This is a genomic window from Rhizobium sp. 1399 (assembly GCF_031455475.1).
Taxonomy (GTDB): Bacteria; Pseudomonadota; Alphaproteobacteria; order Rhizobiales; family Rhizobiaceae; genus Rhizobium.
In genome coordinates this window covers 163,861-218,366 of sequence record NZ_JAVDSU010000012.1, presented here as the reverse complement: position 1 = coordinate 218,366, position 54,506 = coordinate 163,861, and the positions used below count along the sequence as shown (strand labels likewise).

60 protein-coding genes and 1 pseudogene (2 of these 61 only partly in view) are annotated in these 54,506 nt (G+C 61.7%); 34 read left to right on the top strand and 27 right to left on the bottom strand.

All coding sequences use genetic code 11. From position 1 onward, the window contains the following. Together J2X71_RS29925 and J2X71_RS29920 are read right to left on the bottom strand one after the other, a co-directional pair. Window positions 1-518 carry the 5' portion of a methyltransferase domain-containing protein gene (locus J2X71_RS29925; RefSeq protein ID WP_310387983.1) on the bottom strand. 280 nt of this gene lie to the left of the window's left edge, so only the first 518 of its 798 coding nucleotides appear in the window; the start codon lies at window positions 516-518; its stop codon lies beyond the left edge, outside the window. A 178-nt stretch (window positions 519-696) separates the two neighbouring features. After that, a pseudogene (locus J2X71_RS29920) lies at window positions 697-918 on the bottom strand (efflux RND transporter permease subunit); the annotation flags it as partial. 96 nt (window positions 919-1,014) lie between these two features. Between J2X71_RS29920 and J2X71_RS29915 the strand changes: the two are divergent. From J2X71_RS29915 to J2X71_RS29890, 6 genes are all read left to right on the top strand, one after another. Continuing rightward, window positions 1,015-2,019, top strand: a complete 1,005-nt coding sequence (locus J2X71_RS29915) for a hypothetical protein (protein ID WP_007818444.1) — start codon at window positions 1,015-1,017, stop codon at window positions 2,017-2,019. 381 nt (window positions 2,020-2,400) lie between these two features. After that, the gene (locus J2X71_RS29910) at window positions 2,401-2,781 is read left to right on the top strand and encodes a hypothetical protein (protein WP_310387980.1); all 381 of its coding nucleotides are present in this window, start codon (window positions 2,401-2,403) and stop codon (window positions 2,779-2,781) included. Window positions 2,782-2,873: 92 nt separating this feature from the next. Then, window positions 2,874-3,482 (top strand): hypothetical protein, encoded by a 609-nt coding sequence (locus tag J2X71_RS29905; protein WP_310387978.1) that lies wholly within the window; start codon window positions 2,874-2,876, stop codon window positions 3,480-3,482. 256 nt (window positions 3,483-3,738) lie between these two features. After that, window positions 3,739-4,188: a J domain-containing protein gene (locus J2X71_RS29900; protein WP_310387977.1), complete on the top strand. Its 450-nt coding sequence runs from the start codon at window positions 3,739-3,741 to the stop codon at window positions 4,186-4,188. Further along, window positions 4,098-5,117, top strand: a complete 1,020-nt coding sequence (locus J2X71_RS29895; protein WP_310387975.1) for a hypothetical protein — start codon at window positions 4,098-4,100, stop codon at window positions 5,115-5,117. Before J2X71_RS29900 ends, J2X71_RS29895 begins: the two co-directional genes overlap by 91 nt. Window positions 5,118-5,223: 106 nt before the next feature. Continuing rightward, window positions 5,224-5,676 carry a GNAT family N-acetyltransferase gene (locus J2X71_RS29890; protein ID WP_310387973.1) on the top strand — a complete coding sequence of 151 codons (453 nt, stop codon included), beginning with the start codon at window positions 5,224-5,226 and terminating at the stop codon, window positions 5,674-5,676. 319 nt (window positions 5,677-5,995) lie between these two features. Here J2X71_RS29890 and J2X71_RS29885 read toward each other — a convergent pair whose 3' ends face one another. The 5 genes from J2X71_RS29885 to J2X71_RS29865 all read right to left on the bottom strand — a co-directional run bounded on the left by J2X71_RS29885 (window position 5,996) and on the right by J2X71_RS29865 (window position 12,960). Next, window positions 5,996-9,154, bottom strand: coding sequence for an efflux RND transporter permease subunit (locus tag J2X71_RS29885; protein WP_310387971.1), 3,159 nt, complete (start codon window positions 9,152-9,154; stop codon window positions 5,996-5,998). Window positions 9,155-9,160: 6 nt separating this feature from the next. Then, window positions 9,161-10,354: an efflux RND transporter periplasmic adaptor subunit gene (locus tag J2X71_RS29880; RefSeq protein WP_405049770.1), complete on the bottom strand. Its 1,194-nt coding sequence runs from the start codon at window positions 10,352-10,354 to the stop codon at window positions 9,161-9,163. A 135-nt stretch (window positions 10,355-10,489) separates the two neighbouring features. After that, complete coding sequence (locus tag J2X71_RS29875; protein WP_113323583.1) at window positions 10,490-11,059, bottom strand: TetR/AcrR family transcriptional regulator; 570 nt, start codon at window positions 11,057-11,059, stop codon at window positions 10,490-10,492. Window positions 11,060-11,200: 141 nt separating this feature from the next. Then, window positions 11,201-11,968, bottom strand: coding sequence for an adenylate/guanylate cyclase domain-containing protein (locus J2X71_RS29870; RefSeq protein WP_310387970.1), 768 nt, complete (start codon window positions 11,966-11,968; stop codon window positions 11,201-11,203). A 74-nt stretch (window positions 11,969-12,042) separates the two neighbouring features. Further along, window positions 12,043-12,960: a LysR family transcriptional regulator gene (locus J2X71_RS29865; protein ID WP_310387967.1), complete on the bottom strand. Its 918-nt coding sequence runs from the start codon at window positions 12,958-12,960 to the stop codon at window positions 12,043-12,045. Window positions 12,961-13,071: 111 nt separating this feature from the next. On the opposite strand from J2X71_RS29865, the gene J2X71_RS29860 reads away from it, so the two are divergent. Next, on the top strand, window positions 13,072-13,947 hold the full coding sequence (locus J2X71_RS29860; protein WP_310387965.1) for an NmrA/HSCARG family protein: 876 nt from the start codon (window positions 13,072-13,074) through the stop codon (window positions 13,945-13,947). A gap of 58 nt (window positions 13,948-14,005) precedes the next feature. On the opposite strand, the gene J2X71_RS29855 is transcribed toward J2X71_RS29860, so the two are convergent. After that, the gene (locus tag J2X71_RS29855) at window positions 14,006-14,743 is read right to left on the bottom strand and encodes an SDR family oxidoreductase (protein ID WP_310387964.1); all 738 of its coding nucleotides are present in this window, start codon (window positions 14,741-14,743) and stop codon (window positions 14,006-14,008) included. 96 nt (window positions 14,744-14,839) lie between these two features. Here J2X71_RS29855 and J2X71_RS29850 point away from each other — a divergent pair, with 96 nt between their 5' ends. Both J2X71_RS29850 and J2X71_RS29845 read left to right on the top strand, forming a co-directional pair. After that, window positions 14,840-15,742 (top strand): AraC family transcriptional regulator, encoded by a 903-nt coding sequence (locus J2X71_RS29850; protein ID WP_310388027.1) that lies wholly within the window; start codon window positions 14,840-14,842, stop codon window positions 15,740-15,742. Between the two features lie 75 nt (window positions 15,743-15,817). Beyond that, window positions 15,818-16,270, top strand: coding sequence for a TspO/MBR family protein (locus J2X71_RS29845; RefSeq protein ID WP_310387962.1), 453 nt, complete (start codon window positions 15,818-15,820; stop codon window positions 16,268-16,270). Between the two features lie 21 nt (window positions 16,271-16,291). Here J2X71_RS29845 and J2X71_RS29840 read toward each other — a convergent pair whose 3' ends face one another. Next, window positions 16,292-17,110, bottom strand: a complete 819-nt coding sequence (locus J2X71_RS29840; protein ID WP_310387960.1) for a hypothetical protein — start codon at window positions 17,108-17,110, stop codon at window positions 16,292-16,294. 103 nt (window positions 17,111-17,213) lie between these two features. Here J2X71_RS29840 and J2X71_RS29835 point away from each other — a divergent pair, with 103 nt between their 5' ends. The 3 genes from J2X71_RS29835 (at window position 17,214) to J2X71_RS29825 (ending at window position 19,999) form a co-directional block, all read left to right on the top strand. Further along, window positions 17,214-18,119: a hypothetical protein gene (locus J2X71_RS29835; RefSeq protein WP_310387958.1), complete on the top strand. Its 906-nt coding sequence runs from the start codon at window positions 17,214-17,216 to the stop codon at window positions 18,117-18,119. A 31-nt stretch (window positions 18,120-18,150) separates the two neighbouring features. Further along, window positions 18,151-19,008 carry a hypothetical protein gene (locus J2X71_RS29830; RefSeq protein WP_310387956.1) on the top strand — a complete coding sequence of 286 codons (858 nt, stop codon included), beginning with the start codon at window positions 18,151-18,153 and terminating at the stop codon, window positions 19,006-19,008. Between the two features lie 187 nt (window positions 19,009-19,195). Then, complete coding sequence (locus J2X71_RS29825; RefSeq protein WP_310387954.1) at window positions 19,196-19,999, top strand: class I SAM-dependent methyltransferase; 804 nt, start codon at window positions 19,196-19,198, stop codon at window positions 19,997-19,999. A gap of 60 nt (window positions 20,000-20,059) precedes the next feature. Here J2X71_RS29825 and J2X71_RS29820 read toward each other — a convergent pair whose 3' ends face one another. Further along, complete coding sequence (locus J2X71_RS29820; RefSeq protein ID WP_310387952.1) at window positions 20,060-20,305, bottom strand: hypothetical protein; 246 nt, start codon at window positions 20,303-20,305, stop codon at window positions 20,060-20,062. A gap of 280 nt (window positions 20,306-20,585) precedes the next feature. On the opposite strand from J2X71_RS29820, the gene J2X71_RS29815 reads away from it, so the two are divergent. Next, window positions 20,586-21,275, top strand: a complete 690-nt coding sequence (locus J2X71_RS29815; RefSeq protein WP_310387950.1) for a type 1 glutamine amidotransferase domain-containing protein — start codon at window positions 20,586-20,588, stop codon at window positions 21,273-21,275. Between the two features lie 67 nt (window positions 21,276-21,342). Here J2X71_RS29815 and J2X71_RS29810 read toward each other — a convergent pair whose 3' ends face one another. Together J2X71_RS29810 and J2X71_RS29805 are read right to left on the bottom strand one after the other, a co-directional pair. Further along, a complete protein-coding gene (locus tag J2X71_RS29810; RefSeq protein WP_310387948.1) occupies window positions 21,343-21,975 on the bottom strand; it encodes a PQQ-binding-like beta-propeller repeat protein in 633 nt (210 codons plus the stop codon). A gap of 71 nt (window positions 21,976-22,046) precedes the next feature. Beyond that, window positions 22,047-23,267, bottom strand: coding sequence for a helix-turn-helix domain-containing protein (locus J2X71_RS29805; RefSeq protein WP_310387946.1), 1,221 nt, complete (start codon window positions 23,265-23,267; stop codon window positions 22,047-22,049). Between the two features lie 117 nt (window positions 23,268-23,384). On the opposite strand from J2X71_RS29805, the gene J2X71_RS29800 reads away from it, so the two are divergent. The 6 genes from J2X71_RS29800 to J2X71_RS29775 all read left to right on the top strand — a co-directional run bounded on the left by J2X71_RS29800 (window position 23,385) and on the right by J2X71_RS29775 (window position 30,419). Further along, window positions 23,385-24,185 (top strand): thioredoxin family protein, encoded by an 801-nt coding sequence (locus J2X71_RS29800; RefSeq protein WP_310387945.1) that lies wholly within the window; start codon window positions 23,385-23,387, stop codon window positions 24,183-24,185. Continuing rightward, entirely contained in the window at window positions 24,182-24,463 is a 282-nt protein-coding gene (locus J2X71_RS29795) for a hypothetical protein (protein WP_310387942.1), read from the top strand. Before J2X71_RS29800 ends, J2X71_RS29795 begins: the two co-directional genes overlap by 4 nt. Before the next feature lie 415 nt (window positions 24,464-24,878). Next, window positions 24,879-26,129, top strand: a complete 1,251-nt coding sequence (locus tag J2X71_RS29790; RefSeq protein ID WP_310387940.1) for an MFS transporter — start codon at window positions 24,879-24,881, stop codon at window positions 26,127-26,129. Between the two features lie 194 nt (window positions 26,130-26,323). Then, window positions 26,324-27,499, top strand: a complete 1,176-nt coding sequence (locus tag J2X71_RS29785) for a GGDEF domain-containing protein (RefSeq protein ID WP_310387939.1) — start codon at window positions 26,324-26,326, stop codon at window positions 27,497-27,499. Between the two features lie 208 nt (window positions 27,500-27,707). After that, window positions 27,708-29,237 carry a DUF1800 domain-containing protein gene (locus J2X71_RS29780; protein WP_310387938.1) on the top strand — a complete coding sequence of 510 codons (1,530 nt, stop codon included), beginning with the start codon at window positions 27,708-27,710 and terminating at the stop codon, window positions 29,235-29,237. A 9-nt stretch (window positions 29,238-29,246) separates the two neighbouring features. Continuing rightward, on the top strand, window positions 29,247-30,419 hold the full coding sequence (locus J2X71_RS29775; RefSeq protein ID WP_310387936.1) for a DUF1501 domain-containing protein: 1,173 nt from the start codon (window positions 29,247-29,249) through the stop codon (window positions 30,417-30,419). Window positions 30,420-30,449: 30 nt separating this feature from the next. Here J2X71_RS29775 and J2X71_RS29770 read toward each other — a convergent pair whose 3' ends face one another. Beyond that, window positions 30,450-31,034: a hypothetical protein gene (locus J2X71_RS29770; RefSeq protein WP_310388025.1), complete on the bottom strand. Its 585-nt coding sequence runs from the start codon at window positions 31,032-31,034 to the stop codon at window positions 30,450-30,452. A gap of 4 nt (window positions 31,035-31,038) precedes the next feature. Next, window positions 31,039-31,425 carry an acyl-CoA thioesterase gene (locus J2X71_RS29765; protein ID WP_310387934.1) on the bottom strand — a complete coding sequence of 129 codons (387 nt, stop codon included), beginning with the start codon at window positions 31,423-31,425 and terminating at the stop codon, window positions 31,039-31,041. Window positions 31,426-31,723: 298 nt separating this feature from the next. On the opposite strand from J2X71_RS29765, the gene J2X71_RS29760 reads away from it, so the two are divergent. After that, the gene (locus J2X71_RS29760; RefSeq protein WP_310387932.1) at window positions 31,724-33,544 is read left to right on the top strand and encodes a methyl-accepting chemotaxis protein; all 1,821 of its coding nucleotides are present in this window, start codon (window positions 31,724-31,726) and stop codon (window positions 33,542-33,544) included. Between the two features lie 94 nt (window positions 33,545-33,638). On the opposite strand, the gene J2X71_RS29755 is transcribed toward J2X71_RS29760, so the two are convergent. Together J2X71_RS29755 and J2X71_RS29750 are read right to left on the bottom strand one after the other, a co-directional pair. Further along, window positions 33,639-34,070, bottom strand: coding sequence for a nuclear transport factor 2 family protein (locus tag J2X71_RS29755; protein WP_310387931.1), 432 nt, complete (start codon window positions 34,068-34,070; stop codon window positions 33,639-33,641). Window positions 34,071-34,203: 133 nt separating this feature from the next. Continuing rightward, the gene (locus J2X71_RS29750; protein WP_310387929.1) at window positions 34,204-34,587 is read right to left on the bottom strand and encodes a DUF4440 domain-containing protein; all 384 of its coding nucleotides are present in this window, start codon (window positions 34,585-34,587) and stop codon (window positions 34,204-34,206) included. A gap of 228 nt (window positions 34,588-34,815) precedes the next feature. Here J2X71_RS29750 and J2X71_RS29745 point away from each other — a divergent pair, with 228 nt between their 5' ends. Then, window positions 34,816-36,174 (top strand): extensin family protein, encoded by a 1,359-nt coding sequence (locus tag J2X71_RS29745; RefSeq protein ID WP_310387927.1) that lies wholly within the window; start codon window positions 34,816-34,818, stop codon window positions 36,172-36,174. 303 nt (window positions 36,175-36,477) lie between these two features. Beyond that, entirely contained in the window at window positions 36,478-37,059 is a 582-nt protein-coding gene (locus J2X71_RS29740) for an AAA family ATPase (RefSeq protein ID WP_310387926.1), read from the top strand. A gap of 36 nt (window positions 37,060-37,095) precedes the next feature. Here J2X71_RS29740 and J2X71_RS29735 read toward each other — a convergent pair whose 3' ends face one another. Then, on the bottom strand, window positions 37,096-37,452 hold the full coding sequence (locus J2X71_RS29735) for a VOC family protein (protein ID WP_310388023.1): 357 nt from the start codon (window positions 37,450-37,452) through the stop codon (window positions 37,096-37,098). Between the two features lie 333 nt (window positions 37,453-37,785). Between J2X71_RS29735 and J2X71_RS29730 the strand changes: the two genes are divergently transcribed. From J2X71_RS29730 to J2X71_RS29690, 9 genes are all read left to right on the top strand, one after another. Then, window positions 37,786-38,175: a cytochrome c family protein gene (locus tag J2X71_RS29730; protein ID WP_310387924.1), complete on the top strand. Its 390-nt coding sequence runs from the start codon at window positions 37,786-37,788 to the stop codon at window positions 38,173-38,175. Window positions 38,176-38,320: 145 nt separating this feature from the next. After that, a complete protein-coding gene (locus J2X71_RS29725; RefSeq protein ID WP_310387922.1) occupies window positions 38,321-39,139 on the top strand; it encodes a cytochrome c oxidase subunit II in 819 nt (272 codons plus the stop codon). 52 nt (window positions 39,140-39,191) lie between these two features. Next, window positions 39,192-40,961 (top strand): cytochrome c oxidase subunit I, encoded by a 1,770-nt coding sequence (gene ctaD, locus J2X71_RS29720; RefSeq protein ID WP_310387919.1) that lies wholly within the window; start codon window positions 39,192-39,194, stop codon window positions 40,959-40,961. Further along, the gene (locus tag J2X71_RS29715) at window positions 40,958-41,671 is read left to right on the top strand and encodes a cytochrome c oxidase subunit 3 (protein ID WP_310387917.1); all 714 of its coding nucleotides are present in this window, start codon (window positions 40,958-40,960) and stop codon (window positions 41,669-41,671) included. The genes ctaD and J2X71_RS29715 overlap by 4 nt, the downstream gene beginning before the upstream one ends. An 11-nt stretch (window positions 41,672-41,682) precedes the next feature. After that, window positions 41,683-42,402 (top strand): heme-copper oxidase subunit III family protein, encoded by a 720-nt coding sequence (locus tag J2X71_RS29710; protein ID WP_113321567.1) that lies wholly within the window; start codon window positions 41,683-41,685, stop codon window positions 42,400-42,402. 7 nt (window positions 42,403-42,409) lie between these two features. Then, window positions 42,410-42,775, top strand: a complete 366-nt coding sequence (locus J2X71_RS29705; RefSeq protein WP_310387916.1) for a cytochrome C oxidase subunit IV family protein — start codon at window positions 42,410-42,412, stop codon at window positions 42,773-42,775. A gap of 206 nt (window positions 42,776-42,981) precedes the next feature. Then, window positions 42,982-43,218, top strand: a complete 237-nt coding sequence (locus J2X71_RS29700) for a hypothetical protein (RefSeq protein WP_007816439.1) — start codon at window positions 42,982-42,984, stop codon at window positions 43,216-43,218. A 7-nt stretch (window positions 43,219-43,225) separates the two neighbouring features. Next, a complete protein-coding gene (locus J2X71_RS29695) occupies window positions 43,226-43,516 on the top strand; it encodes a hypothetical protein (RefSeq protein ID WP_310387913.1) in 291 nt (96 codons plus the stop codon). A 93-nt stretch (window positions 43,517-43,609) separates the two neighbouring features. Then, window positions 43,610-44,092, top strand: a complete 483-nt coding sequence (locus J2X71_RS29690) for an N-acetyltransferase (protein WP_310387911.1) — start codon at window positions 43,610-43,612, stop codon at window positions 44,090-44,092. A gap of 34 nt (window positions 44,093-44,126) precedes the next feature. On the opposite strand, the gene J2X71_RS29685 is transcribed toward J2X71_RS29690, so the two are convergent. The 10 genes from J2X71_RS29685 to J2X71_RS29640 form a co-directional block, all read right to left on the bottom strand. Continuing rightward, window positions 44,127-44,783, bottom strand: coding sequence for a DUF1109 domain-containing protein (locus J2X71_RS29685; RefSeq protein WP_310387909.1), 657 nt, complete (start codon window positions 44,781-44,783; stop codon window positions 44,127-44,129). Further along, a complete protein-coding gene (locus J2X71_RS29680) occupies window positions 44,783-45,403 on the bottom strand; it encodes a sigma-70 family RNA polymerase sigma factor (protein ID WP_113321563.1) in 621 nt (206 codons plus the stop codon). The genes J2X71_RS29685 and J2X71_RS29680 overlap by 1 nt, the downstream gene beginning before the upstream one ends. Beyond that, a complete protein-coding gene (locus J2X71_RS29675) occupies window positions 45,400-45,903 on the bottom strand; it encodes a DoxX family protein (protein WP_310387905.1) in 504 nt (167 codons plus the stop codon). The genes J2X71_RS29680 and J2X71_RS29675 overlap by 4 nt, the downstream gene beginning before the upstream one ends. Continuing rightward, window positions 45,900-46,697, bottom strand: coding sequence for a DNA-binding domain-containing protein (locus J2X71_RS29670; protein WP_310387903.1), 798 nt, complete (start codon window positions 46,695-46,697; stop codon window positions 45,900-45,902). Before J2X71_RS29670 ends, J2X71_RS29675 begins: the two co-directional genes overlap by 4 nt. Continuing rightward, complete coding sequence (locus J2X71_RS29665; protein WP_310387900.1) at window positions 46,697-46,855, bottom strand: hypothetical protein; 159 nt, start codon at window positions 46,853-46,855, stop codon at window positions 46,697-46,699. The genes J2X71_RS29670 and J2X71_RS29665 overlap by 1 nt, the downstream gene beginning before the upstream one ends. Before the next feature lie 10 nt (window positions 46,856-46,865). After that, complete coding sequence (locus J2X71_RS29660; RefSeq protein ID WP_310387898.1) at window positions 46,866-47,753, bottom strand: DUF692 domain-containing protein; 888 nt, start codon at window positions 47,751-47,753, stop codon at window positions 46,866-46,868. Window positions 47,754-47,910: 157 nt separating this feature from the next. Further along, the gene (locus tag J2X71_RS29655; RefSeq protein WP_113321559.1) at window positions 47,911-48,243 is read right to left on the bottom strand and encodes a DUF2282 domain-containing protein; all 333 of its coding nucleotides are present in this window, start codon (window positions 48,241-48,243) and stop codon (window positions 47,911-47,913) included. A gap of 137 nt (window positions 48,244-48,380) precedes the next feature. Then, window positions 48,381-48,704 carry a hypothetical protein gene (locus J2X71_RS29650; protein ID WP_310387894.1) on the bottom strand — a complete coding sequence of 108 codons (324 nt, stop codon included), beginning with the start codon at window positions 48,702-48,704 and terminating at the stop codon, window positions 48,381-48,383. Between the two features lie 110 nt (window positions 48,705-48,814). Further along, window positions 48,815-50,221 carry a DUF5939 domain-containing protein gene (locus J2X71_RS29645; protein WP_310387892.1) on the bottom strand — a complete coding sequence of 469 codons (1,407 nt, stop codon included), beginning with the start codon at window positions 50,219-50,221 and terminating at the stop codon, window positions 48,815-48,817. Between the two features lie 173 nt (window positions 50,222-50,394). After that, window positions 50,395-51,339 (bottom strand): AraC family transcriptional regulator, encoded by a 945-nt coding sequence (locus J2X71_RS29640; protein ID WP_310387890.1) that lies wholly within the window; start codon window positions 51,337-51,339, stop codon window positions 50,395-50,397. A 564-nt stretch (window positions 51,340-51,903) separates the two neighbouring features. On the opposite strand from J2X71_RS29640, the gene J2X71_RS29635 reads away from it, so the two are divergent. The 3 genes from J2X71_RS29635 to J2X71_RS29625 all read left to right on the top strand — a co-directional run. After that, window positions 51,904-52,830 carry an ABC transporter ATP-binding protein gene (locus tag J2X71_RS29635; protein ID WP_310388021.1) on the top strand — a complete coding sequence of 309 codons (927 nt, stop codon included), beginning with the start codon at window positions 51,904-51,906 and terminating at the stop codon, window positions 52,828-52,830. Continuing rightward, window positions 52,827-53,588, top strand: coding sequence for an ABC transporter permease (locus tag J2X71_RS29630; RefSeq protein ID WP_113321554.1), 762 nt, complete (start codon window positions 52,827-52,829; stop codon window positions 53,586-53,588). Before J2X71_RS29635 ends, J2X71_RS29630 begins: the two co-directional genes overlap by 4 nt. Window positions 53,589-53,695: 107 nt before the next feature. Continuing rightward, window positions 53,696-54,506: the 5' portion of an isocitrate lyase/phosphoenolpyruvate mutase family protein gene (locus tag J2X71_RS29625; protein WP_310387887.1), read on the top strand. 32 nt of this gene lie beyond the right edge of the window; only the first 811 of its 843 coding nucleotides appear in the window; it begins with the start codon at window positions 53,696-53,698; its stop codon lies beyond the right edge, outside the window.

The following is a 54,506-nucleotide window of genomic DNA, read 5'->3' as shown; positions in this document are numbered from 1 at the left end:
ATCGGCCGCGGGCCTGATGGAATGCCGTTGCCTTCGGCTTCGGGTTCGACGGCGCGGATCGTGTTCCAGAAGAGGCGCCAGCTCGGCATGCCGTCATGGGACCAGACGGCGGCGGCAGCGGTGGCGCCCGGCTTGAGGACGCGGCGCATTTCGGTGATGGCCTTGTCGGCGTCCGAGACGAAATGCAGGACGAGCAGGGAATAGACGGCGTCGAAGCTCTTGTCGTCATAGGGCAGGGCGCAGACGTCGCCCTGGCGGGCCGATATCCTCGGGTCATTCGTGCGGGCGCTGAGGGCCGCGACGAAGTTTTCCTCGAAATCCAGGGCTTCGATGGTGGTCAGGTCAGGATGGGCTGCGAGCGCCAGCGTCAGGCTGCCGGTGCCGCAGCCGGCGTCGAGGACGCGGCCGTGCGAGGGCACGCCGGCGAAGGCGAGGAAGGGGTCTGCGAGCTTGCGGCTCCAACGGCCCATGCTGGCTTCATAGGCGTCGGCGCCCTTGGCGATGAAGGTGGATGGCATCGGCTTCCCTGGTTGCTGCGGTTTCGGGCGGTGAGAGGCTGACAGCAGATATAGGACCGGGTGGCGGGGGCGTCTATTGCTGGGGCATCGCTGTTGTGTCGTGCTCGTTTTCACCCACCAAAAAACAAAAACTCCCGGGCTCTTTCGAAGGCCGGGAGGTAGCGCACCGGTCACCGGGTCAGGGGTGGGTGGCCGGGGCGGTTGGCGGGGTTTCTTGCTGCGGGGTTTCCTCGTCGAGGACAGGGCGTTTCGTGCGCATCAGCTTCAGCACGCAGACGAAGAAGGCCGGTACGAAGATGGCGAGCACTGTCGCGGAGATCATGTCGCCCAGCAGGCCGGTGGCGATGGCGTTCTGGCTTGCCGCACTCGGGCCGGTCGCGATCGCCAACGGCACGGCGCCTCTATTTCTTGTCTGAACTTCGCAACCCAGCGCTGTGGAAAAGCTTGACCTATTCCTCTCTGGTGCTAAGCACCAGATCAGCATTTGGGGGATTTGATGTTTAGAATTTTTGCACTTGTGTTTGTTGGCTTTAGCCTGTTCACCGCGCCGGTCGATGCGGAGGATTTTTCGCAACGTCAGCAGGCCATATTCAAGACGGCGGCGGCCGTAGATGGCTATCTGACCGAGAAGTTGCACGCGGAATTTTGGGGGGCGGTGAAAGCGAGCCCGGATTACTATCCCGGCATGGAGCAGGATATTTCCGCCACGATTGGCCCGATGATACTGGATGGTCTCGATTTCCAGAGGGAGGCTTGGGCATCCGTTGAACGGAGCTATGCGGCGCGGGCAGTCGTGAAAACCGATGGGTTTGTCTCGGCTAGAAAGAAGATTGAAAATAACCCGAACCCGGCCGTGCGGGCCGCCAGCATCCCCCGTCTGCAAAATGCAGATACGATTCTTCAGGCCGCTGCCGAGAGAACGTCCTATTCATCGGGGGATACGAATGTGTTTATCACCCCGGAGTTGATCCAGCAGGTCAAGACCGGCATCGATGCATCGTTTTTCCGGATACAATTGCTGGCAAATCCGACATGGAGCGGCAAACCGCAAGAATGGCAGCTCAAGGAAGCCGGGTTGCGCGTGATGTCATTGTTGCCATTCGTCTATGAGCAGCAGGATCTGGCCGCTGACAATGGGGCTGCAGCTAAAGTGGCGTCCTATTCCGTGAATCTGGATGGTCAGAATTTCCTGACCCTTGCGAGCATCAAGGGTGCCGTAAAAGTCGATAGTGACGCCGGGTTGGCGCAAATTGCCCGTGGCACACTGACAGGCGCGGGAATATCTGCGCCGTCGGTGGTTTCAATGAAGTTTCGCGGAGAAGCTTCCGCCGTTGCAACTGGTCAGACGCAAACTTCAGATGGTCCGATATATGGGAGCGTAAGAGCCGTGCGGCCGTCTGCAAGGGAGGATGTCATCGTGCTTTTCTCTATCTCCGGCACAAGTCAGGTCGATGCGGATAGTAACCGACAGGGACTGGAGCTTTCCACGATGATCGATTGACCGACGGCCGCTGAATTTTAGCGCGAGGAGACAGTCGATAGCGCCGATATCAAAATGCATCAGCAGGTATTTTGAATGTCTCTCTATAAATTCCTGGCCGCTTTCTGTGCGGTCGTTGCGTTGCCGGCCGCTACATTCGCCATGAATTCGGCACAGCTCACATCTGCGCTTCAACGGTTTGACGACGGCAACGGCGCCCAGCAGATCGCAAGGCTGGATGCGCGGATCAGAGCCGAAGATGGGCCTCTGCTTTCGGAGATCGCGGATCTGGCTCAACACAAGGGGAATGTTGCAATGACGTGTGTTCTGGATATTGTTCTCGTAAAGTTTGCATGAAGTATTGTCTGTTTCGTGCATTGCGTGTTTGGGGGACTAAGCTGAATGAGGACGACCGTACTTCTCTGTACCGCGGTAATGACACTGGCGGGCTGCCAAAAAACTCCGGCACCGCAATCCGTTGCGGATTCTCAGCGTCCTCCGTCGAGCGCATTGCGGCACATGAACATTGATATTCTGCGCGGACGGATCAAGGCGGGGGATTTCCTCAAGGCCGAGATTTCAAGCGTGGTTCTCCTCAGACCGAACGAGAAGATCTATGCCTATTGCGTGCGCACGATGGAGCGTGCGGTCCCCGGCTGGTCGTATCTCGGGATCGCCCTGAAAAATGATAGGATCATCGACTCCACAGAGGACGACTACCGCTGCCACGACAAGCGGTTGCGTTACTACAATTTTCCTGAACTGCTGACGATGACGTACTGACAAGAGAGGCGCCGCGCCCGTTTTGTGGGCCAATTTACTGTGGTGGAGGTCATCGTCGTGGGTGGCGATTGCGGGCATACAAACGGGACACAATGATTGAGGTCTCCTTGCCATGGACGATCGGGCCTGTTCCCCTGGGCCTTACGATCGCTGCGGCTTATGGCGTGTTCATCGCTTTTGTCAGACGCGAAGGTTTTTCCTTTGTCTTCGTTATTTCCGCCTTGGGACTGGTGTCGGGCGTTGCGGCCTTCGCGGTTCATCTTTGGCGACCGTCTGTCGACCACATGACGATTTTGCTGACGGGGCAAGTGGTTTGCACCGGCGTCGTCTTCCTCTTGTGCTGGCTATCGTGGGTTGCTCGGAAGCCGGAAGGGAAGCCTCAAAAGTTGGTATCGGACGTGGCGCCAATCAAGGGACTATTGGCTAGCCTTGCATTTCCGCTTGTCATTAACGTGCTTTTCTACCTTTGGCCCATAACATCGAACTATTGCGCCAAACTCGCTTATGGCAACGCTTACAGCGGGGCAAAATGCCGGGCTCAGGAGAATTTCTGGGGGCTTCACGATCTTCCGCTGGAGATTTATTTTGGCGTTCTTTTCGGTGTGTTTGGGCTCGTGATGTTCATTGTCATCGTATTTAGGCTCTGCCTGAACTTCTTCAGCCCGGAGCGGGACGAAGCGGCGCCAACGGCTGAGGATTGAGTCGACAAGTGAAGACTGACTGACCGGAAAGGCTCTGGGAGCGGGTTTGCCGACTTCTACCCCTTGCACGGAGCCATCAAGCGATGCCCCGCACCGCCCTTGGTTGGTGGCATAAGCTGATGAGGACTGCGGCTCCGATTATTATTCCGCTCATGCCTCCCATGGACACTCGGTCTTCGAACATGTTGGTCGGCTAGAACGATGGAAGTCGTTCCGCCTAATGTTTAGGCAATGGAACCTGCAATCCTGCCGTTAAATGCGCTTCTATACAAGGAATAGTTGCTTTTCATCGGATGTTCGCTTTATGTACGCGTCGCGATGGGATGCCATTGAGGGGATGATGAACGAGAATGATCCGCAAGGCCTGTACAAGGTCTTGGGTGTGCAGCCGTCCGCAACGGCAGACGAAATCAGAAGTGCCTTCAGGAAGTTAGCCAAGGAAACGCATCCTGATACGTCGGGCATTCGATCGGCTGAGAGATTTCATCGAATTTCCGAGGCCTATGACATCCTCAGCGATTCCTCTCGCAGGGCCGAATATGACCGATCCGCACAGACGGCCGCTCGGCAGCAGGCCTCCAAGCCGCAAGAGAAGGCCCCGGAAATTGAGCCGATTTGCTGCTCTCGCTGGTCACCGCTCAGCCCAGGTCTCTCACCTTCTTCCGTGTATACGGCTATATCCTCGGCCACATGCGCCACCCCATAGAAGGCATATTCTGTGCCCGATGCGCGCGCTGGGAGGGGTGGAAGTCGTCCATCATAACCGTGCTTATCGGCTGGTGGGGCCGGCATAGCCTCTTCAATGTCGTCCGTTCGATACTGGCGAACGGGTACGGTGGAAAGCACGAGCCAGTCGTCGATCAGCGGCTGATATGGCACAATGCGCGTGCCTTCCTGTCGCGGGGCAATCTGCAACTCGCCTATGCGCTGGCGCACCTGTCCAGCGGCGGCGTCGACAGGTATATTGGCAAGGAGGCGGCGGACTTGGCGGCACGGCTGGAGAAAGCCGGGGCCGATCCCAGGCAGGCGCGATTGAAAGATCCCTGGCGTCTTTCAATCATATATGCGGCTGTGCATATGATCATGGCCTTTTCACTTCCCGGATTTTGTGTGGCTGTCCTATTTGCGATACTCGTCGCTGACAATTGGATAAGGATCCGTGAGGTGGCAAATCAACTCGGTTTTGAAACCGGGGTGAGAGCATTGACCGTTCCCATCTGTCGCAATTCCATCCCTAACGGGCGATTGCTGGGCGAGTACAGCTTGGGGCCGGCGGTCGGGCACGTGCTGAAGATCGTCAATGAATCCAGCGAAGATGTGATCGTCAAGGTGAGGAATGCGGCGACAGGAGCAGTCGCGGCTGCCATTTTTGTTCGAGGCAATCAGACATCTGGGATTTACGGAATCTCGGACGGCAACTACAAAGTGCAATATGCCTTTGGGGGCTATCTGGATACTACGTGCAGAAATTTCGTTGAGATCAAAGACGCCAGAGAATTCCTGCGACCAGCAAGTTTCATCACGCATCTGATCCAGAACCGGATCATAACGCAAACTGTTTCGTACTCGATTGAGGCCGAGCCCACTGGCGTTACCTATCAGAGCATTTCAGTGCTTAAATTCGGACGCCAATAAGGCTGCCGGGCGCATCCCCGTGGACGCAACATCTAATACCTATCGCCGCGCCGATGCCTGACATACCAATAGCGAAGAACGCCGCGCCGGCAGACAGGATCACACCATGCGCCTTCTAGAAAATGAGACCCGGGCCTTCGAGTGGAGCCGGGATGGATATACGGTGAGTACGGATCGCGACCGGCTCGATATGGATATGATCGGCCGCTTCCTGGCCGAGGAGGCCTATTGGTCGCCGGGCGTTTCGCGCGATCTGGTGGAAAAGGCGATTGCCGGGTCCATGCCTTTCGGTCTTTACGGGCCTGATGGGGCGCAGGCGGGTTTTGCTCGGGTCGTCACCGATGGTTCGCTCTTTGCCTATCTGCGCGATGTCTTCGTGCTCAGCGCCCATCGCGGCAAGGGACTTGGGAAATGGCTTGCGGAAAGCGCCATCAACCATCCGGATCTGGCAACGGTGAAAGGCTGGATGCTGGCGACGAGCGATGCGCATGAGCTCTATGCCAAGCTCGGCTTTCATGCGCTGAAGCAGCCGGACAAATATATGCAGATTATCCGCTAGGGCGTGCTTGAATCAGCGCTTCGGGCTTCCCGAAGATTGGTTCCGATTTTCAGGTCGATGCCATTGGGGTGCGGCAGAGCCGGGGAGCTGGCCGATCACGCCACCCGCAACACCCGCGCCTCGTCCATCTGCTTGTTGACGATGCCGTCTTTGGTCCAATCTTCCACATGCGGCGGATGACCGGCTGGGCGGATGTGGTGCAACACGGCACGCCCTTCAATTCCCAATCGTCAGGCAATTAGGTTTCGCCCCCATCCAAAAAACAAAAAACTCCCGGGCTCTGGGTAGAGCCCGGGAGGCATGACGCACCGGTCGTAGGTCAGGAGTGGATGGCCGGGGCGGTTGGTGGTGTCTCGGGTGCGGCTGGCGGTTGCTCCTCAGCGACCGGCCGCCTCGTGCGCATCAGCTTCAGCACGAAGACGAAGAAGGCCGGGACGAAGAAGATGGCGAGCACGGTGGCGGAGATCATGCCGCCCAGCACGCCGGTGCCGATGGCGTTCTGGCTGGCGGCGCTCGGCCCTGTCGCGATCGCCAGCGGCACGACGCCGAGGGTGAAGGCGAGCGAGGTCATGATGATCGGCCGGAAGCGGACGCGGGCGGCTTCTATCGCCGAATCCAGCAGCGACTTGCCTTCGGCGTAATAATCCTTGGCGAATTCGACGATCAGGATGGCGTTCTTGGCCGAGAGGCCGATGATGGCGATGAGGCCCACCTTGAAATAGATGTCGTTGGGCATATCGCGCAGCATCACCGCCGCGACCGAGCCGATGACGCCGAGCGGCACCACCAGCATGACCGCAAGCGGGATCGACCAGCTTTCGTAGAGACCTGCCAGAAGCAGGAAGACGAAGAGGATCGACAGACTGAAGAGGATCGGGGCCTGGCTGCCGGAGGTGATTTCCTCCGCCGACTGGCCGGACCATTCAAAGCCGAAACCCTCGGGAAGCTGCGAGGCGAGGCGCTCCATTTCGGCAATTGCCGCACCTGAGGACTGGCCGGGGGCGGGCGCGCCGGAGATGCGCACAGTCGGATAGCCGTTATAGCCGACGATCTGCGGTGCGCCCTTCTGCCATTGGGCGATGGCGAAAGAGGAGAGCGGCACCATGCCGCCGCTCGCATTGCGCACGTTGATCTTCATCACGTCGTCGATCTGCAGGCGGGCGCGATCATCCGCCTGGACGATGACGCGCTGCATGCGGCCGGTATTCGGATAGTCGTTGATGTAGGACGATCCGAGATTGGCGGTGATCGCGTTGTTGATATCGGCGAAGGAGATGCCGAAGGTGTTGGCCTTTTCGCGGTCGATCACCATCAGCACCTGGGCTGCGTCAGGCATGCCTTCGACGCGCATGCCGGTCAGGACAGGGCTCTTGCCCGCCATCTGCATCAGCTGGCCGGCGGCCTCGACAAGTGCCGTCTGGCCCTTGCCGCCGCGGTCCTGCAGGCGGAAGGAGAAGCCGCCGGTGGCGCCGAAGCCTTCGATCGGCGGCGGCGAGAGCGCGAAGGTGGTGGCGTCCTTCAGCGCGAAGAGCTGGCCGTTCACGCGGTTGGCGATTTCCTGCACGGTGTTGCCGGGGCCGCGGTCTGCCCAGTCTTTCAGGGTGACGAAGGCGAGGGCGGCATTGGCGCCGTTACCCGAGAAGGAGAAGCCCTGGATCGCCACGATATTTTCGACGGCGGATTCGGAGCGGAAGATCTTTTCCACCTGCTTGATGGATTCGATCGTGCGGTTGGCGCTCGCTTCCGGCGGGCCCTGGATATCGACGATCATGAAGCCCTGGTCTTCATCCGGCACGAAGGCCGTCGGCAGGTTGATGAAGAGGTAGCCGAGGCCGATGACGAGGGCGAGGTAGACGATCATCATGCGCCCGGCGCGGCGCGCCATGCCGGTGACTGTCTTCGAGTAGCCTGACGTGATGCGCTCGAAATTGCGGTTGAACCAGCCGCCGATGCCGCGCTTGTGGTGATGGCCCTGCTTGATGGGCTTCAGGAAGGTAGCGCAGAGCGCCGGTGTGAGCGACAACGCCAGGAAGGCCGAAAACAGGATCGAGACGACCATGGTCAGCGAGAACTGGCGGTAGATGATACCTGTTGATCCCGGGAAGAAGGCCATGGGAATGAAGACGCAGGAGAGGACCAGCGTGATGCCGAGGATGGCGCCGGTGATCTGGCTCATCGCCTTCTGCGCGGCTGCCTTTGGCGAGAGCCCTTCCTCGGCCATGATGCGCTCGACATTTTCAACGACGACGATCGCGTCATCGACGAGAATGCCGATCGCCAAGACCATCGCGAACATGGTGAGCACGTTGATGGAAAAGCCGGTCGCATACATGACCGCGCAGGTTCCAAGCAGAGCCACCGGCACGACGAGTGTCGGGATGACCGTGTAGCGGAAATTCTGCAGGAAGATGAACATCACCACGAAGACGAGGGCGACGGCCTCGACCAGCGTGTGGATGACCTTTTCGATCGAGGCCGAGACGAAGGGGCTGGTATCGTAGGGAACGGAATATTCGATGCCTGAGGGGAAGAAGCGCGAAAGCTCCTTCATCTTCTCGTTGACGGCGTTGGAGACGGCAACGGCATTACCGGTCGACGAGAGCTGGATGGCGATTGCGGCACTCGGCTGGCCGTTCAGGCGGCTGGTAAAGTTATAGGATTCCGCACCCTGTTCGACGCGGGCGACGTCCTTCAGGCGCACGGTGGAGCCATCGGGATTGGCGCGCAGGATGATCTCGCCGAATTGCTGCGGCGTCTGCAATTGCCCCTGCATGAGCACTGTTGCCGTCAGGTCCTGGGTGACCGGGTTCGGCGCGGCGCCGATCTGGCCGGCGGCCACCTGGGCATTCTGGGCGGTGATGGCGGCGTTGATGTCATCGGTCGTGAGGTTCAGGCCGACCATCTTGTCCGGGTCGATCCAGACACGCAGGGCGCGCTGGGCGGCAAAGAGCTGGGCGCGGCCGACACCATCGATGCGGCGCAGCTCGCCGATGATATTGCGGGTGATGTAATCGCCGAGCGCCACTTCATCGCGCGTGCCATCGGTCGAGGTCAGCGCGATGAACATCAGGAAGCCGGAGCTTGCCTCTTCGACGTTAATGCCCTGCGAGCGAACGGTGGCGGGCAGGCGGGCTTCGACGCGGCGAATGGCGTTCTGCACGTCGACGGAGGCCTGGTCTATATCGGTGCCGGCGCGGAAGGTGGCGTTGATGCTGACCGAGCCGGAATTGTCGGAGGTCGATTCGAAATACATCAGGCCTTCGACGCCGTTCAGCTCATCCTCGATCTGGCGCGTGACGCCCTGATAGATCTCCTGCGGGGAAGCGCCCGGATAGGAAGTGGAGATCGAAAGCTGCGGCGGGGCGACCTTCGGATATTGCGAGACCGGCAGGAAGGGGATCGCAATGATGCCGGCAATCGAGATGAACAGCGCGAAGACCCAGGCCAGGATCGGCCTGCGAATGAAGAATTGTGCCATGAGTTCTTACTCCGCCTTAGCCGGAGCGGGCGCCGAGGCTGCCGCTGCCGCATCCGGCTTCCAGGGTTCGGGCGCGACCGTTGCGCCGGGCTGCACTTTCTGGACGCCATCGGCGATGACGGTTTCGCCGCTCTTCAGGCCGGATTCGACGACCCATTCGGAGCCGAGAACCTGGCCGAGCGTGACGGGGCGAAGCTCCGCCTTATTGCCTTCGGCGAGCACATAGACCTGCGCCTGGCCGGCCTCGTTGCGCGTGACGGCCCGCTGCGGCACGGTCAGCGCATCCTGGCGCACGGCTTGCTCGATGCGCACACGCACATACATGCCGGGCAGGAGATCGCCGTTCTTGTTGGGAAATTCGGCGCGCAGTGTCACCTGTCCGGTGTTGGGGTCGACATTGGCGCTGGCGAACAGCAGCCGGCCGGGCTCGGCATAGAGGCTGCCATCGTCGAAGACGAGTTCGACGCGGGCTTCGCCGGGTGCGGTGCTGGCGAGCTTGCCGTCGGCCACGGCCCGCTTGAGGTTCAGGAGATCCTGCGCCGACTGGGTGAAGTCGGCATAGACAGGGTCGACCTGCTGGATGAGCGCCAGATTGGAGGTGCCGTCGGCGGTCACGAGCGCGCCCTCGGTGACTAGCGCGCCGCCGATGATGCCTGAAATCGGCGCGCGGACTTCGGTGTAATCGAGATTGATCTTGGCTTCATCGAGGCCGGCTTCGGCACTCGCCACATCGGCATCGGCCTGGGCCACGGCGACGGCTGCCGTATCGTAATCGATGCCGGTCGCGATATTGCGCTCCTTCAGGTTCTGCTGGCGCTCCAGCTGCAGGCGGGCATTCTGCTGTGTCGCCTTGGCGCGCTGCAATGTGGCTTCAGCAGAGGCAACCCGCACGCGGAAGAGGCGCGGATCGATGCGGTAGAGTACGTCGCCCTGCTTGACGAAGGTGCCCTGTTCGAAGACGCGCTCCTGCAGGATGCCGGAGACGCGGGCGCGCACTTCCGAAACGCGGGTGGCGGCAATGCGGCCCGGCAGTTCGTTGACCACAGGCACGGCATGGCTCTTCATCTCGACCACGCCGACAGCCGCCGGCGGCATCTGCATTCCGCCCTCTTGAGCGAATGTGTGCCCGGCGGCCAGTACGAGAAGGGTCGTGGCTGCCATCATCGCTTTCAGGCGCGGCAGTCTGGTATTGCGCAGCATGGATATATCCCCTTTTGGCCGCCCCGGCGGCTTGCTAGGTTATTGCTTTGGTTTCTTCATTTTCACGCAATTCCGGACGGAAAACCGTTTCACACTTTTCCTGGAATTGCTTAAGTTATTGTGGTTTCGAGTTTTTCAAGTCTTCGTTTCAGGCGGCTCGAGGAAGGTCGTGTAGACCTTGCGGATATCCTCGAGCAGCTCCTGCCGTTCCGCACCGCTCCAGCGGTGGAAATCGAAGAGTTCGGTACAGTAAAAGCCGGTCAGCGCCAGATAGGCCATCAGGGCTGCCCGCGGCTTCGGCCCGGCGGCCATCGCCGCCAGATCGGCTACCACCCATTTGCGGATGATCTGCTGCAGATTTTCCTCGCTCGACATGGAGGCGCTGATCGCCATCGCCACGGCGCGGTCGGTATCATCAAGCGTCTTGTCGGCAGCCGCGATGCGGCCGTAAAGCTCAGGGTGAGGGGTATCCGAACTCGCCTTCACGCATTCTTCCATATGGGCGATATCGGCGCCGACGCGGCGATCGACCAGCGCTTCCAGAAGCGCGCTCTTGGTCTTGTGGTCATAGACGACACGCGACTTGCTGACGCCGGCTTCCTTCGCCACCGCATCGATTGAAAGCCCCGTCGCACCGGCGCGCACGACGACGCGCTCGGCAGCGTCCAGAATATCGTCAGTGGTGATCTTGCGCGTTCGCGTCACAGATAGGGTTCCCGGTTTTCGTGGATAAAAATACGAACGTTCGGATTTAAATGCAAGCGCTTTTGTTTTTATGGAATGACAGGGCGGCGAAAGGGGCTGGAGCCACAGCGCTGAAAAGCCTGGGAAATATGGGATTTCGGCTCAATCCACCCGCAAAACCCGCGCCTCCACCGGCTGCTCTATGCCCTTCAGCGACAGTGACCGTGCTTCCGTACCGCCCATCAGTTCGGGCGCTTGCAGCGTCGTCTCCAGCGACACGAGGATTTCGCCGGGTGCCGCCTGCGATTCCAGCCGGGCGGCCTGGTTGACGACGCCGCCGATTGCGGTGAAATCGCTGCGGAAGCTGGAGAATTCGCCGATCTGCACATCGCCCGTGTGAATGCCGACGCCGATGCCGAGGGTGTAGCCGGTGTCGAGCTCGGCGAGCGCTTCCGTGCAGGAGCGCTGGATCTCCAGCGCGGCCCTGATGGCAGCTGCGGCATGGTCCTTGCGGGTGATCGGGAAGTTGAAGATCGCCATCAGCCCGTCGCCCATCTGCTTGTTGACGATGCCGTCATTTTCCCAGATCGCCTGTGCGGCGCGATCATGAAACAGGCTGACGATGCGGCTGAGGTCGATTGCGCCGATGCGCTGCGAAAGGCCGGTGTAACCTCTGATATCGGCAAAGAGGATGGTGGCGCCTGCAGTGATGTGGCGCTGCTTCTTCACATATTGGAAGGAGCGCTCGCAGATCGTGCAGATATCGGGGTTCATCTTGCTGCGCGTAATGCCAAACGCGCGGAAGGGCAGCGAAAGCGGGCCGCGGATCGGGATCGGCATATGCATCTGGTCCCAGCAGCCGCGGCAGATGCTCGCGCTGCCGGATTTTGGCGGATGCCCTGATATGGCTGATATCGTCATGTGCCGCATTCCCCCAATCACAAAAAACGAGCTTCCGCCTATCGGGCGGCTTTGGCAACCATTCAGGCTGAAGCGCGCTGCCCCTATGCGCTATCTGGCAGGACGTTTCGCGCATCGGCCGCATGCAGCCGCTTTTCCGCGAGCGCGATGAAGGCGCGCACCAGCGGCGAGAGGTGCTTGCTGCTGGGATAGACGACATAGAGGCCGCCCGATGCGGTCGTGTAGTCGTCGAGCACGCGCTGCAGCCGCCCGTCTGCGATGCAGGCGAAGGCGACGCCGTAAGGCAGCTGCGCGATGCCGTAGCCGGCAATGGCCGCCTCCATCACTGCCTGCATTTCATTGGCAGCGAAGCGTCCTGATACGGAGACCGTTTCCGGTCCAGCCAAGCCTTCCAGCACCCATTGCGCATGGGCGGCCGATGGCCCGGCGATGACGCAGTCATGGCTTGCGAGATCATCAGGTGTGGAGGGCCGACCTGCGCGGGCGAGATAGGCGGGGCTGGCGCAGAGCAGGCGATAGGTAGGGCCGAGCTTGCGGGCGATCAGGGTGGAATCCTCCAGCGATCCGGTGCGGAAGGCGAGGTCTATGCCATTGTCGACGAGGTTCAGCCGCTCGTCGGTCAGCCGCAGCTCGACCTTGGCCTTCGGATGGGTCGCCATGAATTCGAAAGTCGCCTCCTGCAGGAAATGGCCGCTGAAGCCGACGGGAGCCGAAATACGGATCGTGCCCGAGGGCTCGGCCTGCGCTTCGGCGAGCCTGCTATTGGCGCCTTCAATCTTCCTCAGTGCCTCGCTTGCCTCCTCATAATAGAGCCGCCCGGCCTCCGTCAGGCCTAGGCTGCGGGTCGTGCGCTGCAGGAGGCGCACACCGAGGTCGCGCTCGAGGGCCGCAACCCGGCGGCTGACCGTCGTCTTGGGCATGCCGAGCAGCCGCGCGGCTGCGGTGAAGCTGCCGGTTTCGATGACGCGGGAGAAGATCACGATATCGTTGAGATCGATCATTGTTGCTCTCAATGGGACGATGTTTGGCATTTTTAGGCCATTATGAACCAATGCAGCAATCCTAAATCTGCTCCATCAGCAACTGCCATCGGCAAAAGAAGGAGCAGAGACATGAGCAACAGCAGAAGCATTCTCGTATCGGGCGCAACCGGCCAGCAAGGCGGCGCCGTCGCCCGCGCGCTCGCCGCACGCGGCCATCACGTCAAGGGGCTGACGCGCCGGCCGGACGGCGATAGCGCCAAGCGGCTTGCCGCATCCGGCATCGAGGTTGTCGTAGGCGATCTCGACGACAAGGCGTCGATCGTCAAGGCTGCCAGGGGCGTCGATACGATGTACCTGATGGGCAACAGCTATGAGGCCGGCGTCGAGGCGGAAACCCGCCAGGGCATTGCCGCTGCCGATGCGGCCAAGGAGGCCGGTATCGGCCATCTCATCTACGGCTCGGTCGGCGATGCTGACAGGAAGACGGGCATTCCGCATTTCGACAGCAAGTATCTGGTCGAGCAGCACATCGCCGGACTCGGCATTCCCTATACGATCAGCGCGCCCGTCGCCTTCATGGAAAATACCGTCGCCCCCTGGTCGATCGGCGGCCTGAAACAGGGCGTCTATGCCGCGGCCCTGCCGCCGGCCCGCAAGCTGCAGCAGATCGCCATCGACGATATCGGCCATTTCGTCGCCGCCCTTGCGGAACGGCGCGAGCAGGTCTTCGGAAAACGTTTCGATATTGCCGGCGACGAACTCTCGGGCGAGGAGCAGGCGAAGATCCTCACCGAGGCGCTCGGCCGGCCGATCCGTTTCCAGGAACTGCCGATTGCGGCGATGCGCCAGCAGAGCGAGGATGCGGCGCTGATGTTCGAATGGTTCGACCGCACCGGCTATTCCGCCGATATCGCGGCACTGCGCCGCGATTTCCCCGATGTCGCCTGGCACAGCTATGCCGACTGGGCGAAGGGTTTTGACTGGAGTGTTCTCGACAAGGCCTGATGAACGGCCGCATTGGGCAAAGCGGACCGGCGATCGGCTGGTCCGCTTCATGCCGTGTTCACGCCTGCGCGGTCGGCCGGATGACGATATCGCCGACATCGACATCGTCAGGCTGCTCGATGGCAAAGGCGATGGCGCGGCCGATTGCATCCGGCGTGATCGCCATTTCCTCCATGCTTTTCGTGATCCCGGCTTTCACGGCCGGGCTGGTCATGGAGTCGGCGAAATTGGTTCTGATGATGCCCGGCGATACATTGGTGACGCGCAGATGCGGGCCGGCCTCCTGCCGCAGGCCTTCGGCAATGGTGCGCATGGCATTCTTGGTGCCGGCATAGACGGCCATGGTCGGCTTGATGGTGATGCCCGCCGTTGAGAGCGTGTTGACGACATGGCCGAAACCCTGGCGGCGGAAGACGGGCAGGGCGGCGGCAATGCCATAGAGCGGCCCCTTGATATTGACGTCGATCATCTCCTCCCAATCCTCGACGCGCAATTCATCCATTGGTGAAATCGGCCCGATGCCGGCATTGTTGATCAGCACATCGAGCTTTCCGTAGGTGTCGCAGGCAAGCGCCACGAGCGCTTCGAGATCCGCGCGCTTCTTGACGTCGGTGACGCGGTAGATGGCCTCGCCGCCGGCCTTGGTGATGCGCTGAGCCAACGCCTCCAACTTCTCGCTGCGCCGGGCGCCGAGCGCGATCCTGGCGCCGCGCTCGGCCAGGATGAGGGCGGTCGCTTCGCCGATGCCGCTGCTGGCGCCGGTAATGGCAATGACCTTGTCCTTGATCGGTGACATCGTCTTTCTCCTTGATGGTGACCTCAAGGATTGCAGCGGAAGGCTGGAGAATCTATGCTCTATGCTCTGTCATTTCGTCGAGATCGTCCGGAATTCATGATCGATCCCCTGTCCGATGTGTTTTCGCTTGTTGATATCGAGAGCGCCCGCTGCACTCGTTTCGAGGTGGGCGGGCAATGGGCCTTCCGCTTTCCGCCGAAGCCGGCGCTGAAATTCGTCGCGGTCATCAGGGGCGGCTGCTGGATCATCCTGCCGGGCGAGCAGCCCTTTGCGCTTGAAGCGGGCGATACGTTCCTGCTTGCCAATGCGCCCGCCTATGTGATCGCCAATGATCTGGCGAGCGAGCCGGAAGACGGTATCGCGTTCTTCGATTGGGACCATTCCAATATTGCCCGGCATGGCGGCGACGAGACGGTCCTGATCGGTGGCAGTCTCGTCATATCCGGCGGCAATGCGCAACTGCTGCTCGATGCGCTGCCACCCTTCATCCATATACCCTCGAGCGACCGCGCTGCCGCCGTTCTGCGCGCTACACTTGCGACCCTTAACGACGAACTCGGAGTCGGCGCAATAGGCTCGACGCTTATGACACGGCGGATGGGCGATATCCTGCTGGTGCAGGCGCTGCGCGCCCATGTCGCCCGCGCCGGCGCAGACAATGCCGGCTGGATCGGCGCGCTCGGCAATCCCGGCATAGGCAAGGCGATCAGCCTGATCCACAACGAGCCTGGCTATCGCTGGACGGTGGGTGAGCTCGCAAGCCGCACCGGCATGTCGCGCTCCGCCTTTGCGCAGCGCTTCCGCGATCTGGTCGGTGTTGCGCCCCTCGATTATGTCACCCGCTGGCGCATGCACCGCGCCCGCGAGGCGCTGCGCCGCAAGGAGGCAACGGTGGCAGGCCTTGCCGCCAGCCTCGGCTATTCCTCCGAAAGCGCCTTCGGCAATGCCTTCAAGCGCGTCTTCGGCCGTGCGCCGAAACGCTACTGGCGAGACGCCTGATCGAGCCGGGAAGAGGCCGCTCTTGACGGCGCGCCCGCGGACGCCACTTCAATCGTCACTTACGCGGGGGTTCCGTTGCACCGGTTTGATCATTATCTCGTTTTCATTCTGCTCACGCTCGGCGGCGGGCTTCTCATCGGTCTCATCAATCTGCCGGATGAATGGTACCAGTCGCTCGCCAAGCCCTGGTTTACGCCGCCGAACTGGCTGTTCGGCCCGGCCTGGACCGTCCTTTACATCCTTGTTGGTATTGCAGGCGCGCGGACCTATGCGCGCAGCAGGCGTTCACCCGTCATGACCACCTGGATCGCCCAGCTCGTGTTGAATTTCGCCTGGTCGCCGGCTTTCTTCGGCCTAAAATCCCCGAACCTGGGGTTGATGATCATCATCCCGCTGCTCCTGCTGATCCTTGCCTTCATCGCGCTGTCGTGGAAACGCGATCGGCTATCATCGGTCCTGTTCATGCCCTACGGCGTGTGGGTCGCCTATGCCACGGCGCTCAATGCTGCCATCGCCTCGTTGAACTAGACAGAAAACCACGAGATACGGTCAGTTGAATTCCCCCTTCGCTTTGTCTGCAATGGCAGCGCCGGAAATCAGGCGGTTGCGATCGGAAGCCCATGCGGCGACGAATTCCTTGCGCACAGCATCGGGGAAAGCCTTGCCCGCCAAGTCAGCCTCGCTTGGGGCGCCGGGCGCGAGCGCCAGCTCAGCCCGGGTCGTCGACGCAATCCGCGCATAGGTGAAGGCGCGCGTGATCGGATCATTTTCCGCACTTTGCGGAGCGCATTTGCCGCCTTGCGGCGCGCGTGACGTGACCGCTGCCGTCCTTACCGTCACGCCGTCGCGGAACAGAAAACAGTAGGCTTCGTTCGACGCGCCCCCGAGTACCGAATGCGGTTCGATCACATAGCCGCGCACTGGAAACTGGGCATTCGAAGCCGACCAGATGCGCTTCTCGATGTGGCGCGCGCAGGCACTCATGTCGGTTGCCCCAGCATCGCGGCAGGCGGAGACTGTCCAGCGTGCCAGTTGCTCTGCGCTCGGCAAGGCGAGCGTGACCGTCGCCTCGGCGTTCAGTTCCCTGTAAGTGCAGCGCAGGAGTTCAACGCCTGACCAGCCATCAACCGCCGTTGGCGAGCATGATGATCTCATATACTGGCCACCATCGATCCGCCTCTCGAAGCGGTCTTTCATTTCAGTTGTGAGTGCCGCCGGGTCGATTTCCGCTGCCTGCGTGAGGCGTGTGACAAACGCGGTGATCAGAATAGCAAGCCCGACCTTTCTCAAGGTCATTAGAAACAACCACTGCATTTTCACCCCTCGTGCAGAATCCCCGCAGGAAATACTTTCAACCTGCGGAGACATTGGTGTTGCTATTGTCGTCAGAATTGCACACTCTAAGATTAAATGGAAGAAGCACTTGGATCGCTGACGTTGCACCGAAGCCGAGCAAGAGGAGCCTTAGATTATGTCTCTTTACATGCTTCAATTATCCCGAGTTTTAGTGACGCTCGGCATTGCCGCGCTGGCTGTTCACGCTCGCGCTGCCGAACCGCCAGCAAGCTCCGCCGACCTCCTGAAGGCAGTCGAATTCTCGGCTTCAGTGCCGCTCGACGAGTCCTACCGGGGAGAATTTGTCGGTTGCGACGGCGCGGCCGGACAGAGCAGGAAGGATAAGTTTCTCGGTTTTAACCTGAGGCTTCCTGGTGTCGCGGAATCGAAACAGTACTATCTGTGCAGTCGCGACCCCAGCAATGTGAAGGCGTTGCTGCGTCTCAAGGACGGCGCGATCTACTGGCGCAGCAAGATGGCGCTCGACGTTGATGGATCCTGGGCGGCATGGAACGGTCTGCCTGGCGCTACCGATCTGAAGGAGACGTCCTATAAGTGGCCAGGTTCACCTAATTCTTCCGCGCAGTCCGCGCAAATCGATCCTGACCGCATTCCTTTCATCGTGATGCCGACGGCCGGCCTTTCCAAGATAACCGGCAGCAAGAGCGGCGAGATGGGCCGCATGTTTGCGGACAAGACCGGGCTGCGGCTAGGTGATATGGGCGTCGTCGTCTACAAGGACCGGTGGACGCCGGTTCTGATCGCGGACGGTGGTCCTTTCATGCGGCTCGGCGAGGGATCGAGCAGGGTCTTCGAGGCAATCGGCGAAAGCCGTTGCAAGAAGTGGAACAGTGATGGAACCGCCTGCGTCGGGCCGGGACACGTTTATCCCTACAAGAATTTTGGGCTCGGCCATGATGTGATTTTCATCGCCTATCCAGGCAGCCGGAGCCCCGATCTCACGCCACAGAACGCCATCTCAAAATTATGTGCCTTTGCCAAGGAGAAGCTCAACCTGACGGGCGGCGCAATGTGCCCGTGATGTTTCCACGCAAGCAGGAGAGGAGTTTGCGATGCGTTACCTTTTACCCCTAGGCATTCTCATACTTGCCGGTGCGACCGTCCAGACGAGTGCGGCGATTTTCGGAAAATGCAAATTCGACACGGAAACCATGGCCTTCGCCGGAAATTCCAGCGAACAGGCATCCTGTCTGCTGCGCAAGGTGAAAATACTGGGAAATGTAGATGCCGCGCCGGCGCAGTTGCCGCCTAATCTTGCCGGCTTCATCGGCAAACCGGTCGATATCTCCAAGGCCAAGTTGCAGCATGAAATCTCCGCCCAGGGGCTGACCGAAGCCGGGCTCGGAGGCAGTCTTGACGCCCCGGTATCCCGTGGCAACTCGAACAATCCGCATGCGCCGTTCGCGCGCTATTTTGTCATTCACGACACGAGTTCGCCGAATTTCGGGAATGTGGCGCAGTTTCCCGCCGACATCGATACAAGCAACCAGGTCAATCGGCTTGACGGCTTCAAGAGCGCGTCGAACGCCAAGGCGCATATATTCCTCAACCGCCGGGGCGAGATTTATGTCGGCCATGATTTTGGCGTGCCCTGGCGCGCAACCAAGCTGGAACTGCAGATCGGAACCCTGGCGCGTGGCATGTTCCTTCACATCGAGAACGTCCAGCCGCGCCGGAAACACCCGAGCCAGCCCGACGGCAATGCGCCAACGCCGGGTTTCTCGCAAGCCCAGTATGACCGGCTCGCGCTCCTTTATCTCGTGGCGAGCATGCGTGCCCAGAGTGGCCTGGTTCCAGCATTTCATGCGGCAATCGATCAGGGCTTGAGCGACGGGCATGACGACCCGCAGAATTTCAGCCTGGAGGATTTCGACGCCGCATTCGGACGCCTGCTTGCCAGCGTGAAATAGTATGCCGCATCTCGATCATGTGGCGCAAACCGAAGTCTGCTGATGTCTAGCAAACTGCGCCGCGGTCTTGCGGCCAATGTTGCGTGAAACAAAGAGAGCCGATTTACTTGCGGCGTGGCTCGCGCAGTTCTAATGTTGGTGCGGACATTGTCCCGCTTGCTTGCCTCTTTTTTGGGGGGAGACTGCGATGCCGTCGAGTTTCAATGTCGAAAGTGCCGATGGTTACGAGCAACTGATGGGGCGCTGGAGCAGAAGGCTCGCGCCCGGGCTCATCGATTTTGCCGGGTTTGAGGATGGGGAAAGCATTCTCGATGTCGGCTGCGGCACGGGAAGCCTCACCTTCACGCTGGCGGAAAATCCCGGCCTGAAGGCGATCTCCGCCATCGATTTTTCGCCCGTCTTCGTGGAGGCAGCAAACCGGCGCAATACCGATCCCCGCATCAGCATTCGAGAAGCGGATGCCTGCGCGCTGCCGTTCGAGGATAACAGCTTCGACCGGGCGATCTCGATGCTCGTGCTGCATTTCGTGCCGGAGGCCGGAAGGGCGGTGGCCGAGATGCAGCGCGTCGTTCGCCCGGGCGGTGTCGTTGCCGCCGCCGTCTGGGATCATTATGGCGGCATGTCCGGCATGCGCATGATGTGGGATACGGTTGCCATGATCGACGCGAATTCGCGGGCGATGCGCCATCGTTATTCTTTCCAGCCGATGACGCAGCCTGGGGAGATGAAGGCGAGCTTTATCAGCAACGGCCTTGCCGATGTGGAGGAGACCTCGCTCACGATCCGCATGGATTACCGCTCGTTTGCCGACTACTGGGACCCGATTGCATCAGGCGAAGGCCCTCTCGGCAAGTATGTGGCGGGACTGGATGCGTATACGCGTGCGAGGGTCGATACCGCGGTGAGGGGGGCCTATGAGGCCGGAGAGCCAGACGGGCCGCGGTCGTTTGCCTCTGTTGCCTGGGCCTGCCGGGGCAGGGTGCCGGGGTAGGCTGACGTTGGCTGCGATTCATCGGAGATGGCGCCGACCGTAGAGACGCGCACCGGATTATCAGGCATCGGATTTCCGCCGGTCGCGGTAAAAGCCAAGGTGGACGACATTCGGCCCAAGGTCTTTTTCCTGCGGCATCCCGCCCGGCCGTTCGGCGGCCTGCGGAGCTTTCTTCACCGGCGCATCGGCCTGCGCCCTCAAATCCCGCACATTGCCATAGAGCCGCGCCACCAGCTTCCGATAATAATCGACGATCCGCTGATGCTTTTCGCGCGTGATATAACGCTCCTGAAACGACTGAACCATGTCACTCTCACTTCATCGATTGCAGCAGGGAAACTTCCGCCATGGGAGACGGTTCCGGAGCAGTCTTTGTATGGTTAAGTTTCCGTTTCTCTGGGGCTTCGCCAGCACTACTTGCCTCTGGCGTGGTCTTCCCTCTTTATTCTTCTCCGCTACTTCGTCCCTGTATCGAAAATCTTAAAGCCATCGCCAATCGCCGATACTGTCGCCCGCATGACAGCGGGCCCAGGTTTCAGTCGTGATCTATGCAGCCCCGAGACTAATCACCGGAAGGATAGGTATCATGAAAGTTCTGCTCGTACTGACTTCACATGACCAGCTCGGCAATACCGGCAAGAAGACAGGTTTCTGGCTCGAAGAGCTCGCCGCCCCATACTATGCGTTCAAGGATGCGGGTGCGGAGATGACCCTCGCTTCGCCCAAGGGCGGCCAGCCGCCGCTCGACCCCAAGAGCGACGAGCCGATGTTTCAGACCGATCTCACGCGACGCTTCAATGCCGACGAGGCCGCCAAGGCGCGGCTCGCCAATACGGTGCTGCTGGATAGCGTCAACCAGGCTGACTACGACACGGTTTTCTATCCCGGCGGGCATGGCCCGATGTGGGATCTGGCCGAAGACCCCAACTCCATCAAGCTGATTGAGTCCTTCATCGCGGCCGGCAAGACCATCGCGCTCGTCTGCCATGCGCCGGGCGTGTTGCATCGGGTCAAGAACGCCGACGGCACGCCCTTCGTCGCGGGCCGGAAGGTGACCGGCTTCACCAATGGCGAAGAGGAAGCAGTCGGGCTGACGAAGGTGGTGCCTTTCCTGGTGGAAGACGAATTGCTGAGCCTCGGGGCGATCTTTTCCAAGGTTAAGGATTGGGGCGTCTACACCGTCACAGACGGGCAGTTGATCACCGGGCAGAACCCGGCATCGTCAGGTCCGGCAGCGCATGTGCTGATCGAGGCGCTGCGCAAGAAGGGTAAGTAAGCAGGGCGAGCGGATCGGCAGCCCCAGCAATTGTGCTGCACCATGAACATCCCAGCCCGGCCCAACCTTATCGCGGCCGGCGGACCGCCCGTACCTTGCCGCTGCCGCCGCCTCCAGCATAGAACAGGTCCGCGCCATCGGCCTCGAGCCCGGAAACGCCGGTGCCCTCGGGCATATCGAGCCGTTCCAGCACCTCGCCGGAGTCAGGGTCGATGCGCCTGATGTCGCTCTTGTCGTCCTGCCAGGTGGCATGCCAGAGCTCGCCATCGACCCAGGTCACGCCCGTCACATGGCGTTTGGATTCGATCGTGCGCAGGATCTTCCCCGTCTCAGGGTCGATCTGGTGAATGCAGTTTTCGCGGTACTGGCCGACCCAGAGGCTGCCCTCGCACCAGGCCATGCCGGAATCGGCGCCCTTGCCGGGGGCGGGTATGGTGGCGACCACGGTGCCGGTTTCGGGATCGATCTTGCGGATTTTGTCCTCGGCGATCTGGAAGATGTAACGCCCGTCGAAAGCGGTGCCGGCATGGGCGGCGACATCGATGGTCTCGAGCTCGGCCCCGGTTTCGGGATCCAAAGCCCGCAGGTTTTCGCCGGCGGCAAACCAGACCCGGCGGCCATCATAAGTAACGCCACCAATATTGCGCGTGCCCTCGAATGGGCCGTATTCCCTGACGATTTCTGCCTGTGATGTCTTCATGGCGCTCCATCCTCCTTCTTTTTTCGCAATTCCGGACGCAGAACCGCTCCGCACTTTGCTGCCGTTTATTTCTAATCGCTCGGCAGCGGACCCGGGAGTAACAATGTTGTCGGGAAGCCGACGACCGGCGGCATCATCCAGCGGCGCGCCCGTCCATTGCCGAAAAACTGCACCTTACCGGCCGCTTCCAGCGCGTCTAGCGCCCGCTGCACGGTGCGCGGGCTCAGGCTCAGGGCGATTGCGAGTGCCGTGCTGGACCAGGATTCGCCATCGGCGAGAAGTGCCAGCAGGAAGGCGTGCTCCTCCTCGACCGGCGGGGCAAGCACCACCACGGCGCGCCCATCGTGCGGCATCAGTGCAAAGCCGTGGCTCGTCGCCTTCACCTCAGCAAGATTGGCAAGGGCGGCACGCAGCCGGCCGATCTCGACGCGCAGCCGCGCCCGGTGGGATTCATCGGCATGGCGGGCGCGGAAGGCGCGGGCAAGCAGGATCGAACGAATGACATCCGATGGTGCAGCCTCGGCGAGCGTGCGGGCGAGCGCAAACAGCACCGGGCGGCTTGCGAGTGGCACGATCTCGCTGCCCACGCGCACCACGTTGCGGCAGGCATCAACGACCAGCGTATCGGAGGCAAGCAGCGCCTCAACCTCCTGAAGCTGCAGCAGGCGTTGCGTGCCGCTATCGATCAGCCGGGCGGCGGGCGCTTTCAGAACCTTTGCCGCATCGCGCACCTCGACCGCGAGCGCCGGAATATTGGCCTCGAGCGCCGCCTCCGCTGCCCTAGCCAGTGCTGCGCGCGCCGGCTCCGTGCGCAGCCGGCGGATTGCGACACCGGCGACAGCAAGTTCATGGCCGGCGCGGGCGGCGGGCGGCAGCGGCGAGGGGTCGAGGTCGGCGAGCAGCTTTTCGGCGGCATCGAGATGGCCGATCAGGAGCAGGCGGCGGATCTGCAGGTTGCGGGCATGGGCGGCGTTGACGCTGTCGCCGCGCCTTTCGAGCGTCAGGCGCGCGCCTTCCAGCGCCTTTTCCGGCCAGGTGAGATCGCGCGAGACGAGGGCGATTTCGGCCTCGGCCACAATGCAGCGGGCGCGGGCCACAGCCTCGCGCGGGCCGAAGGCATGAGCAGCGCTCTTCAGCAGTGCCTTGGCGCGGATGAGATCGCCGAGCTGGGCCATGGCGATGCCGCGAAGGGCGAGAGCCGGCGGGTCGTCGCGTAGCGCCACGCGCTTCATCGCGCCCAGCGCATCGCCCACGGCCAGCGCCTGTGCGGCAGCTGTTATCAGTGAGTCCATCGGAATCCCGTCACACTTGTAACTCCCACCCCTCGGGCATTCAGACCTAGTTTATTCCCCATCGGCAGGCAACGGCCCGCCGGCTTAGACGTTTCAATGCAAATGAGGAGAAGACCAATGATGATGCACAAAACCGGAACACGGGCGGAATGGCTGCAGGCGCGGCTGGCGCTCTTGGACGAGGAAAAGGATCTGACGCGCCGCAGCGATGCACTGGCCGAGCGCCGTCAGGAGCTGCCGTGGGTTAAGATCGACAAGGACTACCGGTTCGAGACCGAAGCCGGCATCGTGCCGCTGTCGGCACTCTTCAAGGGCCGCTCGCAGCTGCTCGTCTATCACTTCATGTTCGGGCCGGACTATACGGCCGGCTGCCCATCCTGCTCGGCGATCGCCGATGGCTTCAACGGCGTCACCGTGCATCTGGAAAACCACGATGTCGCCTTTACTGCCATCTCCCGCGCGCCGCTGGCCAAACTCCTGGAATACAAGCGCCGCATGGGCTGGACCTTCGACTGGGCGTCGTCGGCCGGCAGCGATTTCAACCATGATTTCAATGTGGTGTTCACGCTGCAGGAACAGCGCGACGGCAGCATCGAATACAACTACCGGCGCGAACCGCCGATGCCGGATGCGCAGGCCGGCAAGAGGGTACAGCAATGGGAACTGCGCGGCGGCGAAGGTCCGGTGGCGCAGATGGCCGCAACGACGGGCACCGATATCTCCACCTACACCCGCGACCGCCCTGGCCTCAGCGCCTTCGTCCTGCAGGACGGAGAAATCTACCACAGCTACTCCTCCTATGCCCGCGGGCTGGACGGGATCTGGGGCATGTACCAGCTGCTCGACCGCGCACCGCTGGGTCGCAACGAAACGGGCGTATGGTGGCGTCACCACGACCGGTACGGGGCAGGGCAATGAGCACGCCTTCGAAGATGGGGGCCGGCAATAGCGCCGGCCCGCTTCTGCCCGGTATCGCGCGCGGGCTATCACTTGCCGCGGCACCCACCTTTGCCGTGATGGCCGCGCTCTCGGCAAGCGACCCGGCGGCGGACATGATCTGCTCGATGGGCGGGATGCCGATGCATGGCGCATCGGCCTTCAGCGGCATGGCGGCCATGTATGGACTTATGGGCCTGTTCCATGTCGGGCCGTGGCTGAGGCTGATGGGCGGCGATGGAGGCTTTCGCCGCTCGTAAGGTGACACGGACTTGGGCTCCTGCGTCCGCTGCTGAAGACGCTAAGGCCTGCCGCGTGGCACCCCCCTCTAGCCTGCCGGCCATCTCCCCCACAAGGGTGGAGATTGGCTGGGAGCACGGGCTTCCCCAAACAATCAACGTTGCAAATTGCACGACATTAGTGATGCGCGAAGGCCGCGCCGCTTGTCGATCTCTACCCTTGTGGGGGGAGATGGCCGGCAGGCCAGAGGGGGGTATCCTACGCGCTAACGCTCAAAGCCACGCATCCCCCAATCGCGCCGATGTGATGGAACCCAGTCAGCAACCCTGACGTTTCCGCACCGCTGTCTCCCGGCAGCACGCCCACCCTGACACCCCTTCCGACGGCATCCGGAATTGCCCCGCCTCGCCGCCGCTTTCGGACGGAGGAATGCTTATGTCCGCATTGGCAAGTCTGCGCGCGCTCACGCCGCAGCAGCGCAACACTGTCATCGCCAGCTATCTCGGCTGGACGCTCGACGCCTTCGATTTCTTCATTCTCGTTTTCGTTCTCAAATATATCGCCGAGGAGTTTCATACCGATGTTCCCGCGGTGTCCGTGGCGATCTTTCTGACCCTTGCCATGCGGGCGCTCGGTGCCCTGATCTTCGGGCTTGCGGCAGACCGTTACGGGCGGCGCATCACGCTGATGGTGGATGTGCTGCTCTATTCGCTCTTCGACTTCCTCACCGGTTTTTCGACCGGGCTCACCATGTTCCTGGTACTGCGCGCGCTTTACGGCATCGCCATGGGTGGGGAGTGGGGTGTCGGCGCCTCGCTCGTCATGGAGACGGTGCCGGAGGAAAGCCGCGGCATCGTTTCGGGCATTCTGCAGGCGGGTTATCCCTCCGGCTATCTGTTCGCCTCGCTGCTGTTCTTCCTGCTCTTTCCTGTCATCGGATGGCGCGGCATGTTCTTCGTCGGCGTGGCTCCGGCGCTGCTCGTGCTCTATATCCGCCGCAATGTGCAGGAGAGCCCGGCCTTCCTGAAACGCCAGCAGCAGGGACGCCGTCCGTTCCTCACCGTGCTGCGCGAAAACATTCCGCTCTTCATCTGGGCGGTGCTCTTGATGACCGCTTTCAACTTCTTCAGCCACGGCACGCAGGATATCTACCCGACCTTCCTCGAAAGCCAGCGCAACTATTCGAGCTATACGGTCGGCGCGATCGCCGTCGTCTACAATATCGGCGCGATCGTCGGCGGGCTGTTCTTCGGAGCGCTGTCGCAGCGCATCGGCCGCAAGCGGGCGATCGTCATCGCCGCACTGATCGCCGTGCCTGTCGCACCCCTCTGGGCCTATGCGCCGGGGCCGGTGCTGCTCGCGATCGGCGCCTTCCTGATGCAGTTTTTCGTGCAGGGCGCCTGGGGCATCGTGCCCGTGCATCTCAACGAGCTTTCGCCTGACGAAGTGCGCGGCACATTCCCCGGCTTCGCCTACCAGCTCGGCAATCTGCTGGCCTCAGGCAATGCTACGATGCAGGCCGATCTCGCAGCCCATTGGAACGGCGACTACGCCTATGCGTTGGTCATAGTGGCCGTGATCGTCGCTGTCGTCGTGGCAGTGCTTACGGGCCTCGGTTACGAGAAGAAGAATGTGCGCTTCGGCACGGAGGAGGCCGAGGAGCCGCGTGGCGCGATGCGAATATAGCGCTGCCTGCGGCTTGAAGGCCGGCGGCGAAAGCTGCCGGCCTTTCCTTGTGGTCACCCTGCAGGCTCGCTGTCTGCTGCGTAATGCCTAGTTCTGGTACGAATTTCTGGTGCCGGCCGGTTTCTCCTTTTTTAAGATCATTGTCCTAGCGTGTCCGAGCGCCGGTTCTGTATTGCGTCCCGCCGCGAGGGGTCATGGATAGTAATTTCGCCTTCCTGCTGCCGGTCATGATGCTGATTTTCGGCTGCACTTTCCTGATCGTCGCCCGGTTCGGGTCGCGGGAAGCGAAGCTTTGGGGGCCGGGTTATCTTTTTTCTGCGGCCGCGTTTTCCGTTCCGCTTTTCGATAGCCTGCTTGAAGAGCGCACCGCCTCGGCCATTGCCGATGCCTTGTTCCTTCTCGCGTTCCTTTTCTATTCAGGCGCCGTGCTCGCCCGTTTCAAACGGCCTTCCTATTTCCGGCTGCGTCTTGTCTTTGCCGGGGTGATGTATGCGGGCATGCTCTATGCGGCGCTGGTGGCCGTCAGCATTCCGGCAGAGTTCCTGCTGAATGATCTTGCCTGCGTGGCACTGCTCGGCTTTGCCGTCGCTGTCAGTCTGCCGCACATGCGCCATGCGGCCGACAAGCTGCTGCTTGCCGTTTCCGGTCTCGTCATTGCCGACATCGTCATCCGCAATGTGGTCTTCGTCTTCATCGTGCCATCCTATGGCGGCCACGAGGATTTCATCTCGTCGCAATACGCCTTCACCATGCAGGCGGCGGCTTCCATCCTGGTGCTGATGTTTGCGCTGTCAGCCCTTGCGGCAACGACGCTCGATACGATCGCCGCGCATCGCGATGCCGCAGAGCGCGATCCGATGACCGGCATGCTGAACCGGCGCGGCTTTGACCGCATGGTCGGGGAGCGCGGCAGGGCGGAAGGCGCCGTCATCATCTGCGACATCGACAATTTCAAATGGGTGAACGACACGTTTGGCCACGGACCCGGCGACGAGGTGATCCGCGCCTTTGCCGAGATGCTGCAGGCGCGGATGCAGGAGGGCGGCTTTGCGGCGCGGTTCGGCGGCGAGGAGTTCGTGATCTTCCTGCCGGCAACACCGCTGGCTTCGGCTGCCGATTTCGCAAACCGGGTGCGGCTTGCCTTTGCTGCTGTCGACCGCAAACCGATCGGCTTCGACGGCAAGATCACCGCAAGCTTCGGTGTCGCCGGCGCCAATCCGGCCGATCATTCCCTCTATGAGCAGATCGCGCGGGCCGACAAGGCGCTCTATGCCGCCAAGGAGGCCGGGCGCAACAGGGTGATGGTCGAGGGCGAGCCGCCGCGCGACATGTCCAGCCCGCGGGTGGTGTCTCTCGCGCGCGGTTGCTGAGCCAGTGACAACGCGGTCAATGGTGCCGTTCCACAGGCAATTGACAAACCCACCCACAAGTAATGGGGTCACGCCACCGACAACTCAAATTCAACGATTTCAATGGATTACAAATCGTCCATGTCGGAAAATCGCCGCATTTCCTACACCTTGCCGTCGCAATTGGCTGAGACCCTGTCACCGTCAGGTGATGAGGAGGTGAACGGTCATGAGCCTGTCTTTTCCGACGATGGCGGCGATCCGTTTCGGTTACGGGCTGCGGCCGGGCGAGGCCTTGCCGCAGACCAAGGATGATCTGATCGGGCAGGTGACGCGCGGCGCGAATGGCGTGCCGGACTTTCCCGTCGGCGGCGTCGAGGCGCGGCATACTGCGATCCTCGACCTGCAAGACAGGCTGAAGCAGATCCGGCAAGCCGATGGCGACGATCTCGATCGCCGGCAGCAGCGTCGGCTTCTCCAGCACCGGGCGCAGGTGCTCTTCCAGATGGATGCCAATGCGCGGCTGATTCAGGCGGTTCTTTCGCCCGATGGGTTCAACGAGCGGCTGGCGACCTTCTGGACCAACCATTTTTCTACCAGTGCTGCCAAAAGCCTGCCGATGCGGCTGATCGTGCCGCTCTATGAGGCCGAGGCGATCCGGCCCTATATGGGAGCCAAGTTTGCGACGCTGCTGCGCAGCGCCACCGAGCATCCCTCCATGCTGATCTATCTCGATCAGGCGCAGTCGCTGGGGCCGGATTCCAAAGGGGGCATGCAACGCAACAAAGGGCTCAACGAAAATCTCGGCCGCGAGCTTCTGGAACTGCACACGCTCGGCGCCGGCAGCGGCTATACCCAAGCCGACGTACGCTCGGCAGCCATGGTGCTGACCGGACTAACCGTCGACCAGCAGGCGATGGAAACGGCTTTCCGCCCGCAGATCTCGGAGCCGGGCGCACATGAGGTGCTCGGCGTCACCTATGGCGGGGCCAAGCGCACGCGCAAGGATTACCTTGCGATGCTCGACGATCTCGCGGTCAATCCAAAGACGGCCGAGCATATCAGCCGCAAGCTTGCGGTGCATTTCATCTCGGACCAACCGCCGCAAGAGATGATCCGGGCCATGAGCGAGGCGTGGAAGAAGACGGATGGGGAACTGCCCGCCGTCTACCGCGCCATGCTCGACCATCCGGCCGCTTGGGCGGATGAGGGCGCCAAGGCGCGCCAGCCTTTCGATTTTATCGTCACGGGCCTGCGGGCGCTGAATAGCAGCGCGGGGGCGGGCGATGTCGCGGCCTTCATGCAGGCCTATCAGCAGGACGATGCCGACAATGACGAGATGATGGCGATGCCGAAGAAGGATGCAGCGCCCGCTTCCGACGGGCAGGCGATGATGCAGGTGCCGCCGAGCCCTGAGGATGAGGCGCGTGTCAAGCGACGCAAGGCGTTCCAGATGGCGCGTGCGCTCGGGCAGGGCGCTCTTCGCCGCATGGGCCAGCCGACATGGCTGCCGCCGAGCCCGGCCGGCTTCGAGGAGAGTTTTTCCGCCTGGATCACCGCGAGCCAGCTTTCCGAACGGCTGTCATGGGCGCGGCGCGCCAGTGCCCAGTTCGGCAAGGATGTCGATCCACGCGAATTTCTGAAGGCGACGCTTGCGGACGCCGCCCGCGACGAGACGATTCGCGTCGTCTCCCAGGCGCCGAGCAGGGTGAGCGGGCTGACGCTGGTTCTTGCTTCCCCTGAATTCAATCGGCGATAGGAGCCTGTCATGACAGAGTTTACGCTTTCGCGCCGCGGCTTCCTCACCTCCGCGTGCTGTCTCGCAGCAGCGCCGATCTTCACGCCAGTCACCTTCGCGGCCATGCCGGGCGACAAGCGCTTCGTGACGATCGTGCTGCGGGGGGCGATGGACGGGCTCGACCTGGTGCAGCCCTATGCCGAGCCCGGCTTTGCGGCGCTCAGGCCGACGCTGGCGCTGACGCCGGACAAGGGGCTTCTCGATCTCGACGGGCATTTCGGGCTCAATCCGGCGGCGGCCGATCTGATGCCGCTATGGAGGGCGAAAGAGCTTGCCTTCGTGCATGCGGTCTCCACGCCCTATCGCGACCAGCGCAGTCATTTCGATGGGCAGGACATGCTGGAATCCGGCGGCGAACATGTGGCGGAGGAAAAGACCGGCTGGCTGAACCGGGCGCTTGCCGTCATCCCGCGCTCGGATGCGAGGAAGGCGATCGACGTCAACACCTCCACCGAGCTGATCCTGACCGGGCCGAACAATGTCGATGTCTGGGCATCGGACTCCAATCTCGGGCCGGCCAAGGACGAGATGCAGTTCCTGATGCGCCTTTACGCCGGCGATCCGGCTTTCGCGAAAGCAATGGACGAGGCGATGCGGGCAAATAGCGCCTCCATGATGGCCGAACCCTCCGGCCAGCGCGGCGAGAAGATCACCGATGTGGCTGTTCTCGCCGGCAATATGCTGAAGGGCGATTACCGCATCGCCAGTTTCTCGATTACCGGCTGGGATACGCATGTCGGCCAGCTCGGCCAGTTCAAGCGGCCGGTGCAGGATCTGGCACAGGCGATCACGACGCTGAAAGCCACGATGGGCGCCGATCTCTGGTCGAAGACGGTGGTGCTCGCCATGACGGAATTCGGCCGCACCGTGCGTGAAAACGGCTCCGGCGGGACGGATCACGGCACGGGCGGCTGTGCGGTGCTTGCGGGCGGGGCGATCGATGGCGGACGTACTCTCGGCAGATGGCCAGGGCTTGCCGATGGTGCGCTGCTTGATGACCGGGACCTGATGCCGACGGCGGATGTGCGGGAGCTGGCGGCGGCGATGCTCTACCGGCAGTTCGATGTATCGGCGGAGGATCTGACGGGGAAGATCTTTCCGGGGCTGAGTTTTGACAAGGGGTCGCAGTTCTTGCGGGCTTGATGGGGCTTTCTATTCAGAGGGCTCAACACCTCAAATGAAATCATACAGCCGGAAGATCCACGTGATCTGGTAGATGAGGCCAGCGCTGACGAACACCGCATGAAACCGCCGGTTCGCCGTCCAGGCCCCCACGATGCACAGCACGATATAGACGGCATTACGCGCCGGATATTCCCATCCGAGTGCTGCCAGATACGCCTTGCCCTTCAACAGCGTATCCAGAAAATCCACCACATAGGTCACGGCCAGCATGCCGAAAAACCATCTGCGCCGCGAGATGAAATATTCCTCGTAGCCACCGTAATCCTCGATCGTCGTCGGGAAGATCAGCACGCAGAGGAAGAAGAACAGGCAGCAGAAACTGATGAGGAACAGGTAGACGCCGAAGGAGATGACCGCAAGCGACTGCAGGCGATATTCCCACCACCAGAAATGGATGATGAAGAGGAACATCGAGGCGACCCAGCCGAGATGCACCCAGTAGACCCTGAATTTGCCCGGCGACTGCACAATGCCGCCGAGGCCGGTGAGCAGGCGGGCAAGCGAGAGGCCGATCACCATCGACATCACGGTCCGGATGTAGACGTAGACTTCCGGTGTCGCGGCCGCCTGCATCATCTCACTCCTGGGGGACGGCCTTGGGTTTGCCGTCTTCGTCGAGCGCCACCATGATGAAGGTGCCGGCGGTGACCTTTTCCTGCTGATTGTAGCGCGAGCGGTGCGCCCAGGCTTCCACGCGCAGCGTGATCGAAGTGCGCCCGACCCGCTCCACCTCGGTATAGATGGACAGCGTATCGCCGATCTTGACCGGCAGTTCGAAGGCCATTTCTTTCACCGCCGCGGTGACCACGCGGCCCCTGGCGCGCTCGGCGGCACGGATGCCGCTGGCAAGGTCCATCTGTGCCATGACCCAGCCGCCGAAGATGTCGCCAGCAGGATTGGCGTCCCCGGGCATGGCGAGCGTACGTAGCGTCAGTTCGCCTGTCGGCTTGGCGGCATCGGTCATCAGGGGCTCTCCGTTTGGCCGGTGATTCATCTGGAATCACCCTAATGCAAAGGCTAGCCGGTGGGAAAGGGCGCAAAAACACAGGTTTGCGCTGCGCCTGTAAAAAATATCAGGCGGCTGCAGAAGAATCTCAACCGTTAAAATTCGGTTCGAATTCAAATGCTTGATCTTGCAGCGAGGCTGCGCCCGATTGCCTCACGTTGCGTTATTTAATCACATTCTAATCAAGTTTTACCGTCCGGTAAGCGGCTCATATCAGTATCTGATGATTGTCACACATGAGAGCTGCCGGAACCCCATGCGCAACATCAGGATTTCAACCCGCCTCTACAGCCTCGTCGCCTTCGCGCTTGCCGTGCTGGCCGCAACGATGATCTTCTTCCTCAACTATTCCTATCGGGAGCTGGAGGCCGAGCGCAAAGCCGGCCTGGCGCAGATGGATGCGACGGCGCTTGCCATCTTCGACAAATATTACAAGCTGGAGCAGGCGGGCACGATGACCCGCGAGCAGGCGCAGACGGCTGCCAAGGAAGTGATCGCTTCCATGCGCTATGGCGGCGGCACCGGCTATTTCTGGATCAATGACATGCATCCGACGATGGTGATGCATCCGGTCAAGCCTGAGCTCAACGGCACGGACCTGTCGCAGAACAAGGATCCGAACGGCAAGTTCCTGTTCGTTGAATTCGTCAATACGGTGAAGGCGAGCGGGCAGGGTTTCGTGGATTACTACTGGCCGAAGCCGGGCGCCGACCAGCCGGTACTGAAATACTCGCATGTGGCGGGCTTTGCGCCCTGGGGCTGGATCGTTGGCACCGGCGTCTATTCGGATGACCTTGCAGCGCTCTATCGCCAGAACGCGATCTGGACGGCCGTGGTCGGTCTCATCGGCGCGCTCGTTACCCTTGCCATCGCCTATGCGATCGTGCGCAGCGTGACGGCGCCGGTTGCGCGCCTGAAGGCTGCGATGAATGCGATTGCTAATGAGGATGCCTCGGTCGATATCACGGATGCCGACCGGCGCGACGAGATCGGCCAGATGGCGAAATCGCTGATCGTGCTGCGCGACTCCGTTGCCGAGCGCGCCGAACTGCGCGTTCGCGAAGACGAGCGCCAACGGGAGATCGAAAGCGAACGGCGCGGCAACGAGGCGAGCCTGCGCTCGTCCTCCGAACGCCAGACGGCGGCGATGCACGCGCTCGGCGCCGGCCTGGAGCGGCTTGCGGCCGGCGATCTGACGGTCGCGATCGACGATCTCGGCCATGATTATGCGAAGCTCCGCTCCGATTTCAACGCGGCGGTAGATGCGCTCAACGGCGTCATCCATGCGATCGCGGAATCCAGCCATATCGTCAATGACAGCGCCCGGGACATCAGCGATGCGACCGGCAATCTTTCCAAGCGCACTGAGCAGCAGGCCGCAGCGCTCGAGGAAACCGCCGCAGCGCTCGACGAAATTACCGCGACGGTCCGTACTGCCTCCGAGCGTGCCAACGAGGCCCGCACCATGGTGGCGGAGACGAAGACGAGTGCCGGCAAATCCGGCGAGATCGTTCGCAATGCCGTCTCGGCCATGAGCCGCATCGAGGATAGTTCGAGCCGCATCAACCAGATCATCGGCGTGATCGACGAGATCGCCTTCCAGACCAATCTGCTGGCGCTCAACGCCGGCGTGGAAGCAGCGCGTGCGGGCGAAGCCGGCCGCGGCTTTGCAGTCGTCGCGCAGGAGGTGCGCGAGCTTGCCCAGCGTTCGGCCAATGCGGCCAAGGAGATCAAGACGCTGATTTCAAGCTCGGCAGCCGAAGTCGAAGGTGGCGTGGCGCTGGTGCGCTCCACGGGCGATGCGCTGGTCGAGATCGAGGCGCTGGTCAACCGCGTCAACGCCCATGTCGACTCGATTGCGACGGCTGCCCGCGAACAGGCAACCGGGCTGCATGAGATCAACACCTCGGTCAACCACATGGACCAGATGACCCAGCAGAACGCCGCGATGGTCGAGGAAACGACGGCCGCCAGCCAGACGCTGGCGGAGGAAAGCCAGCAGCTGCGGGCGCTGTTGTCGAAATTCCGCCTGCGCGACCAGACGGGGCAGGGTGCGCGATACGGCCGGGCTGCTTGATAGGCCGGTGACGATCTGACGAGAAAGGGCCGTGGCATCGCTGCCTCGGCCCTTTGTTTTTCCTCGGAAGACAGATCAGGCCTGGCACCAGGCGTCAGCCAATACCGTGTTGCTTCAGGAGCGCCTGCTCGTCGCCCGAAACCCAGCCGAAGACTTTCGCTTCTCCATCCAGAACCTGCACGAGGTAATGGACATCGAAGTCGATTTTCGTGTCCGGCTGGTTCTTGCGGGCGTAAGTCGCCCTCCAGGCGACATGCGCCACACAGTGGCTCTCATCGATTGGCGAGAGACGGACATGCCGAAGCATCATCTCCTTCGTGCCGATGGAGCGATAGTGCTCATAGCCCTGTATCATCATCCGCTTGAACTCTTCGTCATTCTTGCCGGACATGACCCCGGCAGGCGAGGCGGCGATGACATCTGAGGCATAGAGGGAGGCGACCTCGTCCATATCGGCTTTGCCGGCGAGAGCCTGCCGGAAAAGGCGTTCATAGCGCTCGAACAGTTTGCTTACCGCTGCTTCCATCGGCTACTTTCCAGAGTAAGGACCGGGCTCATGGTGCAGTAGTTATGGTGCTGGCTTGAGATGCCAATAGGTCCGAAAGCAAAGACGAGCGTTTGCCGGATCGCCAGAGCTCAATCGGTAATCAGCTGCGACGCTATAGCCGGGTCGGCGTGCCCTGGTGGAAGAGCATCTGCCATCGCCGTCCATCGTGTTTCCAGATGGAGCTGCGCAGCACATGCCGCTCCGATCCATCCGCTTGTCGGCGCCAGGTACGATAGGTCAGCAGGGCAGCATCGGCCGAAATCTGCGTCAAGGCATAGTCGTCGGAATGCAGTTCGTCGTTGTCGGCGCTGTCGTCTTCCTGCAGCAGAAGCCCGATCATAACGTCGCGGCGATAAATCGTTCCCGACGCGCCGAATTCGCCAAAGCGATCTGCCAGCAAGTCTTCCAGAGCTTCGCGGGAGCGACGTATCTCCGGCCGATGCAGGGCTTCTTCAAGCGTGCGGAGATCTTCTATGCGGATCTCGGGTGGGGTCATAGGGGTCTGTGCCTCTCGAAGTTTGCCGGAAAGCTAGAGCAGGCCGGCTCATGGCAACAGCTCTTATGTGCTGGGATACGTTTTAATCCTGCGGTGTGGAGATACCTCTCTAACGAGTGCGAACGCTCGCGATCAGTCAATCTCCACACGTAAAGCTTTCATTCACCGTTTTTAATTAAATTTGAATCGAGGTTTTCCGATCACAGGCCGCATGCGGAAGCGATAAGTATGGCGTTTCTTTCCCTTCTCCGGCGTACTGCCCTGCCAATCCTGCTTTCCACGGCGTTGACGACCTGTTCCATCAGCGATGGGCTTGTGCCGCCTGAGAATGTCGATAGCAGCACGCGTGTCAGCTCCATTTCGCCGGTGCGGGGCGGGGCCATGCGCATGGCTCCGGTCCAGAGCCAGCAACCCTATCCCGTCGCCAGCGCGCCCCTCGGCAATACGCAGGGGCAGATCGATTATCTCGATACGCCAAACCTTGCCGAAACGGGCCGGCAAATGCGCGCGCCGGGACAGCAATCGGCGCCTATGGCCGTGCCGCAGCGGGGGCAGCGACGCTTGCCTATGATCGATAGCGATGAAGCCTTGGCGCAACAGAGTCAGCAACAGGCATCCAACGGCAACTGGGGCGGCGTGCAGCCGCTCGCCGTTCCCCAGGGCGGCGTCAACATGGATGAGGAGCTCGGCGCAGGGCCGGGCAATCAGCCGGTCGTCGGCCTGGCGCAAGAGCAACAGCAGCAGATCGCCGAGGGCAATGCCACCGAACCTGTTGTCGACGGCATCGGCACGGAAAATCCCACGCAGATCAATCAGCGGAACATGCCGCAACCGGTCGCGGCTGCGCAGATGAGCCGCGCGCCGGTACGTGTCGCTCGGGGCAATGGTGCCCAGACCTGGAGCGACGGCAGCCCAGTTCTGGCGCCGACGCGCGTGCCCGAGGAGGATGAGCCGGAAGAGGTCGCCATGCTGCGGCCGAACAACCCCATGATGAGCGAGCCGGCAGCGCCCATCGATCCCGGCGCCATGCCGGCCTCGGAACTCTCCTGCCGGCGCGAGCTGAAACGCATGGGGGTGATCTTCGAGGATCGCCCGCCGATCTCCAACGGGCCGGCCTGCCAGGTGCCATACCCGGTGTCGCTGAAGGGCCTCTCCGGCAATATCGGCGTCAAGCCGGCGGTGATCCTGAATTGCCAGGTGACACTCGCCTTCGCCAAATGGGTGAAGAACGAGCTCGCACCATCGGCCCGCTTCCGTTACTGGACCGGCATTCAGACAATCGAGCCGCTCGGCGGCTATTCCTGCCGGCGCATGAACAACAGCCGCCAGAGATACAATCCGATTTCGGAACATGCGAAGGGCAATGCCATCGATGTCGGCAAGTTCGTGCTGAAGAACGGCCACAAGATCGATGTGCGCAAGAAGGGGCTGTTCTCCTTCCGCGAAGGGCGCCTATTGAAGGCCGTGCGCAGCGACAGTTGCAATTATTTCACGACGGTACTTGGCCCGGGCTATAATCCCGAACACTGGAACCATTTCCACTTCGATCTCATGTCGCGCAGGGGCGGACGGGCCGTGTGCAAGTAGGCGGAGATTACTGGAAGATCTGCGTCACTGCGATGGTCCCGACGATGGCGGCGTTGAAGCTGTCCATCTTTTCGGTCGGTATCCGGTATCCGGTATTCGAGATGCGCCCGGCCGCCGGCTTCCCCGATGCCTTATGGCATCTTCGTGGTGGCGATCGTTTGCGGTCCCCGCGACATCGAAAATTGGCTCGACTGACAACAAGCCCTTCGAAATTGAAGCGCTCGCTCAAGCCCCTTGCAGACGGCGGTGCAAGCGGTCAGATTGCGGACATAGCTTAAGCAATATTATCGAAGTTGCGCTCTCATGACCGGCATTTTCCTCCTGCTCATCGGCTTTCCCGGTACCGGCAAGCTCACCATCGCCAAGCGGCTGAGCCCGCTCATTTCGGCAAAAATCATCGACAATCACTGGGTCAACAATCCGGTCCTCGGGGTTCTCGATCACGATCTGACAAAGCCGCTGCCAGAGGCTATCTGGGAGCAGACGGGCAGAGTGCGGCAGGCGGTGCTGGATACGATCGTCGCTTTCAGCACACCGTCAGCCAATTTCATCTTCACCCATGCCGGCATTCAGGGCGATGAGCGCAGCCACCGAACCTTCCGGCAGATTGCCGAAGCTGCCGAAGGGCGGGGTTCATTGCTGGTGCCAGTGCGATTGCTTTGCGAGGCGGAGGAGTTGGCGCGGCGGGTGGCGATACCGGAGCGGCGAGAGCGGCTGAAATCGGTCAATGCCGAGGCCTCGCTGGAGCGCAGCCGGACGCTGCAGGTACTCGATCCCGAGCATGCGAATACGCTCAACCTGGATGTTACCTCGCTCTCAGCAGAGGAGGGTGCGGATGCCATTCATCTGCACGTGCAGGATCTCCTGAGTCTGCTGTGCGGCTGAAAATGCGAGGCCCGAGGCTTCGGCAAGTGCTCAATGTCAGGTCCGGAAGGCCCGGCTGGAAACCTGGATCGAGTTCTGACACGGGTCCTTTGCATTGGCGTAGACATAGCCGTCCGCCTTGTGGATCGGCCCGAATGTCAGGCCGTTGCCGGCGCATTCGGCACAGAAGGATTCGACGTTCTCCACATCGAAGACCAGTTTGACGGTGGACTGGCCTCGGCGCTGCCCCTTGGCGGCCTGATGCAGCATGATATTGGCGCCGCCATCCTGCGCGACCAGTTCGACAATGCGGTCGCCGGTCAGCCGCATGGGCTTGAAGCCGAAATGTGTCTCGTAGAATGCGGCGGTTTCCTCGACATCGCCGGCGTAGATCACCAATCGGTTCAATGGCAAGACAGCCTCCAGTGACGTCATGTTCGATGCGCCTGCATCGGCACTCGCGGTGGAGTTTGCCATGGGCCGTCCTGCCGGAAAAGATCGCTTTTGCCTGGTCTGCCGCAGGCCGGCCAGATATTTGCGCAGAAGACCATTGCCGCGGTGCGCAGGTAGGGTCACTCAGCCTGATGGTTTCGACCTTCCCATCCGTTCCCCAGCCTGGAATTGTGGAGCCGATTGACTTGCTCCCGCGAATGATTAAGCTTTGAGACGTAGCAATCCACCATCCGCGCGCGAATGCCAGCGGAGGGTGTGAGTTGCTGGGCGACCTTGAGGAGGATGAGGTTTGCCGTGGATTACCGTGTTGTTCTGCTGATCGGTGCATCCGTGATTGCCCTTTCCCCTGGCCATGCCGGGGCGCAGGAGGGTGATGCAACCGCGGGTGCCGTTGTTTTCAAGAAATGCGCGACCTGTCATATCGTCGATTCCGATACGAACAAGGTTGGCCCGTCGCTGAACAAGTTGTTCGGCCGACAGGCCGGAACACATCCCAATTTCGCCTACTCGACCGGAATGAAGGCGGCCGGTGAGGGCGGTCTCGTCTGGGACGAGACGACGCTGCGCGACTACCTGCACAATCCGAAAGGAAAGGTGAAGGGCACGAAGATGGCCTTCGTCGGCGTGAAGGACGACCAGGAGATCACCAATCTCATCGCCTATCTCAAGCAATATTCCCAGTGACGGACCATACTCCAAATGTCGGGTAGCAGCCGGCCGGCACATGCCTAAATTGCCGTATTTGTAGATATTTTCCATCTGTGCGATAATAAATACGGACTTTTGCGGAATGCGGTTTCACGGTCAACCTGCTCAGGGAGGAGCGGAAATGGCTGTCGTGCTGATCCTCGTCCTTGTTGTCGTCGGCTCCGTGCTGTTCCATGTGCTGAGCCCGTGGTGGTGGACGCCGATTGCGTCCAACTGGAGCTATATCGACAGCACGCTCGTCATCACCTTCTGGATTACCGGCGTCGTCTTCGTGGCGGTGATTTCCTTCATGGCCTATTGCGTGTTCCGCTTCCGGCACAGGCCGGGGAACCGGGCGCATTACGAGCCCGAGAACCGCAGGCTGGAAGTTTTGCTCGCCTCGGGAACGGCGGTCGGCGTCGCCGCCATGCTGGCGCCCGGCCTCATCGTGTGGAAACAGTTCATCACGGTGCCCCCAGATGCCGCATCGGTGGAGGTCGTCAGCCAGCAATGGCTGTGGAGCTTCCGCCTGCCGGGCGCTGACGGAAAGCTCGGCCGCGCCGAGACGCGCGATGTCACCGCCGAAAATCCACTCGGCCTCGACAAGAACGACGCAAGCGGCCTCGACGACGTCATCATCGAGGGCGGCGAGCTGCACCTGCCGATCGACAAGCCGGTGCACATATTGCTGCGCTCCGTCGATGTGCTCCACGATTTCTACGTGCCGGAATTCCGCGCCAAGATGGACATGATCCCCGGCATGGTCACCTATTTCTGGCTTACGCCGACACGGACGGGAACCTTCGAAATTCTCTGTGCCGAACTTTGCGGCGTCGGCCATCCGCAGATGCGCGGGACCGTCGTGGTCGACAACGCCGCAGACTATCAGACCTGGCTCGATCAGCAGCAGACATTCACCCAGCTTACGGCATCATCGGGAGAGCCACCGCCGGCAAACTAAACCGACGAAGAGGGTCGGAGGCCGCATCGGGGAAGGAAAGGGAAGAGAGATCATGGTCGAGATTCCATCCGGCAGCATCCCCTCCGCCGAAGTCGAGGATGTCGAGCTTTATCATCCGCACAGCTGGTGGACCAAATATGTGTTCAGCCAGGATGCGAAGATCATCGCCGTGCAATATTCGATCACCGCCATCTCGATCGGCCTAGTGGCGCTGGTGCTCTCCTGGCTGATGCGGATTCAGCTCGCCTTTCCCGGCGCTCTCTCCTTTATCGATGCCGATCATTACTACCAGTTCATCACCATGCACGGCATGATCATGGTGATCTATCTCCTGACCGCGCTCTTCCTCGGCGGTTTTGGCAACTATCTCATTCCGCTGATGGTCGGCGCGCGCGACATGGTCTTCCCCTACGCGAACATGCTGAGCTACTGGATCTATCTGCTTGCAGTGCTGATCCTGGTCGCGGGCTTTTTTGCCCCCGGCGGCCCGACAGGGGCCGGCTGGACGCTTTATCCGCCGCAATCGGTTCTGTCAGGCACGCCGGGCGGCAACGACTGGGGCATCCTCCTGATGCTGATCTCCCTGATCGTCTTCATCATCGGCTTCACCATGGGCGGCCTGAACTATGTGGTGACGGTGCTGCAGGGCCGGGCGCGCGGCATGACGCTGATGCGGATGCCGCTCACCGTCTGGGGCATCTTCACTGCCACAGTGATGGCGCTACTCGCCTTTCCGGCGCTCTTCGTCGCCTGCGTCATGATGCTCTTCGACCGCGTGCTTGGCACCAGCTTCTTCATGCCCGCCATCGTCGAGATGGGCACGCAGCTCCAGCATGGCGGCGGTAGCCCGATCCTCTTCCAGCACCTGTTCTGGTTCTTCGGTCATCCGGAGGTCTATATCGTGGCGCTGCCTGCCTTCGGCATCGTTTCGGACCTGATCAGCACGCATGCGCGCAAGAACATCTTCGGCTACCGCATGATGGTGTGGGCGATCGTCATCATCGGTGCGCTGAGTTTCGTCGTCTGGGCGCACCACATGTATGTCAGCGGCATGAACCCGGCCTTCGGCTTCTTCTTCGCCACCACGACGCTGATCATCGCTGTGCCCACGGCGATCAAGGTCTACAACTGGGTGCTGACGCTGTGGCGCGGCGACATCCACCTGACGCTGCCGATGCTCTTTGCGCTTGCCTTCATCGTCACCTTCGTCAATGGCGGGCTCACCGGTCTCTTCCTCGGCAACGTCGTCGTCGACGTGCCGCTGTCGGATACGATGTTCGTCGTCGCGCATTTCCACATGGTCATGGGGGTCGCGCCGATCCTCGTCATCTTCGGGGCGATCTATCACTGGTATCCGAAGGTGACGGGACGCATGCTGGACGAGACACTCGGCCAGATCCACTTCTGGATCACCTTCCTCGGCACCTATGCCATCTTCTTTCCGATGCATTATCTCGGCCTGCTCGGCGTGCCGCGCCGCTATTTCGAGATGGGAGAGACGGCTTTCGTTCCGCCTTCGGCGCATACACTGAACATATTCATCACCATCATGGCTCTGGTCGTCGGGGCGGCACAGATCGTCTTCCTGTTCAATCTGGCCTGGAGCCTTTTCCGGGGCAGGGAGGCAGGCGGCAATCCGTGGCGGGCAACGACGCTCGAATGGCAGACGCCGCAGACGCCGCCTGCGCACGGCAACTGGGGCAAGGATCTGCCTGTCGTCTATCGCTGGGCCTATGACTATAGCGTGCCGGGCGCGGCGGAAGATTTCATCCCGCAGAATGTGCCGGCAAGCGATGGCGTCACCCGCGAGGTTCCGGCATGAACGTCATCCTGCTTTTCCTCGCCGCCATCGCCGCCATCATCATCTGGTGGCTGGCCGGGCAGCGGCTGACCTCGAAGCCGTGGCTCGAAACCGGCTCGGTGCAACTGCCGGATCGTCATGGCGTCGACCGGCCGCCGGTGCCGGCGGTGAAGATCGGCCTCTTCGTGTTTCTCGGTGTCGTCGGCGCGATCTTCAGCCTTGCCGTCAGCGCCTATTTCATGCGCATGGCCTCTGCCGACTGGTGGGGGATGCCGGTACCGCGCCTGCTCTGGGTGAACACTGCAGCACTCGCCTTGAGCAGTGCCGCGCTGCAATGGGCCAAACGCGAAGCCCGACACGGCCGCCTGGAAAGCCTGCGGCCGGCGCTTGTGACAGGCCTTGCGCTTGCGGTCTTCTTTCTCGTCGGGCAGATCCAGGCATGGCGGGAGCTTACGGCCGCCGGTTATGTACTTGCCGACAATCCCGCCAACAGCTTCTTCTACATGCTGACCGGCCTGCACGGCCTGCATATTCTGGGCGGGCTTGCCGTGCTCACGCACACGACGGTCAGGGCATTTTCAGCCGACGTTCAACCGGAAAGGCTGCGGCTCAGCGTCGACCTCTCGGCCATCTATTCGCATTTCATGCTCGCCGTCTGGCTCCTGCTCTTCGCGCTCTTTGCCGGCTGGGCGAATGATTTCGTCGATCTCTGCCGCACATTACTGAACTAGGAGATTTGCAGATGGCACATCCTGTCCAGACACACGGCGAGCCCGGCCTCAGGCCGGCGGGTCTTCGCGGTGTCGCGGCCGATTTCAGTTCGGATCAGCGCGCCTTCAAGACCGCCTCCTGGGGCAAGGCGATGATGTGGATCTTTCTGCTCAGCGACACCTTCGTCTTCGGCTGCTTCCTGATCGCCTATATGACGGCGCGCATGTCGACGCCGGTCCCGTGGCCCAATCCGAGCGAGGTCTTTGCGCTGCATATCGGCGGCCAGGACGTTCCGCTGATCCTGATCGCGATCATGACCTTCGTGCTGATCTCGAGCAGCGGCACCATGGCGATGGCGGTCAATTTCGGCTATCGCCGCGACCGCCGCACGACCGCGATCCTGATGCTGCTGACGGCGGTTCTGGGCGCATGCTTCGTCGGCATGCAGGCCTTCGAATGGACGAAGCTTATCACCGAAGGCGTGCGCCCCTGGGAAAACCCGTGGGGGGCGGCGCAATTCGGCTCGACCTTCTTCATGATCACGGGCTTTCACGGCACGCACGTGACGATCGGCGTCATCTTCCTCCTCATCGTCGCCCGCAAGGTTTGGCGCGGCGATTTCGACGTGGAACGGCGCGGCTTCTTCACCAGCCGCAAAGGCCGCTACGAGGCCGTCGAGATCATGGGCCTCTACTGGCACTTCGTCGACCTTGTCTGGGTCTTCATCTTCGCATTTTTCTATCTGTGGTGAGGTCGTCATGAGCGAGACAACGGCGCATGCACAAGTCCAAACGGCGCATGCACAGGCACATACCGGACAGCAGCACCCGATCCGGCTCTATCTCCTCGTCTGGGGCCTGCTCTTCGTGCTCAGCGCCGGTTCCTACATGGTCGATTATCTGGGCATCCAGGGCTACCTGAGGTGGACGCTGATCCTGGTGTTCATGATGCTGAAGGCCGGCCTGATCGTCGCCGTCTTCATGCACATGGCCTGGGAGCGGCTGGCGCTCGTCTACGCCATCCTGCTGCCGCCGCTGCTGGTGCTGGTTTTCGTGGCGCTCATGGTATCGGAAGCGGACTATACGATTTTCACCCGGCTCGCCTTTTTTGGCGCCGGGCCGTAGAAGACGCGGGTCCGAACTGCCGTCCTGACAGCAATGGCGAAATGCATTTGTTTTCCGTTCAAGGCGACAGCAGGGTCGCTTGCAGGCCCTGAACCGGGGCATAAAGACAGGCTCCCAGGAAAATTTTTGCGTCCTGTATTTTGTGTGGAACTCTCTGCCTCTCTGTGCGTTTGGCAGCATCTTTATGGAGCGATCGGGAGGAGATCATGCAACCGAAGATCGGAATGGATGCGCCTGCGGACCGCTGGATTGGTGCTGTTGAGCTTGCGATCGTGCAGAAGGCATTCGACAAGCTTTGCGCGGAGCGCGGCTGGTCACGCGACTGCGCAGAGGCGCGCGAACTCGCTCGTATAACAATCGACCTTTACCGGCAGGGTGCTGACAGCGAATACAAGTTGCACACCATGCTGTCAGGCTCCGATTTCAAGACACCGGCCCTGTGAGGGGGCCATGAGCAATGTCGTAACATTCCCGCGCCGTAACCTCCGACCGCAGCGGCCATCCTATGTCGGTTCGGCAAGGCAGGTGGAGGGGAGGATCGCCATTCTGGAGACGATCGCGAAGATCACCGTTCGCGACAGTGCCTTCACGCCCTATGAACAGGCTGCCCTGCTGGCGAAGCTGAGGACCGCCATGCGGGCGGAATGCGTTGCGCACAAGCTGTCGCCGGAAGAACAGTTCGAAACGATGCGCTATGCCGAGCGGCTTCTCGACGATATCCTTGAAAGCGTCAACGACTGAAGCGGCTGCCTTCACGTCTTCTTGTTCCGCCGCACCCTTCCAGGCACCATGCCGCAGTTGCAGAGCGCCGTCTGCTCATGCCAACATTCGATCATGCTGATCCGACCTGCCAGAACCGAAGACCGCAGCGCCATCTGGACGATCCTGGAGCCTGTCATCCGGGCGGGTGAAACCTATACACTCGACCGCGACATGAGCGAGGCCGATGCGCTCAACTACTGGCTCGGCCCCGACAAGGAGAGTTTCGTCGCCGATGACGGCGGCAGCATCATCGGCACCTATTATATCAAGGCCAATCAGGCGGGTGGCGGCAATCACGTCTGCAATTGCGGCTATATGACCGCGCCGGAGGCGGCAGGCCGTGGTGTGGCGCGCATCATGCACCAGCACTCGCTTGCCCATGCACGCCAGCGTGGCTTCCGGGCCATGCAGTTCAACTTCGTCGTCAGTTCCAACGAGCGGGCCGTGCGGCTGTGGCAGTCGCTCGATTTTCAGGTGGTCGGCCGGCTTCCGGGGGCGTTTCGGCATCCCACACTTGGGTTTGTCGATGCGCTTGTCATGTACAGGGAGCTTTGAGGGCGGGAGCCCTTCTTCGCAACGACGACATCGATCATGGAAGCGTCTGCCCGCCGCGCCGCGCCGCGTTGCGCCCAATGATCGCGGCGATCACCACGAAGAGCACTGCCGTCCCGAGGTTCCAGCCAAGCACCATGACGGTCGCATCCAGCGGATGAAACATCGAGAGTGCCGAGGAGGTGATGCCCGAGACGGCGAGGCTGCCGATGAGGGCAACTGAGACCGGCCGCAGGAAGGCGACGTAGCGCAGCATGATCAGCATCAGCAGCGAGAGCGGAATGCTGGTGACGATGAGCGTCAGCAGGCAGCTCGTGGCGGCCTCGACGGTGACGGCGGCCGGCGGCAGCGCCACCCAGCCGGCAAAGCACTGATAGCCGATATTGGCCATCCAGATGACGAGCGTGGGAAGCGGAAGCAGCATCCACAGACGGGATTTGTCGGGCAGGCTCATCATGAATGTGGCGATTGCCGCGAGAATGCCGGTCGCGAGCGAGGACAGCATGCCCGTCAGGAAGACGGGATCGGCCATGCGTTCGGAAAATTGCGGGCGCAAGCCGTGGATCATCGTCAGAATGCCCATCAGTGCGAAGGCGAGCGCCAGCCAGAGGGCGGCGCGCAGCAGCGGCGGCCGCAGCCGCCTGACGGGTGTGACATTGTCCGCAAGAGACCGGATGAGATCGGCGGTTTCCATCACGGTTCACCATGATCGAGAAGGATCTTGCGAAGGCTTTTCAGCGCCCTATGAGTGGCTACCTTCAGCGACGTGACGGACATCCCGCTCTCTCTGGCAGCCTCCTTCAGCGACATTTCCTTCAGTTTCAGCATGTTGATCGCCTGCTGTTGCGCCGGCGGCAGGTCGCTGATTGCGCCTTCGAGATGAACCCGGTTGGCAGCTTCCTCGATATCGTTACTGGTTGCAACCGCGTCATGTTCGCTCGACAGCGGAAATTCATGGGCGCGCTGGCGTCCCTGCCGGCGCAGCCGGTCGAAGGCGCGCCGGTTTGCAATGCCGACGAGCCAGGGGCCGAAGGGCCGGGTCGGGTCGTAGGTTTCGCGGATCGAATGAATGGTCAGCAGGATATCCTGAACCGTGTCCTCCACGTCTCTCGGGTCGCGGTGATAGCGCACCGCCAGCGAGCGCAAATAGGGCGTGATCTCCTGCAGCAGGCGAAGATACGCGGCAGCATCGCCATCCTGGGCGCGGGCCATCAGGATCGTCCAGTCGAGCTCGCGATGGCGTGCGCGCCTGATGTCAGAGCCCGCCGGCCGGGAGGAGACGAGTTTCAGTCGGTCACCGCGCTCCTCGCTCATGCGGGCGCGCTCCTTTTCCGCGGGCGAGCAAACACGCGTGACATGAGATAGTCGAGCGACAGCGGGCCGGGGCCGAGCGCCATGATGGCGAGCGCAAGGGCAGCCCAGTAGAGGTGAAAATTCACCCAGCCGTCTGGAAAGACCAGCTGGATGATGCCGGTCATGATCAGCAGCGCAAGGCCGACGAGGCGCGTGGCAAAGCCTGCCAGCAGCAGGACCGGCAGCGCGATCTCCGCACAGCCGACGAGAAGGGCGACCGTATCGGGGGCGGGGAAACCGTAGAGATTGCCGAATATATGCAGCTTGAACTGGTCTTCGAACAGGAATTGCGTGCCGACCGAGAGCTGCAGGAAGCCGTCCCAGCGGGTCAGCCCCGAACGCAGGAAGGGCAGCGCAAGCGCAATGCGCACGACCGGCGGGGCGACGGCGAGGCCGATCAGGCTGACGATGTTGAGAAGCCGCAGATAGAGTGCGGCAGGCGTAAATCGGCTGTCCGTCATTTGCTGCCGCTCCCGAATGCGATCGCGAAGGCGGTGAAAGCGCGCGCCGTCATCAAGCCAGAGAGGCAGGCAGGCAGGTCGAAACGGGGACTGTCCTCCAGCGCCTGTTTCATCGCGTCGATCATCGTCCGTCCCTTGCCGAGTGCGATGATGAAGGCGGCCGCACCCGGCGGCAGCGCGCGCGCTTCGACATCTGCGCCGGGGCGCAGCAGCAATATGTCTTCGCCGCCGGCGGATATATCCACTTCGGCCGGCTGCCCGTCCGCAACGTTCATCCGCCAGATCGTCAGCGCCGGGAAGGGCGAGCGCACGATGCGCAGCGAGGGATGCAGGGCGACGCTGAGATGCGGCAGGTCATAGGCCTTGATCGCGGCAAAGGCCCTGGCCTCGATCGGCTCTGCCTCGGCGGCATGATAGGCCTCCACCCAGGCCCGCTCGATGCGCGCCACGTCGGCGAGATAGGCAAGGCTTGCTGCCGCTTCGAAAGTCTCGATGAAATCGGCAAAGCCCCGGCCATAATCGAGCATGATCGGGGAGGTGGGCGGATCGAGCGCGACATAGATCCGCCCCATGGCAAGGAAGAACTCGTCGCCGACGATGCGCGCCACGCCCGGAAACGCATCCTTCAACGTCGCCGTCAGTCCGGCGATGACGTTGTTGCGGTAAACGTTGAAGCGCCTCAGGCTGGGCCGGCCATCCGGCCCGACCAGACCTTCGGGCAAGGGTTGCGCGGGGTCCAAAAGGGCTGTGGCGAAATCATGCTGGCGTTTGGCGGTCGAAGGTGTCGTCGGCATCAGCCGATCCCCCGTGTGACGACATTGCGCCAGAACCGGCGCAGACGATCGAGACCGCCGGCGGTCGAACTCCAGAGTGTGGCAACGCTGCCCATCGGGGCGGCAATTTCCCGCGATCGATCCCAGGCATAGTAGATGGCAACGCTGTGGCCGGTCATCGGGGGCTCCTCATTCGGCGGCCACGCGTCGATGGTGCAAGGCCGCCTCGCGCATCAGCCTTTCGGCGCGCGCCGCTTCCTCGGCCAGAACAGGCCATTCCGGAAGATCGGCATCCCATTCGATCAGCGTCGCCACCGGCCCGATGCGAGAGAGCGCATGGGCGTAGAGATCCCAGACGATGGCATCGACCGTGCGATCATGCGTGTCGATGAGCAGCGGCCGGTCTTCCTCGTCGGCTTCGCGCGCATGGCCGGCCAGATGGATTTCGCGGACATGATCCAGCGGATAGGCATCGATATAGGCGACGGCGTCCCAGTGCTGGTTGGTGGAGGCGACGTAGACATTGTTGACATCGAGCAGCAGGCCGCAGCCGGTGCGCTGCACGATCTCGGCGATAAAGTCGCTCTCCGACCACGTGCTTTCGGAGAAGGCAAGATAGGTCGAGGGGTTCTCGAGCAGCATCTGCCGGCCGAGCGCCTGCTGCACCTCGTCTACGTGATCGGCGACGCGAGATAACGTCTCGTCCGTGTATGGCAGCGGCAAGAGATCGTTGAAGAAGCCGGCATCATGCGACGACCAGGCGAGATGCTCCGAAAAGAGTGCGGGCCGGTAGCGTTCGTTCAGCGCCTTCAGCCGGGAAAGATGCTGCCTGTCGAGCGGCCGGTCGGCGCCGATCGACAGGCCGACGCCATGCAGCGACAGCGGATAATGTTCGCGCACGGCGGCGAGATAACGATGCGGCGGGCCGCCTTCGCCCATGTAGTTTTCCGCATGCACCTCGAAGAAGCCGATATCGGGCAGGGTCTTGATGATGTGGCTGTAATGCTCCGCCTTGAGGCCGACACCGGCGCGTGCCGGCATGTCTTGATCAGGTAGGGCAATGTCTGGACTTTGCATGGGGCACCTGGCGTGGGTCGGGATGGACCGGCCCGCGCAGGAGCGGGCCGGTCTTTTCGGGAGGCAAGTCTTGGGAGGATGTCGGTCCTCGGGGGCAGTCTTCCGGCGGGCGGTCATCCGGTTCTGCCCGGAGCAAGCCTCCCGGATCGGCGTCGGATCAGGCCTTGGGAGTGAGGCTGCCGGCGCCCTTCGGTGTGGACATGGTGGTGCAGGTGCCCTTCGGAACGAGCTTGAAGGCATTGCCCTGGTAATCGACGGTGCTCGTGCCTGCGCAAGTCGTGCCGGCGCCGGCATAGCAATCGTTCTGACCCTTCAGCGCCGTGCCGAAGCAGGGCTCGACCTTGCCGGATTTCACCTGGGCCGTGTGTTCCGCCTGGATCTTCTTCTGCGCGTCGGTGAATTCTTCCGCACCGGCCGGCAGGGCCGTGAGGGCACCGATGGCGCTGGCGAAGGCGCCGACGACAAGCGTGGACAACATGCGATTGGACATTGATATTCTCCGGTTTTCGATGATGGCCAGAAGACTGTTCAGTCGCCTGGGGCGGTGCGATCCGCCTGTCTTGAAGTTCGCTGCAGCGGTCGAAAGGTTACCTGCTCCTGCTACCTCTTTTGTTCTGCGCAGGACGCTCACATCCTGCCTTTGCCGGGCGCGGGTTTGCGCGCAACGATCGTTGCGGGATGGATGGAGGGCGGCTCGGCGAGCAGCGGCGGAACACTCGCAAAGATCAGCTTTGCCGCTTCGCCGCTCATATGCGCATTGCGGCTTTCGTAATCGGTGAAGAGATCGATGGGGAAGATCAGGTCGGGATCGGCTTCGGAGCGCAGCACGAGCCAGGTCGTCGTGCCGGCCTCGCTTTCGACGTGCGGCAGCGCGCCAGCAATCAGGCGCGCGACATCCTCTCCGCTTCCGGTCCTGGCGCGGAACGGAATGACAGCGGCAAGTTCGTTCATCGTAAATTCCCCTCAATGGTCTGTTCGAGCCATTAAGGGTGAAAAATCCGGGCCAGTATTGAAGGGTGTTGCGGCTCTTGGTACCGCCTTGCTACCGCCTGACGTTCAGTTCAGGCGGGAATCCCATAGACCGGTATTTCGCCGCTGAGCCCCCGCAGGAAGGCCGTGGTGCCATGCAGGCTGCGGCCGCGCGCGGCAAGCAGCGCACGCGCGTCCTCGTCCTCGACCACTGGTGTCGTTGCAAAGATCATGTCCGGGGTGGCGATCGTCTGCAGGCGCGAGGCGACATTGACCGTCTGGCCGAAATAATCCTGCCGCTCGTTCATCAGCACGGCAAGGCAGGGGCCGCTATGGAGGCCGACCTTCAGGAACAGGTCGTCGCGGCTGTCGCGCCGGTTGAGTTCATCGATAACCTTGCGGATGTCGAGCGCGGCCGCCACGCCCTGAGCCGGGCTCGGAAAGGTTGCCATGATCGCATCGCCGATCGTTTTGACCACAGCGCCGCCATGGGCGGAGACGACCTGATGCATGAGCTGGAAATGCGAGCGCACCAGATCGAAGGCCGCAAGGTCGCCGATCCGCTCGTAGAGTTCGGTCGATCCCTTCAGGTCCGTGAACAGGAAGGTGAGGCTGGTGATCCTGAAGCGCTGATTGATATCGAGAACATTGGTGCGGTAGATATCCCGAAAGGTCTGATGCGTGAGCAGCCGCTTGGCGGTCAGGACAGGCACACGCCGCGTAAGGATCGCCTCCAGCGCCTCGCAGGCGATCCAGAGGATCGGCAGTATCCTGCGGTTCGTCCGGTTTTCCAGATCGAGCGTCAGAAGGCCGGGCGCCACCCGCAGCGTTTCGCCGGCCTGATGCGCGTCATCGATCTCGATCGACAGGCGCTGGCCTTCGGCCGGTTCGCCGGTCACTTCCAGGAAGCGCGAGCTGTGCGTCACGGGATCGAAGAGGATGGCCACACCCTCACTCATCTGAACCTGCCGGCCCATGCGCGCACCCGGCGCAATCTCGAACGCGTCGAGAACGACTTCGCCGACGATGGGGGCAAGATGTTCGGGGAGATCGCTGCCGGAACTCCAGAAAATCTGGCGCGTATAATCCCAGAGCGGCAGGTTGTCGGGATCGTGGGCGGCGATGTGGCGGATGCGCGGGTCGACCGTGAAGGTGATCTCTACGGTTTCGTCGAGCGTCGGTTCGCAATCGAGCGAACAGAAGGAACAATTATAGTGATGCTGGTCGATGCCCTGCAGCGATTCCGCCTGATAGAGCACCCCGCCGCAGCTTTGACAGACGACGTTCCAGGAGAGTTCGAAAAGGCCGAACTGGGTGGCATGCAGGAAGGCTGCGATACTCTCCTGTTCGCCGAGCCCGTTCGCCCGCGCAAAGGCCAGCGGATTGACGCGGTTCAGGCGAAAATCCGGCGCGTCTTCGATTAGATGTGCCATCGCACTGGCAACGGTTTCGTCGACATGCTGGCGCACGGCCATGACGCGGTTGGTTATATCGGGCATCGCTCATCCCATCAGATAGGGGTCAAAAACAGGGCCGAGAGGAACAAAATAGGGCGGCGGCGGCAGGCAGGCGAGCCGTTTATTTTTTCGCCTTTAAGTAACCTTTTGCGTACCGGAGCGAAACAGCTGATCGCTCCGTGCAGGCGGCCGCTTGCTTCGAGTAAAACCTGGCCCTAATTCGGCGGGCGCCGCCGCAGCCGACGTCCGTGCTCGCGTGCAAAAGCGGCGGGTGTGCCACCCGTCAGGCGGTGGAAACGCCGGGTGAAATGGCTCTGGTCCGAATAGCCGGTCGCAAGGGCCACTTCCGCCAGCGACGTATCGGTTTCGGCAATCAACACCCGGGCGCGCTCGATCCGGCGCTGTTCGACGAAATTGATCGGGCTTACGCCGGTGCTCTGCTTGAAAAGCCGGGCGAAATGAAAGCGGCTGACATCGACGAGGGCCGCCAGTTCCGCAAGCCCGATCATCCGGTCGAGATTGTCCTCGATATAGTCGGTGATGCGCTCAATTTCGGCCGTGCCGAGGCCGGGCAGTGTGCTGCGCTCCGCAATGCCGAAGGCATTATAGGCCCTCATGAGATGCGCGGCGAGGGCGGCAGAGACCTGGTCGACGATCAGCGCCTGGGCGGGATGGGCCTGCTGCTCCAGTTCAGCGAGCAGCACGAGCGCCATATTTTCGATCAGCCTGTCGCGGGTTTCGAATATATTCCTGATTTCGATGCTTGCCGCCGCGCGCGACCCAAGCTCTTCGCCGGCGGCTGCCACCAGCCGGGCCGGAACACGCAGCCGCGCCGATGTCGGCGTGCGGCCCTCCCACGTCGATACGCAGCCCGCCGGCATCAGAAGCGACATGCCGGCCGAAATCGTGCCCTCGTGGACGACCCCGTCGCGCCGTTGGATCAGGCGGCCGCGGCCGGAGGGGCAATAGGAAATAAGGTGGTGATCGAGAGCCGGATAGGTCTGCGAACAATCGAGCCGCGGCCGATAAAGATCGACAGTCACTCCGCTCCATCCCCGATCCCGCGTCGTCGCCAGCGGCCGTCGCGGCTTGATGTCGACGATCTCCTCGATGGAGACGAGCTTTTGTCCTGACGGCGAAATTGGGTGCGGCTCGTTCATGACGGTTCGGCCAATCCAGGTTGTATTGATGTCAGGGTAGAGGTTTTTGGCGGCGGGTTGAAGTGTTCCGGTGGTTGAAATGAGGCTGCTGCAGGCAGGATGCTGCACGCTGGAGACCTTGTTTCGTTCTATCGGTTCTCGTCTGCTGAAAAAAAGAAAGCCGGCACAGGGCCGGCTTAGACGAACGCGGCTGAATAGGGGATACTGGGCCGGCTCCTTGCATTTCGTGACTGACAATAAATTTCACTACAATGCCGAGGTCAGCAGAGAAGGCGTAACGAGATCGCCATGAGGGCGGCTCCGCAAAGGGGTGGGCGGCGGGCGGAGACCGGTGCTGTCCTCGGGTGTGTTTATGAGGGAGGAACATCACCGATTGATGACATCGGCAAACCGGGCGGTGATTTCTTTTCATAGGCCCGATCTTTCATGTGGATGAACGTCCGAGCCTGATGCTGGCGGATAGCCGGATCGTGTGAATGCAGTGTTCAGGCCACTGTGGATGTCAAAGCTTCACAAAGGGGCTATATAGCGGGCGAATTCGACATGATATCCGCAAAGAGCCCCATGCCACCGATCATTTCCGTCCAAAATCTCACCAAGACCTATGCAAATGGCTTCCAGGCGCTGAAGGGCATCAACCTCGAAATCGAACGCGGCGAAATCCTGGCGCTGCTTGGGCCGAATGGGGCGGGCAAGACGACGCTGATTTCGATCATCTGCGGCATCGCCAATCCGAGCGGCGGCGCGGTCATCGTCGATGGACATGATGTGGTGAAGGATTTCCGCGCCACACGCACGCTGATCGGGCTCGTGCCGCAGGAGCTGACCACCGACCAGTTCGAGACGGTGTGGAATACGGTGAGCTTCTCGCGTGGGCTGCACGGCAAGAAGGCCAACCCCGCCCATATCGAAAAGGTGCTGCGCGACCTGTCGCTCTGGGACAAGAAGGACAACACGCTGCGCCAGCTCTCCGGCGGCATGAAGCGGCGCGTACTGATCGCCAAGGCGCTGTCGCACGAACCCTCGATCCTCTTCCTGGACGAGCCGACGGCGGGCGTGGACGTGACGCTGCGCAAGGACATGTGGCATGTCGTCGAGCGGCTGCGGGCCTCCGGTGTGACCATCATTCTGACAACGCACTACATCGAAGAAGCCGAAGAGATCGCCGACCGCGTCGGCGTCATCAATGGCGGCGAGCTGCTGCTCGTTGAAGACAAGCAGGCGCTGATGGCCAAGCTCGGCCGCAAGCAGCTCATCCTCGAGCTCAACGAACCGCTTGAAAAACTGCCGGACTGCTTCGCCGGCAACGGCCTGTCGATCGAGGCCGAGGGCAACCGGCTGGTCTATGAGTTCGACACCCACAACGAGCATGAAAGCGTGGCATCGCTTCTGACGCGGCTCGGGCAAAACAACATCCATTTCCGGGATCTCTCGACGCGGCAGAGCTCGCTCGAAGACATCTTCGTATCGCTGGTAGGAGGCGCAAGATGAACTTCGAAGCGATCAAGTCGATCTATTATTTCGAGATGGCGCGTACCCGGCGCACGCTGCTTCAGAGCGTCATTTCGCCCGTCATTTCCACGTCGCTCTATTTCATCGTCTTCGGTGCGGCCGTCGGCTCGCGCATCCAGCAGGTGGAGGGCGTCTCCTACGGCGCCTTCATCACGCCTGGCCTCATCATGCTGACGCTGCTCGGCCAGTGCATCGGCAACGGCTCCTTCGGCATCTATTTTCCGAAATTCACCGGCACGATCTACGAGATCCTGTCGGCCCCCGTCGCCATGACGGAAATCCTGATCGGCTATGTCGGGGCGGCCGCCACCAAGGGGCTGCTCATCGGCGTCATCATCCTGGTGACGGCCAATATCTTCGTCGATGTCCGGATCGAGCATCCCTTCATGATGGTGCTGTTCTTCCTGCTGACGGCGATCAGCTTCAGCCTGTTCGGCTTCATGATCGGCATCTGGGCGACGAATTTCGAGCAGCTCAACCTCATCCCCATGCTGGTCGTGCCGCCGCTAACCTTCCTCGGCGGCAGCTTCTACTCGATCAACATGCTGCCGCCCTTCTGGCAGGCCGTCAGCCATTTCAATCCGGTGCTTTATCTGGTCAGCGGCTTCCGCTGGAGTTTCTACGGCATCGCTGACGTCAACCCGCTGGTCAGCCTCGGCATGATCTCGCTGTTTCTGGTGATTTGTTTGAGTACGCTCGGGTGGATATTCAAGACAGGGTATCGGTTGCGGAACTGATGGGTGGCGGCAGCAGCCGGCAAAATCCGAGCAGGCGAACAAAATCGTTCCCATTTTGTTCGCGACTGCTGGTCTGACCTCGCTGTCATTTGCGGAGGAGGAGAGTCGTGGCGGAGCAACAGGCGAAGTTCGAGCGGCTGAAGGCGCTGCATCAGCGGGACGAGGCATTCGTCATTCCGAACCCGTGGGATGCCGGCTCGGCCCGGATTCTGGCGAGCCTTGGTTTCGAGGCTTTGGCGACGACCAGCGCCGGTTATGCCTTTTCCAAGGGCAAGCGGGATTCCTTTGCGAGCCTGAAGCGCGGCGAGATCCTCGATAATGCCGCCGAGATCGTCGGAGCGACCGATCTTCCCGCCTCGGCCGATCTCGAAGACGGGTTCGGCGCAGCACCCGAGATCTGCGCCGAAACGATTCGGCTGGCATCCGAGGTCGGGCTGGTCGGCGGATCGATCGAAGATGCGACCGGCGATCCGGCAAGGCCGATCTATGATCTCTCGCAAGCCGTCGAGCGCGTACAGGCCGCGGTGGAGGCGGCGCGGAAGCTGCCTTTCCTGCTGACGGCGAGGGCGGAGAATTTTCTCTGGGAACGGCCGGATCTCGATGACACGATCAAGCGGCTGCAGGCTTTCTCGGCAGCCGGCGCCGATGTGCTCTATGCGCCCGGTCTGCCTGATATCGACGCCATCCGAACCGTCTGCGCCGCGGTCGACAAGCCCGTCAATGTGGTGATGGGCCTGAAGGGGCCGCGCTACAGCGTTGCCGAACTCTCGGCGGCAGGCGTGCGCCGGGTGAGTGTCGGCGGGTCCTTTGCGCGCGCTGCACTTGGTGCACTGCTGCGGGCAACCGAGGAGGTGAAATCATCGGGGACCTTTAGCTATGCGGCCGATGCGATCCCGGCGGCCACGCTCAGCCGGCTCA

Coding starts and splice junctions, on each gene's coding strand:
- J2X71_RS29710 (WP_113321567.1), top strand. CDS start 41,683: ATGGCACATCCTGTCCAGACACACGGCGAGCCCGGCCTCAGGCCGGCG.
- J2X71_RS29830 (WP_310387956.1), top strand. CDS start 18,151: ATGCGTTACCTTTTACCCCTAGGCATTCTCATACTTGCCGGTGCGACC.
- J2X71_RS29640 (WP_310387890.1), bottom strand. CDS start 51,339: ATGAACGAGCCGCACCCAATTTCGCCGTCAGGACAAAAGCTCGTCTCC.
- J2X71_RS29665 (WP_310387900.1), bottom strand. CDS start 46,855: ATGACCGGCCACAGCGTTGCCATCTACTATGCCTGGGATCGATCGCGG.
- J2X71_RS29800 (WP_310387945.1), top strand. CDS start 23,385: ATGATGATGCACAAAACCGGAACACGGGCGGAATGGCTGCAGGCGCGG.
- J2X71_RS29660 (WP_310387898.1), bottom strand. CDS start 47,753: ATGCAAAGTCCAGACATTGCCCTACCTGATCAAGACATGCCGGCACGC.
- J2X71_RS29860 (WP_310387965.1), top strand. CDS start 13,072: ATGAGCAACAGCAGAAGCATTCTCGTATCGGGCGCAACCGGCCAGCAA.
- J2X71_RS29630 (WP_113321554.1), top strand. CDS start 52,827: ATGAACTTCGAAGCGATCAAGTCGATCTATTATTTCGAGATGGCGCGT.
- J2X71_RS29675 (WP_310387905.1), bottom strand. CDS start 45,903: ATGACGGACAGCCGATTTACGCCTGCCGCACTCTATCTGCGGCTTCTC.
- J2X71_RS29670 (WP_310387903.1), bottom strand. CDS start 46,697: ATGCCGACGACACCTTCGACCGCCAAACGCCAGCATGATTTCGCCACA.
- J2X71_RS29775 (WP_310387936.1), top strand. CDS start 29,247: ATGACAGAGTTTACGCTTTCGCGCCGCGGCTTCCTCACCTCCGCGTGC.
- J2X71_RS29905 (WP_310387978.1), top strand. CDS start 2,874: ATGATTGAGGTCTCCTTGCCATGGACGATCGGGCCTGTTCCCCTGGGC.
- J2X71_RS29790 (WP_310387940.1), top strand. CDS start 24,879: ATGTCCGCATTGGCAAGTCTGCGCGCGCTCACGCCGCAGCAGCGCAAC.
- J2X71_RS29780 (WP_310387938.1), top strand. CDS start 27,708: ATGAGCCTGTCTTTTCCGACGATGGCGGCGATCCGTTTCGGTTACGGG.
- J2X71_RS29765 (WP_310387934.1), bottom strand. CDS start 31,425: ATGACCGATGCCGCCAAGCCGACAGGCGAACTGACGCTACGTACGCTC.
- J2X71_RS29680 (WP_113321563.1), bottom strand. CDS start 45,403: ATGAGCGAGGAGCGCGGTGACCGACTGAAACTCGTCTCCTCCCGGCCG.
- J2X71_RS29635 (WP_310388021.1), top strand. CDS start 51,904: ATGCCACCGATCATTTCCGTCCAAAATCTCACCAAGACCTATGCAAAT.
- J2X71_RS29900 (WP_310387977.1), top strand. CDS start 3,739: ATGCGCTTCTATACAAGGAATAGTTGCTTTTCATCGGATGTTCGCTTT.
- J2X71_RS29880 (WP_405049770.1), bottom strand. CDS start 10,354: ATGCTGCGCAATACCAGACTGCCGCGCCTGAAAGCGATGATGGCAGCC.
- J2X71_RS29740 (WP_310387926.1), top strand. CDS start 36,478: ATGACCGGCATTTTCCTCCTGCTCATCGGCTTTCCCGGTACCGGCAAG.
- J2X71_RS29820 (WP_310387952.1), bottom strand. CDS start 20,305: ATGGTTCAGTCGTTTCAGGAGCGTTATATCACGCGCGAAAAGCATCAG.
- J2X71_RS29910 (WP_310387980.1), top strand. CDS start 2,401: ATGAGGACGACCGTACTTCTCTGTACCGCGGTAATGACACTGGCGGGC.
- J2X71_RS29645 (WP_310387892.1), bottom strand. CDS start 50,221: ATGCCCGATATAACCAACCGCGTCATGGCCGTGCGCCAGCATGTCGAC.
- J2X71_RS29805 (WP_310387946.1), bottom strand. CDS start 23,267: ATGGACTCACTGATAACAGCTGCCGCACAGGCGCTGGCCGTGGGCGAT.
- J2X71_RS29815 (WP_310387950.1), top strand. CDS start 20,586: ATGAAAGTTCTGCTCGTACTGACTTCACATGACCAGCTCGGCAATACC.
- J2X71_RS29840 (WP_310387960.1), bottom strand. CDS start 17,110: ATGTCTCCGCAGGTTGAAAGTATTTCCTGCGGGGATTCTGCACGAGGG.
- J2X71_RS29655 (WP_113321559.1), bottom strand. CDS start 48,243: ATGTCCAATCGCATGTTGTCCACGCTTGTCGTCGGCGCCTTCGCCAGC.
- J2X71_RS29725 (WP_310387922.1), top strand. CDS start 38,321: ATGGCTGTCGTGCTGATCCTCGTCCTTGTTGTCGTCGGCTCCGTGCTG.
- J2X71_RS29760 (WP_310387932.1), top strand. CDS start 31,724: ATGCGCAACATCAGGATTTCAACCCGCCTCTACAGCCTCGTCGCCTTC.
- J2X71_RS29770 (WP_310388025.1), bottom strand. CDS start 31,034: ATGCAGGCGGCCGCGACACCGGAAGTCTACGTCTACATCCGGACCGTG.
- J2X71_RS29715 (WP_310387917.1), top strand. CDS start 40,958: ATGAACGTCATCCTGCTTTTCCTCGCCGCCATCGCCGCCATCATCATC.
- J2X71_RS29690 (WP_310387911.1), top strand. CDS start 43,610: ATGCTGATCCGACCTGCCAGAACCGAAGACCGCAGCGCCATCTGGACG.
- J2X71_RS29745 (WP_310387927.1), top strand. CDS start 34,816: ATGGCGTTTCTTTCCCTTCTCCGGCGTACTGCCCTGCCAATCCTGCTT.
- J2X71_RS29705 (WP_310387916.1), top strand. CDS start 42,410: ATGAGCGAGACAACGGCGCATGCACAAGTCCAAACGGCGCATGCACAG.
- J2X71_RS29885 (WP_310387971.1), bottom strand. CDS start 9,154: ATGGCACAATTCTTCATTCGCAGGCCGATCCTGGCCTGGGTCTTCGCG.
- J2X71_RS29695 (WP_310387913.1), top strand. CDS start 43,226: ATGAGCAATGTCGTAACATTCCCGCGCCGTAACCTCCGACCGCAGCGG.
- J2X71_RS29785 (WP_310387939.1), top strand. CDS start 26,324: ATGGATAGTAATTTCGCCTTCCTGCTGCCGGTCATGATGCTGATTTTC.
- J2X71_RS29755 (WP_310387931.1), bottom strand. CDS start 34,070: ATGGAAGCAGCGGTAAGCAAACTGTTCGAGCGCTATGAACGCCTTTTC.
- ctaD (WP_310387919.1), top strand. CDS start 39,192: ATGGTCGAGATTCCATCCGGCAGCATCCCCTCCGCCGAAGTCGAGGAT.
- J2X71_RS29650 (WP_310387894.1), bottom strand. CDS start 48,704: ATGAACGAACTTGCCGCTGTCATTCCGTTCCGCGCCAGGACCGGAAGC.
- J2X71_RS29835 (WP_310387958.1), top strand. CDS start 17,214: ATGTCTCTTTACATGCTTCAATTATCCCGAGTTTTAGTGACGCTCGGC.
- J2X71_RS29890 (WP_310387973.1), top strand. CDS start 5,224: ATGCGCCTTCTAGAAAATGAGACCCGGGCCTTCGAGTGGAGCCGGGAT.
- J2X71_RS29700 (WP_007816439.1), top strand. CDS start 42,982: ATGCAACCGAAGATCGGAATGGATGCGCCTGCGGACCGCTGGATTGGT.
- J2X71_RS29855 (WP_310387964.1), bottom strand. CDS start 14,743: ATGTCACCGATCAAGGACAAGGTCATTGCCATTACCGGCGCCAGCAGC.
- J2X71_RS29685 (WP_310387909.1), bottom strand. CDS start 44,783: ATGGAAACCGCCGATCTCATCCGGTCTCTTGCGGACAATGTCACACCC.
- J2X71_RS29750 (WP_310387929.1), bottom strand. CDS start 34,587: ATGACCCCACCCGAGATCCGCATAGAAGATCTCCGCACGCTTGAAGAA.
- J2X71_RS29825 (WP_310387954.1), top strand. CDS start 19,196: ATGCCGTCGAGTTTCAATGTCGAAAGTGCCGATGGTTACGAGCAACTG.
- J2X71_RS29810 (WP_310387948.1), bottom strand. CDS start 21,975: ATGAAGACATCACAGGCAGAAATCGTCAGGGAATACGGCCCATTCGAG.
- J2X71_RS29915 (WP_007818444.1), top strand. CDS start 1,015: ATGTTTAGAATTTTTGCACTTGTGTTTGTTGGCTTTAGCCTGTTCACC.
- J2X71_RS29795 (WP_310387942.1), top strand. CDS start 24,182: ATGAGCACGCCTTCGAAGATGGGGGCCGGCAATAGCGCCGGCCCGCTT.
- J2X71_RS29850 (WP_310388027.1), top strand. CDS start 14,840: ATGATCGATCCCCTGTCCGATGTGTTTTCGCTTGTTGATATCGAGAGC.
- J2X71_RS29870 (WP_310387970.1), bottom strand. CDS start 11,968: ATGCGGCACATGACGATATCAGCCATATCAGGGCATCCGCCAAAATCC.
- J2X71_RS29865 (WP_310387967.1), bottom strand. CDS start 12,960: ATGATCGATCTCAACGATATCGTGATCTTCTCCCGCGTCATCGAAACC.